Origin of the sequence: Corynebacterium sp. ACRPE (assembly GCF_022347435.1) — a bacterium.
Classification (GTDB): Bacteria; Actinomycetota; Actinomycetes; order Mycobacteriales; family Mycobacteriaceae; genus Corynebacterium; species Corynebacterium tuberculostearicum_D.
Genome location: NZ_JAKRNA010000006.1, coordinates 1 through 57331, shown reverse-complemented (window position 1 = coordinate 57331; position 57331 = coordinate 1). Strand labels below are relative to the sequence as shown.

At 60.9% G+C, this 57331-nt stretch carries 54 protein-coding genes (1 of these 54 cut by a window edge); 39 read left to right on the top strand and 15 right to left on the bottom strand.

What is annotated here, in order from left to right:
• The 4 genes from MHY13_RS04725 to MHY13_RS04710 form a co-directional block, all read left to right on the top strand.
• Nucleotides 1–120, top strand: the end of a protein-coding gene (locus MHY13_RS04725; protein WP_239281511.1) for a glycosyltransferase family 4 protein. 984 nt of this gene lie to the left of the window's left edge; 120 of the gene's 1104 nt are visible here — the last part of the coding sequence; its start codon lies off the left edge, out of view; the stop codon is at nt 118–120.
• 38 nt (nt 121–158) lie between these two features.
• Nucleotides 159–1091 carry an ROK family protein gene (locus MHY13_RS04720; RefSeq protein ID WP_239193594.1) on the top strand — a complete coding sequence of 311 codons (933 nt, stop codon included), beginning with the start codon at nt 159–161 and terminating at the stop codon, nt 1089–1091.
• 23 nt (nt 1092–1114) lie between these two features.
• Nucleotides 1115–1855, top strand: coding sequence for a 1-acyl-sn-glycerol-3-phosphate acyltransferase (locus tag MHY13_RS04715; protein WP_239281509.1), 741 nt, complete (start codon nt 1115–1117; stop codon nt 1853–1855).
• Between the two features lie 62 nt (nt 1856–1917).
• The gene (locus tag MHY13_RS04710; RefSeq protein WP_239281507.1) at nt 1918–3012 is read left to right on the top strand and encodes a hypothetical protein; all 1095 of its coding nucleotides are present in this window, start codon (nt 1918–1920) and stop codon (nt 3010–3012) included.
• Here MHY13_RS04710 and MHY13_RS04705 read toward each other — a convergent pair.
• Entirely contained in the window at nt 2918–4099 is a 1182-nt protein-coding gene (locus tag MHY13_RS04705) for a glycosyltransferase 87 family protein (protein ID WP_239281497.1), read from the bottom strand. The genes MHY13_RS04710 and MHY13_RS04705 overlap by 95 nt on opposite strands.
• 74 nt (nt 4100–4173) lie before the next feature.
• Between MHY13_RS04705 and MHY13_RS04700 the strand changes: the two genes are divergently transcribed.
• Nucleotides 4174–4683: a polyadenylate-specific 3'-exoribonuclease AS gene (locus MHY13_RS04700; RefSeq protein WP_204611416.1), complete on the top strand. Its 510-nt coding sequence runs from the start codon at nt 4174–4176 to the stop codon at nt 4681–4683.
• Between the two features lie 44 nt (nt 4684–4727).
• Nucleotides 4728–6116 carry a class II 3-deoxy-7-phosphoheptulonate synthase gene (locus MHY13_RS04695; RefSeq protein WP_005328936.1) on the top strand — a complete coding sequence of 463 codons (1389 nt, stop codon included), beginning with the start codon at nt 4728–4730 and terminating at the stop codon, nt 6114–6116.
• Here MHY13_RS04695 and MHY13_RS04690 read toward each other — a convergent pair.
• Nucleotides 6113–7465: a serine/threonine-protein kinase gene (locus tag MHY13_RS04690; RefSeq protein ID WP_239281495.1), complete on the bottom strand. Its 1353-nt coding sequence runs from the start codon at nt 7463–7465 to the stop codon at nt 6113–6115. The genes MHY13_RS04695 and MHY13_RS04690 overlap by 4 nt on opposite strands.
• Before the next feature lie 10 nt (nt 7466–7475).
• On the opposite strand from MHY13_RS04690, the gene MHY13_RS04685 reads away from it, so the two are divergent.
• The gene (locus MHY13_RS04685; RefSeq protein WP_080970387.1) at nt 7476–7880 is read left to right on the top strand and encodes an Rv2175c family DNA-binding protein; all 405 of its coding nucleotides are present in this window, start codon (nt 7476–7478) and stop codon (nt 7878–7880) included.
• Here MHY13_RS04685 and MHY13_RS04680 read toward each other — a convergent pair.
• Genes MHY13_RS04680 through MHY13_RS04670 form a run of 3 tightly spaced genes read right to left on the bottom strand, consistent with a single transcriptional unit; the run spans nt 7849 to nt 11032 of the window.
• Entirely contained in the window at nt 7849–9339 is a 1491-nt protein-coding gene (locus MHY13_RS04680) for an alpha-(1->6)-mannopyranosyltransferase A (protein ID WP_239281493.1), read from the bottom strand. The two genes, MHY13_RS04685 and MHY13_RS04680, sit on opposite strands and share 32 nt — an antisense overlap.
• A gap of 8 nt (nt 9340–9347) precedes the next feature.
• The gene (locus tag MHY13_RS04675) at nt 9348–10427 is read right to left on the bottom strand and encodes a polyprenyl synthetase family protein (RefSeq protein ID WP_239281675.1); all 1080 of its coding nucleotides are present in this window, start codon (nt 10425–10427) and stop codon (nt 9348–9350) included.
• Between the two features lie 50 nt (nt 10428–10477).
• Nucleotides 10478–11032 carry a GNAT family N-acetyltransferase gene (locus MHY13_RS04670; protein ID WP_239281491.1) on the bottom strand — a complete coding sequence of 185 codons (555 nt, stop codon included), beginning with the start codon at nt 11030–11032 and terminating at the stop codon, nt 10478–10480.
• Between the two features lie 227 nt (nt 11033–11259).
• On the opposite strand from MHY13_RS04670, the gene MHY13_RS04665 reads away from it, so the two are divergent.
• From MHY13_RS04665 to MHY13_RS04565, 22 genes are all read left to right on the top strand, one after another.
• Nucleotides 11260–11691 (top strand): SAV_6107 family HEPN domain-containing protein, encoded by a 432-nt coding sequence (locus MHY13_RS04665; RefSeq protein WP_239281489.1) that lies wholly within the window; start codon nt 11260–11262, stop codon nt 11689–11691.
• Between the two features lie 109 nt (nt 11692–11800).
• On the top strand, nt 11801–12199 hold the full coding sequence (locus MHY13_RS04660) for a DUF3040 domain-containing protein (RefSeq protein WP_239193612.1): 399 nt from the start codon (nt 11801–11803) through the stop codon (nt 12197–12199).
• A gap of 449 nt (nt 12200–12648) precedes the next feature.
• Entirely contained in the window at nt 12649–13083 is a 435-nt protein-coding gene (gene mraZ, locus MHY13_RS04655; protein WP_005324499.1) for a division/cell wall cluster transcriptional repressor MraZ, read from the top strand.
• 158 nt (nt 13084–13241) lie between these two features.
• Nucleotides 13242–14282, top strand: a complete 1041-nt coding sequence (gene rsmH, locus MHY13_RS04650) for a 16S rRNA (cytosine(1402)-N(4))-methyltransferase RsmH (RefSeq protein ID WP_239281479.1) — start codon at nt 13242–13244, stop codon at nt 14280–14282.
• Nucleotides 14279–15073: a hypothetical protein gene (locus MHY13_RS04645; RefSeq protein ID WP_239281456.1), complete on the top strand. Its 795-nt coding sequence runs from the start codon at nt 14279–14281 to the stop codon at nt 15071–15073. The genes rsmH and MHY13_RS04645 overlap by 4 nt, the downstream gene beginning before the upstream one ends.
• 17 nt (nt 15074–15090) lie before the next feature.
• Nucleotides 15091–15216: a hypothetical protein gene (locus tag MHY13_RS12185; RefSeq protein ID WP_255726974.1), complete on the top strand. Its 126-nt coding sequence runs from the start codon at nt 15091–15093 to the stop codon at nt 15214–15216.
• A 55-nt stretch (nt 15217–15271) separates the two neighbouring features.
• On the top strand, nt 15272–17140 hold the full coding sequence (locus MHY13_RS04640; RefSeq protein WP_239281672.1) for a penicillin-binding protein 2: 1869 nt from the start codon (nt 15272–15274) through the stop codon (nt 17138–17140).
• A 9-nt stretch (nt 17141–17149) separates the two neighbouring features.
• The gene (locus MHY13_RS04635) at nt 17150–18685 is read left to right on the top strand and encodes a UDP-N-acetylmuramoyl-L-alanyl-D-glutamate--2,6-diaminopimelate ligase (RefSeq protein ID WP_239281454.1); all 1536 of its coding nucleotides are present in this window, start codon (nt 17150–17152) and stop codon (nt 18683–18685) included.
• A 2-nt stretch (nt 18686–18687) separates the two neighbouring features.
• On the top strand, nt 18688–20217 hold the full coding sequence (murF, locus tag MHY13_RS04630) for a UDP-N-acetylmuramoyl-tripeptide--D-alanyl-D-alanine ligase (protein WP_005328922.1): 1530 nt from the start codon (nt 18688–18690) through the stop codon (nt 20215–20217).
• Nucleotides 20218–20247: 30 nt separating this feature from the next.
• A complete protein-coding gene (gene mraY / locus MHY13_RS04625) occupies nt 20248–21354 on the top strand; it encodes a phospho-N-acetylmuramoyl-pentapeptide-transferase (protein WP_204608350.1) in 1107 nt (368 codons plus the stop codon).
• A 42-nt stretch (nt 21355–21396) separates the two neighbouring features.
• On the top strand, nt 21397–22788 hold the full coding sequence (gene murD, locus MHY13_RS04620; protein ID WP_239281452.1) for a UDP-N-acetylmuramoyl-L-alanine--D-glutamate ligase: 1392 nt from the start codon (nt 21397–21399) through the stop codon (nt 22786–22788).
• Nucleotides 22789–22817: 29 nt separating this feature from the next.
• Nucleotides 22818–24218: an FtsW/RodA/SpoVE family cell cycle protein gene (locus MHY13_RS04615; RefSeq protein ID WP_239193619.1), complete on the top strand. Its 1401-nt coding sequence runs from the start codon at nt 22818–22820 to the stop codon at nt 24216–24218.
• A 23-nt stretch (nt 24219–24241) separates the two neighbouring features.
• Entirely contained in the window at nt 24242–25342 is a 1101-nt protein-coding gene (gene murG / locus MHY13_RS04610; protein ID WP_239281450.1) for an undecaprenyldiphospho-muramoylpentapeptide beta-N-acetylglucosaminyltransferase, read from the top strand.
• On the top strand, nt 25343–26806 hold the full coding sequence (gene murC, locus MHY13_RS04605; RefSeq protein ID WP_239281448.1) for a UDP-N-acetylmuramate--L-alanine ligase: 1464 nt from the start codon (nt 25343–25345) through the stop codon (nt 26804–26806).
• Nucleotides 26806–27477, top strand: a complete 672-nt coding sequence (locus tag MHY13_RS04600) for a cell division protein FtsQ/DivIB (protein ID WP_204608361.1) — start codon at nt 26806–26808, stop codon at nt 27475–27477. Before murC ends, MHY13_RS04600 begins: the two co-directional genes overlap by 1 nt.
• A 312-nt stretch (nt 27478–27789) precedes the next feature.
• Nucleotides 27790–29109, top strand: a complete 1320-nt coding sequence (gene ftsZ, locus MHY13_RS04595) for a cell division protein FtsZ (RefSeq protein WP_204608363.1) — start codon at nt 27790–27792, stop codon at nt 29107–29109.
• 24 nt (nt 29110–29133) lie between these two features.
• On the top strand, nt 29134–29865 hold the full coding sequence (gene pgeF, locus MHY13_RS04590; protein ID WP_204608365.1) for a peptidoglycan editing factor PgeF: 732 nt from the start codon (nt 29134–29136) through the stop codon (nt 29863–29865).
• Complete coding sequence (locus MHY13_RS04585; protein ID WP_239281446.1) at nt 29865–30563, top strand: YggS family pyridoxal phosphate-dependent enzyme; 699 nt, start codon at nt 29865–29867, stop codon at nt 30561–30563. The genes pgeF and MHY13_RS04585 overlap by 1 nt, the downstream gene beginning before the upstream one ends.
• 104 nt (nt 30564–30667) lie before the next feature.
• A complete protein-coding gene (locus MHY13_RS04580; RefSeq protein ID WP_005328906.1) occupies nt 30668–31120 on the top strand; it encodes a cell division protein SepF in 453 nt (150 codons plus the stop codon).
• Between the two features lie 75 nt (nt 31121–31195).
• On the top strand, nt 31196–31519 hold the full coding sequence (locus MHY13_RS04575) for a YggT family protein (protein ID WP_239281427.1): 324 nt from the start codon (nt 31196–31198) through the stop codon (nt 31517–31519).
• A gap of 174 nt (nt 31520–31693) precedes the next feature.
• Nucleotides 31694–32869, top strand: a complete 1176-nt coding sequence (locus MHY13_RS04570; RefSeq protein ID WP_239228170.1) for a DivIVA domain-containing protein — start codon at nt 31694–31696, stop codon at nt 32867–32869.
• A 99-nt stretch (nt 32870–32968) separates the two neighbouring features.
• The gene (locus tag MHY13_RS04565) at nt 32969–33190 is read left to right on the top strand and encodes a zinc-binding dehydrogenase (protein WP_200435444.1); all 222 of its coding nucleotides are present in this window, start codon (nt 32969–32971) and stop codon (nt 33188–33190) included.
• Nucleotides 33191–33265: 75 nt separating this feature from the next.
• On the opposite strand, the gene MHY13_RS04560 is transcribed toward MHY13_RS04565, so the two are convergent.
• Nucleotides 33266–34267 (bottom strand): HNH endonuclease signature motif containing protein, encoded by a 1002-nt coding sequence (locus MHY13_RS04560; protein WP_239228168.1) that lies wholly within the window; start codon nt 34265–34267, stop codon nt 33266–33268.
• A gap of 288 nt (nt 34268–34555) precedes the next feature.
• On the opposite strand from MHY13_RS04560, the gene ileS reads away from it, so the two are divergent.
• A complete protein-coding gene (gene ileS / locus MHY13_RS04555; RefSeq protein ID WP_239281418.1) occupies nt 34556–37726 on the top strand; it encodes an isoleucine--tRNA ligase in 3171 nt (1056 codons plus the stop codon).
• A 71-nt stretch (nt 37727–37797) separates the two neighbouring features.
• On the opposite strand, the gene MHY13_RS04550 is transcribed toward ileS, so the two are convergent.
• From MHY13_RS04550 to MHY13_RS04525, 6 genes are all read right to left on the bottom strand, one after another.
• Nucleotides 37798–39030 carry an MFS transporter gene (locus tag MHY13_RS04550; RefSeq protein ID WP_204608375.1) on the bottom strand — a complete coding sequence of 411 codons (1233 nt, stop codon included), beginning with the start codon at nt 39028–39030 and terminating at the stop codon, nt 37798–37800.
• Entirely contained in the window at nt 39027–39671 is a 645-nt protein-coding gene (locus MHY13_RS04545) for a GntR family transcriptional regulator (RefSeq protein ID WP_239281392.1), read from the bottom strand. The genes MHY13_RS04550 and MHY13_RS04545 overlap by 4 nt, the downstream gene beginning before the upstream one ends.
• 65 nt (nt 39672–39736) lie before the next feature.
• Nucleotides 39737–40360, bottom strand: a complete 624-nt coding sequence (locus tag MHY13_RS04540) for a metallophosphoesterase (RefSeq protein ID WP_239281390.1) — start codon at nt 40358–40360, stop codon at nt 39737–39739.
• Nucleotides 40350–42014, bottom strand: coding sequence for an iron ABC transporter permease (locus MHY13_RS04535; RefSeq protein WP_239281381.1), 1665 nt, complete (start codon nt 42012–42014; stop codon nt 40350–40352). Before MHY13_RS04535 ends, MHY13_RS04540 begins: the two co-directional genes overlap by 11 nt.
• A 3-nt stretch (nt 42015–42017) precedes the next feature.
• Nucleotides 42018–43079 carry an ABC transporter substrate-binding protein gene (locus MHY13_RS04530; RefSeq protein WP_239281372.1) on the bottom strand — a complete coding sequence of 354 codons (1062 nt, stop codon included), beginning with the start codon at nt 43077–43079 and terminating at the stop codon, nt 42018–42020.
• A gap of 9 nt (nt 43080–43088) precedes the next feature.
• A complete protein-coding gene (locus MHY13_RS04525) occupies nt 43089–44069 on the bottom strand; it encodes an ABC transporter ATP-binding protein (protein WP_204608385.1) in 981 nt (326 codons plus the stop codon).
• 158 nt (nt 44070–44227) lie between these two features.
• On the opposite strand from MHY13_RS04525, the gene MHY13_RS04520 reads away from it, so the two are divergent.
• On the top strand, nt 44228–45616 hold the full coding sequence (locus MHY13_RS04520) for a DNA polymerase IV (protein ID WP_204608387.1): 1389 nt from the start codon (nt 44228–44230) through the stop codon (nt 45614–45616).
• Here MHY13_RS04520 and MHY13_RS04515 read toward each other — a convergent pair.
• Nucleotides 45613–46506 carry an asparaginase gene (locus tag MHY13_RS04515; protein ID WP_239281370.1) on the bottom strand — a complete coding sequence of 298 codons (894 nt, stop codon included), beginning with the start codon at nt 46504–46506 and terminating at the stop codon, nt 45613–45615. The genes MHY13_RS04520 and MHY13_RS04515 overlap by 4 nt on opposite strands.
• 108 nt (nt 46507–46614) lie before the next feature.
• Here MHY13_RS04515 and MHY13_RS04510 point away from each other — a divergent pair, with 108 nt between their 5' ends.
• Nucleotides 46615–47265 carry a hypothetical protein gene (locus MHY13_RS04510; RefSeq protein WP_239281368.1) on the top strand — a complete coding sequence of 217 codons (651 nt, stop codon included), beginning with the start codon at nt 46615–46617 and terminating at the stop codon, nt 47263–47265.
• On the opposite strand, the gene MHY13_RS04505 is transcribed toward MHY13_RS04510, so the two are convergent.
• A complete protein-coding gene (locus MHY13_RS04505) occupies nt 47266–48207 on the bottom strand; it encodes a hypothetical protein (RefSeq protein ID WP_239281366.1) in 942 nt (313 codons plus the stop codon).
• 32 nt (nt 48208–48239) lie between these two features.
• Between MHY13_RS04505 and lspA the strand changes: the two genes are divergently transcribed.
• The 5 genes from lspA to MHY13_RS04480 are packed head-to-tail and all read left to right on the top strand — an operon-like array spanning nt 48240 to nt 51572.
• The gene (gene lspA, locus MHY13_RS04500; RefSeq protein ID WP_239193236.1) at nt 48240–48740 is read left to right on the top strand and encodes a signal peptidase II; all 501 of its coding nucleotides are present in this window, start codon (nt 48240–48242) and stop codon (nt 48738–48740) included.
• Complete coding sequence (locus MHY13_RS04495; RefSeq protein WP_239228160.1) at nt 48733–49659, top strand: RluA family pseudouridine synthase; 927 nt, start codon at nt 48733–48735, stop codon at nt 49657–49659. The genes lspA and MHY13_RS04495 overlap by 8 nt, the downstream gene beginning before the upstream one ends.
• Nucleotides 49656–50192 (top strand): hypothetical protein, encoded by a 537-nt coding sequence (locus tag MHY13_RS04490; protein ID WP_239281348.1) that lies wholly within the window; start codon nt 49656–49658, stop codon nt 50190–50192. The genes MHY13_RS04495 and MHY13_RS04490 overlap by 4 nt, the downstream gene beginning before the upstream one ends.
• 60 nt (nt 50193–50252) lie before the next feature.
• On the top strand, nt 50253–51293 hold the full coding sequence (locus MHY13_RS04485) for an HNH endonuclease signature motif containing protein (RefSeq protein WP_239281346.1): 1041 nt from the start codon (nt 50253–50255) through the stop codon (nt 51291–51293).
• A 9-nt stretch (nt 51294–51302) separates the two neighbouring features.
• Nucleotides 51303–51572, top strand: coding sequence for a permease (locus MHY13_RS04480; protein ID WP_239281344.1), 270 nt, complete (start codon nt 51303–51305; stop codon nt 51570–51572).
• Here MHY13_RS04480 and rarD read toward each other — a convergent pair.
• Complete coding sequence (gene rarD / locus MHY13_RS04475; protein WP_239281658.1) at nt 51559–52410, bottom strand: EamA family transporter RarD; 852 nt, start codon at nt 52408–52410, stop codon at nt 51559–51561. The two genes, MHY13_RS04480 and rarD, sit on opposite strands and share 14 nt — an antisense overlap.
• 45 nt (nt 52411–52455) lie before the next feature.
• Here rarD and dnaE point away from each other — a divergent pair, with 45 nt between their 5' ends.
• Nucleotides 52456–56028, top strand: a complete 3573-nt coding sequence (dnaE, locus tag MHY13_RS04470; RefSeq protein ID WP_239281336.1) for a DNA polymerase III subunit alpha — start codon at nt 52456–52458, stop codon at nt 56026–56028.
• Nucleotides 56029–56100: 72 nt separating this feature from the next.
• Complete coding sequence (locus MHY13_RS04465) at nt 56101–57186, top strand: cobalamin-independent methionine synthase II family protein (RefSeq protein WP_239281334.1); 1086 nt, start codon at nt 56101–56103, stop codon at nt 57184–57186.
• Nucleotides 57187–57331: the final 145 nt, after the last annotated feature.

Below are 57331 nucleotides of genomic sequence, written 5' to 3'. Positions count from 1 at the left end.
AAAGCTCTCTTGGCTGACCCGCAGCGTAGGCTTCGCATGGGGCAGGCGGGGCGTCGCCATGTGGAAGAGAATTGGACGTGGCGGATAATGGGGCAGCGATTGCGGCAGCTGATGTCTTGATGTGACCCTAACCCGGTTGTCGGTATATTCTGTTATGCATGCTTAAGAACAACTCCGCCGATCTGACTATCGGCTTCGACGTCGGTGGCACCAACGTGCGCGGCGGAGTGATCACTCGGGAGGGTGAGATTCTCGCGAGCCGCACGGTTCCTACTTCCATGGACGCAGAGCAGCTGGAAGCGGACATTGTGGGCATCGTCGATGAGCTGCGCGCTGACTATGAGGTGGACGCCGTTGGCCTCGCCTTGGCGGGATTTTTGGATCCTACGTGCGAGGTAGTGCGCTTCGCCCCGCACCTTCCCTGGCGGCACGCCAAAGTGCGGGAATCACTCTCGCAGAAGCTCGGTATGCACGTGCGGTTGGAGCATGATGCAAATTCCGCCGCGTGGGGTGAGTGGTGCTTTGGTGCTGGCCGCGGAGCGGAGGATTGGGTTTTCTTTGCGGTAGGAACAGGTATCGGCGCCACGCTGATGACGCATGACACCATCTACCGCGGCGCGTTTGGCACCGCCCCAGAATTTGGGCATATCGTGGTAGTCCCTAATGGTCGGCAGTGCTCCTGCGGCAAGCGCGGCTGCTTGGAACGCTATGCCTCCGGCACCGCGTTGCCGGATACCTGCGCCGATTTGCGTGGGAGCTATGAAACCTCGCTGCCGGCTGAGCCCACCGGTAAGGAAATTACCCAAGCGGCGCGCCGTGGAGATCCGCTTGCCGTAGCGGTAATGGAAGACTTCAGCCGGTGGCTGGGCCAGGGCCTATCCATTGTTGCTGATGTTTTGGATCCGGAGCTCATCGTGCTCGGCGGCGGCGTATCCCAAGATGCGGACCTCTACCTCGAGGGCGCTGCCCAAGCCATGGGACAGGATATTGTCGGGGCAGGGCATCGCCCCCTCGCACGTGTTGCCACCGCAGAATTAGGGTCGGCAGCGGGTATGATTGGCGTAGCCGATTTGGCCCGCAGTGGCCGTTAAAACTAACAAAGGACGACCTGGCGATGAAAAACAAGTGGTACTGGACTTTTAAGCACATCTTCTTCGGACCCGCCCTGCGAGTATGGAATCGCCCGTGGACCGAGGGCATCGAGAAAATCCCCGCTGAGGGTCCTGCGATTTTGGTGTCGAATCACCAGGCGGTTATGGATTCCTTCTTCTTTCCTTTGGTGTGTCCGCGCCAGATAACGTTTCCGGCTAAGTCGGAATACTTCACCACTCCGGGTCTTGTTGGTAGCCTGCAAAAGTGGTTCTTTACCTCGGTAGGCCAGGTCCCCATCGAGCGCGATAGCGAGGACGCTGGCGACGCCATCGTGGAAACCGCAGAAGGCATTTTGTCCCGTGGCGATCTCTTCGGTATCTATCCGGAAGGAACTCGTTCCCCAGATGGCCGCGTGTACAGGGGACGCACCGGCATGGCGCGCATCGCCATGGAGACTAATCAGCCAGTATTTCCCATCGCGATGATCAATTCGCGCAAGGCCAATCCCATTGGCTCGTGGATTCCCCGCCCCTTCAAGGTTGGCGTGCGGGTAGGAGACCCCATCTGGCCGCATGAGTGGGCCAAGGAGCGCGGGATGAATCCGGCCGAGCATGACACTATTCGCGCCTTCACCGACTTTGTGATGCGCAATTTGGCCGAGCTGAGTGATCAGCCTTATGTTGATGTGTACGCCTCCGATGTGAAGGCTTCGCTCAAAGCCGGCCATGGTTACCCCGCCGGCGCTGAATACAAGGGGAGGTAATCACTATTCCCAAGGCCCGCTTAGCTTGGCCAGATACCGCTAAAGGCGTATCCATTATCGGCGTGGTGCTCTTGCACGTCACGCTGGTGGTTCCGGAAGGTGAGCTAACGTGGTTGGCTGACCTAAACATGTGGCTGGATCCCCTTCGCCTGCCCTTGTTTTTCCTCGTATCCGGCTATTTCTCTACCAAGATCTTTCGCTATTCTTTCAGCGAGCTTTTTACCCGCCGCCTGTGGTTTTTTCTCGTGCCCTATACGGTGTGGATGACCGTTGAGCTGTGGACTAAGCGCATCGAGTACCACTGGGTATTTGGTGATCCCTATCTGCAGCTTACGGATCTGCTCTATAACCTGCTGCTAGGCCATACCATGGCGTGGTTCATTCACGCGCTTATCTTTTTCAATATATTTTTGTGGGCCGTACGCAAGTTGCCCGCGTGGGCAGGCATTGGCCTGAGCTTTGCGCCGCTGCTGTTTATAGCGTGGCAGCATCATTACTACTTTATTGGCAAGGCAATCATGTTCTTGCCCATCTTCGTCGGTGCGGCCTATTTGCGCGGGCCTATTACGCGGTTTGCCGACGCCGCCGAAGCACCCTTCAAAGGCACCTTCCGCAAGGCCTCTATGTGGGCATATGGTGCGGCAATCATCAGCTACATCGCGGGACTTACCATCCGGCACACCTGGAATGCCGTCGAAGGCGAGGTAGCGGTGCAGTGGCCACTGCCAGGCGGGGATATTCTTGGCCGAGGCGATCTAGACCTGCTGATCCGCTTTGCGGAGCAGACGCTTGAAACCCCAGCGGGCATCGTCGGTGCTGTCCTTATTAGTCATGTTCCGGCGCTGTCTACTTTTGTAAAGTTCGTGGGCCGGCATACCCTGCCCATTTACTTGGCCCACCCGATCGGCATGACGCTGGGGTACGGCTTCTTCATGGCCCACCGCGACTATGTGGTGAGCCTTGCTGGCCAGTGGCCGATGGAAAATACCTGGTCCTGGATCGGAATGTGTTTCTTCTACTCCGCTGCGGCATCGGTAGCGCTTTGGGCGCTCGGGAAGGTGCCTATCCTTGGCTGGACGCTGGTTCCGCCGCGGATTGATAAGCGCCGGCCCGTCGTAGAGCCAATGGTAGCGAGCAAAGAACCAGCAGCGCAGTAACAATGGCGTAGTCATTGCCCACAATATGCTGCCACCATTCCCAGTTCAGCTCTTGGTCATTGGCATGGGGGACAAGCCAATGTCCGCGGGCCAAAAGCGCGAGCCACGTCAGCGCAGCGAGCGCCCAGTAGCGCTGCGCCACTAGCAGCACACCCGCCAATACCAGCCAGGTGAAGTGGTGTGACCATGACACGGGCGAGCACAGGAGCGATACTGAAGCGGCCAGCAGCATGAGTACCGCCTGGTTCTCGTGGGAGAGGCGCTCCATGGCAAACCACACGATGGCAACGACGAGGACGACGGCCACAAGCCACAGCTTTTCAGCGTGGTCGGGGGCTAGGCGGCTAAAGAAACCGCGCAGAGATTGGTTGGAGCTATAGGCAAGTCCACCGATGCGGTTGGAATCGCGCAGTGTTTCGCTCCAGTACTGGATGGAGCTATGTGGATTGCAGGCGAAGGCGATGAGCCCTGCTGCCAGAAAGGAACCGAGGGCGCTGAAAAATGCGCGCCATTCGCGGCGGACGAAAAATACGGCAAGGAATACCGCAGGGGTGAGCTTGATCGCTATAGCGATACCGGTAAGCACGCCCCTGCCGTGTCCAGGGCGCAGCCAGAGAATATCGACCACTACGAGTGCGGTGAGCAGGATGTTGACCTGCCCGAAGCTGAAGGTCTCCGTAATCGGTTCAGTAAGCATCGCCGCTAGAAGCGCCCAGCCTGCCCATCCCGGGCAGCCAAGAGAGCGCAGGACCAGGGCAACGCAGACCCACAGGGCAAGAAAGGAGGCGACAGATACGAGGATGCTCGCGGTGGTGAGGGGAATCCAGCTCAGCGGGGCAAAAAGCAGCGCCGCAAAGGGCGGATAGGTGAAGGGAAGAGAGACATCGCGATTGCTACCGACGAGGTAGTCCTTGGCGTAGAGGTCGCTGCCAAATCCGGCTCCACCTTCGCGGTAAACATCGAGGTCAATGTGGTAGTAGGTGGAGAACTTGCCGGAGAAAAGCTCCGGGATATCGATGAGCCACCAAAGGGCCACGAGGGCAGAGAGGCACAAGGGCAAAGCAGTAAACCACAAAGATTTCTTCACGCCAGAAGTGTACAACCGTCTCTTGAAGGGGCCAATTTATCGCCGCAGACTAGGCGGCGCTAGGCTTGGGAGACGTGCGCTACTTCTATGACACCGAATTTATCGAAGATGGACAAACCATTGAATTGGTCTCCATCGGCATCGTCGGTGAGAATGGCAGCGAGTACTACGCCGTGTCTACGGATTTCGATCCGTCCAAGGCCAATTCTTGGGTCAAAGACAATGTACTGGCCAAGCTGCCCAGCCCGCGGGACCCAGTATGGAAGCCTCTGGAGACCATTCGCGCGGAGGTCTTCGAGTTTCTTACCCAGAGCTCAACTCCGGTAGAGCTGTGGGCGTGGGTGGGCGCCTATGATCATGTGGTTTTGGCGCAGCTGTGGGGCGATATGGCCGGACTGCCCAAGCGCATGCCACGCTATACCCGCGAGCTGAAGCAGTATTGGGAATTTGCAGGGCGACCGAGCCTGCCGGCCGTGCCTAAGGGCAATCACGATGCGCTTGTCGACGCCCGCCATAACCTCGCCAAGTTCCGAGCCTGCGCCCAGGTGCTTCCGCTGTCTAAGGGTAATAGAATTAATATCTAGAATTTAACTAACTCGCGATAGGCGCTTGATGGTTAAATAGCAGTGTGAGTTGGACAGTAGATATTCCGCAAGGCGTTCTGCCAGACCTTCCGCCATTGCCCGCCGGCATCGACGAGGTCTTCCAGGACGTCATCAAGCGTGACGCAAAGCAGCAGCCCAGCTGGGATACTTCCCAGGCCGATAACGTGCGCAAGATTCTCGAGTCCGTGCCGCCCATCGTGGTTGCGCCCGAGATCGAGGCGCTCAAGAAGAAGCTGGCAGACGTTGCCTTGGGTAACGCCTTTTTGCTCCAGGGCGGCGATTGCGCGGAAACCTTTGAGTCCAATACTGAGCCGCATATCCGTGGCAATGTGAAAACGCTGCTGCAGATGGCCGTGGTGTTGACCTACGGCGCATCCGTTCCCGTGGTTAAACTCGGCCGCATCGCTGGCCAGTACGCCAAGCCACGTTCTTCCGATACGGACTCCAATGGTTTGTTGAATTACCGCGGTGACATTGTCAATGGCGTGGAGCCCACCGATGAGGCTCGTCGCCACGACCCGGCCCGAATGATCCGCGCTTACGCGAACTCTTCGGCGGCAATGAACCTCGTGCGTTCTTTGACCTCTTCCGGCACTGCGGATCTTTATCGCCTGCATGAGTGGAACCGCGAGTTCGTGCGCAATTCCCGCGCTGGTGCCCGCTACCAGGACTTGGCCCGGGAGATTGAAAACGGCTTGAACTTCATGAATGCCTGTGGCGTGCACGATGACACCCTGCGCTCGGCCGATATCTACTGCTCGCACGAGGCATTGCTGAAGGACTACGAGCGCTCCATGCTGCGCTTGGGTCAGGACAATAACGGCGATACCAAGCTCTACGATCTCTCCGCACACCAGGTATGGATTGGTGAGCGCACGCGTGGCATCGAAGATTTCCACGTGAACTTTGCGGCGATGATTGGTAACCCAGTGGGCATCAAGCTGGGACCGGGCGTCACCCCGGAGCAGGCCGTGGAGTACGCGGAAAGGCTGGACCCGAATCGCGAGCCAGGCCGCCTGACCATGATTTCGCGCATGGGACACGATAAGGTGCGCACGGTTCTGCCTGCCATTGTCAAGGCAGTGGAAGACTCCGGCCACAAGGTGGTATGGCAGTCCGACCCGATGCACGGCAATACCTTCACCGCTTCTAATGGCTACAAGACTCGCCACTTTGACAAGATCGTGGATGAGGTCCAAGGCTTCTTCGAGGTTCACCGCGAACTGGGTACCCACCCGGGTGGCGTACACCTTGAGTTCACCGGTGAAGACGTCACCGAGTGCTTGGGCGGCGCCGAGGACATTACCGACGTGGATCTGCCGGGCCGCTACGAGTCGGCCGTGGATCCGCGCCTTAATACTCAGCAGTCGCTCGAGCTGTCCTTCCTCATCGCGGAGATGCTACGTAACTAAATCCACAGGTTCGGCGTCATGCCGTAGAGCGAGGAGCCGAACCACCACCCGCCGATAGCCACCGCGCCCACCGCAATCGCGACCACTACTAAGTACAGCACTAGTGACAGCGGATTGCGGTTGGTCAGCGGACGCTCGGCGGGTTCTTCATGCGCGCTCTGGACCGGCTGCTCGGGGACAGGAGCAGGTACCGGTGCAGGCGCAGAGGCAGCCGCCGGCCCAAATGGTTCGAGTGGGGGCTCGGTCGCGGAATACGGCTGTGCCTGGGGGCGTGACAATGATTGCGGCTCCGGTTCTGGAGCGGCCCCGGCCTGTGGCAAATCCAGTTTCGTCTCAAAGCTAAGGCGCTGCGGCGGGATGACTTCAGTCGGGCCGCCGTCGAGATGCTCCGTTTCACCCTGAGGAATGCTGCGGGTGGGTTCGAAAATTTCCGTGGCTCCAGTGCCCGAAAAATCCGTGGGTGCTTGTGCCGTGCGCGCCGCGGCAGCGTTCCTTGGCACGGGGATGGTCACGTCCGGAAGATCGAGCTCTCGGCAAACATCATCGAGCGCCTCGAGGAATTCTCCGGCGTCGGCGAAGCGCTCGCGGGGATCGCGGGCGGTGGCGGTGGCCACGAGGGCGTCGACAAGCTTGGGCACCCCAGAAATCCGCGAGGACGGCGCGGGGACGTCGGAATCCAAGCGGGCCGTGGCATGCGCTAGGGGAGTATCCCCCGAGAATGGAGCGGTGCCGGTAAGCAGCTCGAAGAGGACAATGCCGGCTGAATAGACATCTGAGGCCGGTGTAATTTCTTCGCCCGTGACCTGCTCCGGTGCGAGGTAGGATACGGTGCCCACAATCATGTCCGAGGTAGCCTCGGCATTGGTGGCACGCACCAGCCCAAAATCGCCCACCTTTACTCGGTGATGGGATGTAATAAGCACATTATCGGGCTTGATGTCGCGGTGGATAAGCCCGGTCGAGTGCACCTCTTCCAAGCCGCGCAGCACATTGCGCAGGGTAGAGGTGGCCGCCTGCACCGGAAAGGGCCCGCCCTCGGCCAAGAGCTCGCGCAGCGTACCGCCATCGATGAGCTCCATGATGAGATAAATGGGCTCGCCGTCGGCGGAAAAATCGTGAATAGCCACGAGATTGGGATGCTGCAGGCGGGCCATGGCGCGAGCCTCGCGAGAAAAACGCTTAATAAAGACCGGGTCATCGGAATAGCGCTCGTCCATGACCTTGGCCGCGACCGCTCGCCCCAGCCGCATGTCCACGCAGCGATAGACGGTAGACATGCCACCGCGGGCAATGGGGCGATCGATCCGGTAACGATTCTCCAGAACGTCACCAATTTCCAACCTAGTCATGCTTCCCAGTATGGCTGATCATCTAGCCCGCGTTAAAGTAGAGAACGTGACTAACCAAGAAAAATCCCTCGATTCCTTGCTCGCTAACGAAGAACTGCTCAGCATGCAGCAGGTGGCAGAAAAGCTAGACCTGCCCATCACCCGCGCTTATGACCTGCTGCAGGACCGGAAGTTCATTGCCTGGGATTCCCCAGAAGGAAAGCGCGTGCCGCTAGCCTTCTTCAACGACAAGGGCGTCATTGCCAAGCATGTAACTGCGGCAATTACCGTGTTGACAGACGGCGGCTATAAGGACGACGAAATCTTCAAGCATCTCTTTACCGAGGATGACTCGCTGCCGGGCCGCCCGATCGATGCTTTGCACGGTCACCTTGCCCGCGAGGTTATTCGGCGCGCGCAGGCTGCCGCTTTTTAGGCACGTCTTCAAAGATCCACTGGGTGGCAAACCATGCCACCACAATCATGCCGATGACCCAGAACCAGTTGTAGAGCTGGTGATTGCCATCGCCAGAGAACGAGACGCCGATAAACAGGGCCACGCCGGTGGTGAATTTGATGAGCCAGAGCGGCGGCCGGAAGGTGCCCATCAGGGTAAAGATAGAGGCGTAGTACCACGGTAGGGTCACGGCATTGAAAACGAAGGCAACTTGGTATGCGGCCGCGGTGCCCATAACAGCGTCGCGGTTGTCCTTGCGGCAAAGCCACCACACTGTCACCAGCCCAATGAGCATGCAGGCCATGGCGATGCTGCGCAGGACGGCCAGGATGGCGTTATAGGACGCATCCGGCATAAATATTTGTACCGCTGGGAAGATAATATCGGTGGCCAAGGTGGGACCTGCCAGCGGGTTAATCACCTTGGAATTGCCGCTTACCTGCGATAGCCAGCCCCATGACGTGCCGGAAACCCACGTGATGAGGGCTACTGCGGCGATGATTTCTGCCAGTGCGGCGATGCCAGATAGCACAAAGACAGCAAGTTGTCGCCACTTACTGGAGCCCTTGGGAGCGTAGTGGTGGGGCATCATCCATACGATAAACGGTGCCGCAATAACCGCAGTTGCCTTCATAGCCACGGCCGTGCCCACGAGGATGAGGGCGGCGTGGAAGCGCTTATGCAATGCCGCTAGCAGGCCGATAGACACGAGCCCCACCATGAGTGACTCATTATGCATGCCGCCGATAAGGTGCACGATAATAACTGGATTAGCTACACCAAGCCACAGTGCTACCGCAGGATCCGCGCCGAGTTTGCGGGCGATGCGGGGGATTGACCAGGCGATGGCAATAAACCCGAGCAGAGAAAGAACCTTATAGATCACCACGCCTGCAGTGACGTTATCTCCTACCAGGCTGGTGACCAGTTCTCCTATCCACAGGTGGAGGGGACCATAAGGTGTGGTGGTATTGCGCCAATCTTGTGATACCTCAAGGAGGAAGGGTCCGGGGTTAACGGCGGCACCTTCGGTATATGGATCGAAGCCATCGCGAACCATAGCACCTTGCATGAGATAGGAATACACATCGCGGGAGGCCAATGGCCCGGCTAATAAAAGGGGAGCTACCCAGGCGATGAGGAGGCGCTGGATGTGCCGCAAGCCGCCCTCAGGCAGAGGATTTTTGAGCTGCGGGCGAATGATGGTGCGCCCAGCTAGCACCCACGCTGCGGCTAAGAGGAAAATACCCACCCAGTACAGCGCGAGGCCGAGATTGCGCCCGTGCCCATAGGACAAGAAGCCAATATTTAATGCTTCGAGGAGTCCTCCACGGTTGCGGGTGGCGCCGCCAGAAAAGGACGCGAGCAGCAAAATGCAGGAGGCAGATATCCCCAGCGGCAGCGCGCGTGGAATGGGAAAAGAGTACGTCTTTGCCACGGCACAACCTACTTGCGGCGAGCAGTGGCCTTGATAGCCAACTGCTCTAGGGTTTCGGTGACCGTGGGATCCACCTGTGCAGCGCGCAGGTGCTGCAGGCCCGACTGCGTTAGGGCATCGATGCGGCGCTCAATCTCTTCTGGTGCGCCCGAATCAGCGATGATCTGGGCCAAACGCGATAGCTCTTGGGGATCTGAGGTGTGGCCAATGAGCTTGCGCAAGGTAGCAGCAGCTTGTGGATCAGACTCATCCGCGCGCTGGAGCGCTAGCGCTAACAGTTCGGTTCGCTTGCCTTCGCGCAGGTCATCACCGGCAGGTTTGCCGGTTACCGCGGGATCGCCAAAAACACCCAGCTGATCGTCGCGCAACTGGTAGGCAATGCCAATATCGTGCCCATAGCCGCGGAAGGCTGCGATAAGTTCCTCGCTTGCACCGGCGATGGCGGCGCCCAAGTGCAGCGGGCGTTCAATGGTATAAGCGGCGGTCTTATAGCGGTTGACGGAATTGGCAAGCTCTACTGATTCGGAACCTGCCGCCTCCAAAGAGATGTCCAAGAGCTGTCCACCGATAACCTCAGTGCGCATGCCGCGCCACGGGCTGCGAGCACGGTGCAAAGCGGCCGCACTCAGGCCGGAATCTTGGAACATGTCCTCTGCGTACACCAGCGCTAAATCGCCTACCAAGATCGCTACGGAGGTGCCGAAGAACTCTGGGTCTCCCAAGTATTCCGATTCGCGGTGCAGCTTTTCGACGCCCCGGTGCACCGTAGGATTGCCGCGACGGGTATTGGAAGCATCGATAATGTCATCGTGGATAAGGGCGCAGGCCTGGATAAATTCCAAAGAGGCGGCCGCGCGGAGCATAGCCGCGGGATCTTCTTCTCCTTGACCTGCGGCAAGGTAGCCCGCCCAGGCATAGGTAGGTCGCACTCGCTTGCCGCCGTCAAGCACGAAGGATTCCAAAAAGCTCACGGCCTTTGTTACAGGGGCGCCAATTGCGGCCACCTGCTCTCGGCGTTGATCGAGAAAGGTGGCGAGTTCCTCGCGCACCGCACCGGGGATGTCCGCAAGCTCAGGAATATTCTGCATAGTCACACCCCACACGATACCGGCTAGGTTGCGCAAGAAATAACAGAGGTTTACAGCGGCAGGCTCGCGCCCAATATGGCAAAGGGGCGGGAATCGGCGGGGTAGAGATGATCACGGAGGACATCGAAGAAGCCGGCGGCTCTATAAAGGCGGAAGGCACCGTTATCCTCGTTCGGTACCTCGGGCGTGGACAACAGCGCATAGCGCGCCGGGGCATTCCATAGCAATCCCTCTAATAGTTTTCTGCCTAGGCCGTGCCCCTGGTACTGCGGCAAGACGTGAATCTCTGCCAACTCAAAGTAGTTGCGCACAATGTCCCATTGCTCTTCGGTGGGGCCACCTTGTAGCCGGAGTCCGCGGCGAAGCTCAGCGTCCCACCAGCTATCTGGGGAGCCTAAGAACCCATAGGCCACGCCGACGATGCCATTGTCATGGGTGACAATCTGCGCGCTGAATCCGGGGCGGGTCACGTCATTTCGCCAGCTTGAGATGCGGCTATGCAAGATCGCGGGATTGTAGTGCATTGCCTCGATGTAGATTTCCACCAACTGCGGGGCTAGCAGGGAGAATTCCGGCGGGGTTAGGCGGCGAATTTCAAAGCTCACACTTCCTATGACACCAGATGTCTGTAGCGGAGGGAAAGCGAGGCTTACTCCGTTCTTCGAAAGTCGCAATAGGGAATCGAACAAGCGGGCTGCAGTTAAGTTGTGGCCTGCAATCAACGTTGATCAAATCGAACACGTGAACTATTGTCAAGGGTGGAATGTCTGGCGGCTTGCTTAGGGTCGGGGGCAGTTCAACGACGTTATTTATTTAGTTAAGGGCAAAGACAATGGCACAGATTATTTCGGCAACGCGTACCCGTTCTCTTGGGCGAGAAGGCGGCAAGCGGGCACGGTTCCTCTTCCAGGCACGAGAATTATTAGACGTGGCGCGCGGTTATGCGGCTGAGGGGCGATTCGATCAAGCCTTAGAGGTGGCGTACCAATCGGCTCTACGTACTGCTGGCGCACGAGTGGCTGCATCTGTAGTGGCTCGGCGCCGCCGCCTTCCCTCCAGTGCATGGGATCGTTTAGCGCTCGTCGGTGTGGAAGACAAGCGGTGGGCTGAATCCTTTAAGGGATATTCGCGGACTCGTGCGCGCGTGTCTTCGGGGCTGGATGAAGCGCCGAGCGAGGAATATGTTTATGGCCTCATGCAGCATGCCGCACAATTTTTGGATGAAAGTGAGGCGGGGACTACTTTCGGCTCTTTTGCTGCGTAGTCACTCCGTGGGGGCGCTCACTACCTTTTGGGGAACATACTGATTATTCTGGGCGTTAATATAGATAGAACTATTACCGCCCGAAGCTCAATCCCTAGTTGGAGGAACAGTGTCCCTTTCCGAGCAGGAGCAACGCACGCTCCGTGAAATTGAGGAATCGTTACTTGCTGACGATCCTAAGTTTGGCGCTTCCGTTTCTGAGCCTGCGTCGTTCGGCGGATCTGGCGGTGCGGTAACCCTCCGAGGTGTAGCGCTCGTTGTCGTTGGCCTTTGCATGCTTGTCGGCGGTGTTGCTCTCGCGCAGCAAAGCCTGTGGTTTATCGTGCTTTCTATCGCGGGCTTTTTGGTGATGTTTGCCGCCGGCGTGTGGATGTTGCGCGGAGACGGATCTGGGCATTCTGCCCAGGGTCATTATTCCGGCGCTCGTGCAAAGAAGTCCGCGTCCCGCAGTGGTGGAGTCAGCGGCAAGTTGGAGGAAAACTTCCGTCGCCGCTTTGAGGAGCGTTAGCGCTTTTTAATTTAGTTTGCCCCGGTTGGCCCAGTAAGGGTCAACCGGGGATTTTTGTGCCGCGCCAAAATTCCCCACTTTGCCCCACGGATGAGGCGCTGGGTGGGCAATGGTGGGGTGGTTGCCCCATGGACTTAGCTAAAAGTCCTCGATAACACAGCATATGGGGTCGGTGTGTGGAGTGGGGCTCATTATGTTGGTGTTGCAGGTGGGGTCAAAGGGGTGGTTGCGGCAGACTGTCAAGGCCTTTTGTGGGATTTCTTCCCACTGGAAAAACTATTGTCTAGCTGCAAGTAATAGAGAGTAATCCGGGGGACACGCCGCTTTAAGTGGGTTAGGTGGGGGAAAGTGGGGTAGAGTGGGGCGCAGCGGAGGAAAGAGGGGCTCAAGGGCCTCGATTCTGAAGTAAGAGAATCCGGAGTTTTCGAGTAAGGAAGGTGGACGCCGGGATGTTTCTCGGAACCTATACTCCGAAGCTCGATGACAAGGGACGTCTTACGCTTCCGGCAAAGTTTCGCGATGAACTCGCGGGTGGCCTCATGGTCACCAAGGGGCAGGACCACTCGCTGGCCGTGTACCCGCGGGAGGAATTTGCGGCACGCGCACGGAAGGCTGCGGCGGTTTCTCGAACCAACCCAGAAGCACGAGCTTTCATTCGTAACTTGGCAGCAAGTGCGGACGAACAGCGGCCGGATGGGCATGGGCGCATTACGTTGTCTGCGGGGCATCGGGAATATGCCAATTTGTCCAAGGAGTGCGTTGTGGTTGGCTCTGTGGACTTTCTCGAAATTTGGGACGCAGCCGCGTGGGCTGAGTACCAGTCGCAAACTGAAGATGCTTATTCGGCAGCAGATGCCGATGACGTGCTGGCGGGCTTGCTCTAAGCCTGCACAAGAGTGCGTGTAAGGACTCTGTCCGAGGCGGATGATTCTGGTGTACTTCCCCGATATCAGAAACCTGCCTCGGACAGGGCCCTATACGCACTCGCATGCTTTCCACCACTGGAAGTCAGGGAATTTGAGAAAGGGGGTTGCGGGGAGACATGGCTACCAAAGACCTAAATTATGATGTGGCCGAAAACCACGGCCACGTGCCGGTCATGCGCGAGCGCATGGCTGATCTCCTGCGCCCCCAGGTAGAAGCGGCGGGGGATAAGGCCGTGCTTGTCGACGCCACCCTGGGCGCCGGTGGCCACACACGCTACTTCCTGGAATCTTTCCCCGAGGTGCGGGTTATTGGTGTTGACCGCGATAAGCAGGCGCTGCGCAATGCCACCGAACGTCTTGCGCCCTACGGTGATCGCTTTGTCGGCATTAATGCGCGATTCGATGAGCTGGGCAGCGCCATCGCGGAAGGTGAGGGCGATATCTTTGATTCGGCCCGCACTGTAGGAATTGCCGGCGCCCTTTTTGACCTTGGTGTTTCCTCAATGCAGCTAGACCAAGCTGACCGCGGATTCGCTTATAAGTCGGATGCGCCACTAGATATGCGCATGGATCCTTCGCAGGGGATTACTGCGGCGGATGTACTCAATACCTATTCGCACGGCGACTTGGCTCGCGTCCTCAAAACCTATGGTGATGAGCGTTTCGCGGGAAAAATTGCCTCCGCCGTGTTGAAAGAGCGCGACAAGGATCCTTTCGTCAACTCCGCGCGGCTCGTTGAGCTACTTTATGATGTCATTCCCGCTGCGACCCGCCGTACCGGAGGTCACCCCGCCAAGCGCACCTTCCAGGCGCTGCGGGTTGAGGTCAACCGTGAGTTGGAAGCTATTGAAAATGTCCTGCCGGTCATAACCCAGGCACTTTCGGAAGGTGGCCGTGCCGTATTCATGAGCTACCAATCTTTGGAAGACCGCATCGTTAAAGCAGCCTTCAAAGAACTGACTACGTCCAAGACGCCGGCTGGGTTGCCGATGGATCTGCCAGGCACCGCGCCGAAGTTCAAGATCGTTACGCGCGGGGCGGAAAAGGCCTCTGAAGAGGAAATCGCGGAAAATTCACGAGCCGCGTCGGTGCGTGTTCGTGCCATCGAAAGACTCGAGGGAATGCCAGAATTTCTACCGCCGGGAGGCAGGCAATGAGCACCATCCCACGCCGCAACCACCTAAAGACTGACAGCCGCGACAGAGAGGCCACTCGCACCATGGGCGCCAGCCGAGACTTCACCACCGGAATCGATACCGGAGCCCCGACGGCGCTGCGCGAGCGTCCCAGCACTAAGCGTGCTCCGAGCCGCACGCGCGTGCCACACCGCAGCACGAAGCGCCTTGGCTCGAAGCAGGTAGTGAGCTTCCGCGGACGCCAGCTGCAGCCGCAGACGAAGAAGAACGGGCTCCTTACCCGGTTGGGCGTCATTTCCCTCACGCTGCTAATCGTCGGCGTGGCCTTGGCCATGTGGCTGTCGGGTCTGTCCACCAAGCAAACCTTTGCCATCCAGCAGCTGACCGTGCAGGATTCCCAACTGGATAACCAGATTGAGACCCTCAACCGCGATGCAGAAAATCTCAGCTCTTCTGCTGATATTGCGCGCCGCGCGGACGAAATGGGAATGGCTATTCCTAAGCAGCCGGGCATTGCGGAAGTTGGCGGCGATGGAAAGATCGTCGACAAGCGCGAAGGCACCCCGGATACCGAAAAGCTTATTGATGTCAACGGTGAACCAATCCGCCCGGGCCAGGCTTCCAGCGACCCAAAGGATACGGAGGGGATGTCGGATTCCCTCAATGCCGTGCCACAGGGACAGCAGCGCACCAGCAATGGTGGCGATGCCGACCGTAATTCGGATCGTGAGGCCGGCGCAGCCGGCACCGCCCAGGACAATGCGCGACCCAACCTTCCAGCCCGTGCGCCGTATGCCAGCCGCGCCGAGTAGCTAGGGAAGAATAATCGGTGAAAAAGATGATGCTCGCGCGTGGTGGCGCGGGCATTCTCACTTTTGTAGGGCACAATCAATACACGCAAGAAATTGTGGCGGAAAAAGGGAAGGTGACACTGGACTGTGACTACGCCAAGTAAGGCTAGGCGCCGCCCGCGCCGCTCGACCAGCTCCGCGGTGCCGCAAAAGAAGATGATGCGCAAACGCCTGCGCATCATCGTATCCGTGGTGCTCGTGGCGATGGTCGTCCTCGCTGGCCGCTTGGCCTGGGTACAGCTTGTGTGGGGCCCAGACCTTTCCGCCAAGGCCGTAACGCAGCGCGAGCGTGTCTATATCGAGCCGGCCCGTAGGGGAGAAATCCTGGACCGCGATGGCCAGCGCTTGGCCTACACGATGAAGTCTCGTTCCTTGACCGTCTCGCCGACCCGCCTGCGCGATGAGCTAAAAGACAAGGCCGAGATCGAGGCCCAAAAAGATGGCTCGACCGAGGGCATGGATGATGAGAAGCTGGATATCTTCCTCACCAAGAAGATGGAGGAGACCCTCAAGGACATGTCTGAGGGAATCCCGAAGCTGATTGAAGATTCCGGCGCCTCGACCTCCAAGGTGGATAAGGACGACATCCTCAATAAGCTCAAGGCCGATACCCAGTATGAGGTACTGGTGCGCAACGTCGATCCGGATGTTGCCGTAGAGATCGCCAATAAGTACCACGGAGTGGCAGCGGACCGCCAAGACATCCGCCAGTACCCCAACGGCGCCATTGGCGAAAACGTTGTGGGCAAGGTGTCGATGGACGGCCATGGACAGTTCGGTTTCGAGGCCGCGCGCGATACGGAACTTACTGGCATTGACGGCCAGTCCACCGAGGACGTATCCGCAGATGGCCAGGTGATCCCAGGCACTCTGCGTGACGTCGTGGATACCGTTGATGGTCGCGACGTCACCCTCACTCTGGATTTGGACCTGCAAACCTACGTTCAGCAAAAGCTGGAAAAGGCCAAGGCCAACTCTAAGGCTTCCGGTGCGGAAGCAGTGGTCCTCGATGCTGCCACCGGCCAGGTCCTTGCCATGGCCAATACCGATACCGTGGATCCCAATAAGAATGTTGAGGATCAGCTTGATGAGGGTAAGGACTTTGAAAACCGCAGCGTCTCCCACCCTTATGAGCCGGGTTCTGTAGCCAAGGTGGTTACCGCGGCTGCTGCACTGCAGGAGGGCGTGACCACCCCGGATGAGGTGCACCAGGTCCCCGGTTCCATCGATATGGCGGGCGTGACGGTCAACGATGCCTGGGAACACGGCACCGAGCCGTATACCACCACCGGCATCTTTGGTAAGTCCTCCAACGTCGGCACCTTGATGATCGCCGATAAGTTGGGCCAAGAAAAGTACGCCGAGTACCTCAAGAAGTTTGGGTTGGGCAATACCACCGGTATTGAGCTGCCGAACGAATCGGCCGGCAGCGTCCCAGACTTGGAGCAATGGTCCGGCGGCACCTTCGCTAACCTGCCTATTGGTCAGGGCCAGTCGTGGACCACCTTGCAGATGGCCAGCGTGTACCAAGCGTTGGCCAATGGCGGCGAGCGTATCGAGCCGCGCATCATTGACTCGGTCAAGGGGCCGGACGGCAAGGACGAAAAGCTAGAGGAACCGGAAAAGAACCAGGTGGTGAGCCCAGAGACCGCCAAGACTACGGTGGATATGTTCCGTGCCGTCTTCCAAGACGATGATGCAGGCCTACAAAACGGTACGGCCGGCAATGCGCAGCTTAAGGGCTATCAGCTTTCCGGCAAGACCGGTACAGCCCAGAAGGTGGACCCAAATACTGGGGCATATTCGAATTCCGCCTATTGGATCACCTTTGCTGGCATTGCGCCGGCCGATGATCCGCGCTTCGTTGTTGCCGTCATGTTGGATGAACCCAAGTCCGGCGTGGAGGACAATGGAGGCGGCGGCCAGTCGGCGGCACCTATCTTCCGCGATATCGCCTCGTGGCTACTTAATCGTGACAATATTCCGACTTCGAAACCAGCACCGCGGCTGACCCTGCGGGCACAATAGGAGCTTAGTATGACCGTTTCTTTGGATACTCTCGCCCAGCTTTCTGGTGGGCGCGTCATTGGTGATGCCTCCGTGGAGGTCTCCGCGTGCGGGCTGGATTCTTCCCGTTTGCCGGAAGGCGCGCTCTTTGCCGCCCTGCCGGGAACGCGCGTACACGGCGCGCAGTTCGCTCGCGATACCAAGGCTGGAGCTGTGCTTACCGACGCCGCCGGGCTCGACCTGCTTACCGAGGCCCAAGAGACCCGCCCCATTGTGGTGGTGGAGGATATTCGAGCCGTGCTCGGTCCAATCTCCGCTGAGATATATGGCCACCCGACCCGTGACCTGACGGTCATCGGTGTTACCGGCACCTCCGGCAAGACCACCACCAGCTACCTGCTGGAGGCCGGCCTGCTTCACGCCGGGCACTCCGTGGGCCTTATCGGAACCACCGGTACCCGTATTAACCGCACGCCGGTTCCCACCTCGCTCACCACGCCTGAGGCGCCGACCCTACAAGAGCTTTTCGCGCGCATGAAGAACGAGGGCGTTACCCACGTGGTGATGGAAGTGTCCTCGCACGCGCTGGAGCTAGGACGCGTGCGCGGAACTCGGTTTGCGGTAGGCGGGTTTACGAACCTGAGCCAGGACCACCTTGATTTTCACCCCACGATGGAGGACTACTTCCAGGCAAAAGCGAAGCTCTTCGCCGGGGAGCAGGCGGCCGAACGAGCCGTCCTCTGCATCGATGATGAGTGGGGCGAGCGCATGCGCGACGTCGCCAAGAGCGCAGGCCACCCAGTTGCTACGGTTGCCACCCAGGGCGCTGCGGCCACGATTAGCGCGCGCCAAACCGCCACTGAGGCCACCGGTGCCCAAGAGGTAGCCCTGAATTATGACGGTGCCGATTTCACCTTCCGGCTGCCGCTGCCTGGCGAGTTCAATATCGCCAATGCTTGCTTGGCGCTCGGCATGGCCACCGCGGTAGGAGAGGACCCTGCGGAGTTCCTATCGGGCGTGGAGAAGGTCGCAGTCCCCGGCCGTATGGAGCGCATCGACCGCGGCCAAGACTTTGTGGCCGTGGTGGATTACGCGCATAAGCCAGCGGCCATCGCTGCGGTGCTCGACACCCTGCGTGGTCAGCTGGAGGGAACCACAGGTCGCGTCGGCATCGTCGTCGGCGCCGGCGGAGACCGCGATAGCTCTAAGCGCCCCATCATGGGCGCAGCCGCAGCCAGCCGCGCTGACCTTACCGTGGTTACCGATGACAACCCGCGCTCCGAGGACCCCGCCACCATTCGCGCGGCGGTGATGGCGGGCGCGCGTGACGCCGCCCCCCAGGGCGATATCCGCGAGGTAGGCTCACGCGCCCGTGCCATCGATGAGGTAGTCGATTGGGCCGAGCCGGGCGATGCTGTCATCGTCGTGGGCAAGGGCCATGAGGTGGGACAGCTAGTGAACGGAAAGACGTTGCACTTTGATGACCGCGAGGAAATGGCCCGCGCTATCGAGGAAAAGCTGGCCGGAACCCCGCACCGCGATACCCTTGGGGATGCGAAGGAGTAGACATGATTCCACTTTCTATTGCCGATATTGCCGAAATTACCGGGGGCAGCCTCGATTGCGTGTCTGACCCAGACCAGCGCGTTACCGGGTTCATCGAATTCGATTCCCGCAAGGTAACTAAGGGAGGGCTCTTCCTTGCCCTGCCCGGTGCCCGTGTGGATGGCCATGACTATGCAGAAAAGGCCATCGAGCAGGGCGCAGTGGCGGTGTTGGCGGCGCGGCCGGTGGGGGTTCCGGCGGTCGTCGTCAAGCCCCAAGGCCGCGTTACCGGCGATGCCGCCAACGCCGATATCTATGCCCATGACGAGGACGGCTCGGCCGCCGCGGTGGTGCAGGCGCTTTCCGATATCGCGCGGGAGGTCACCCGCCGCCTGACCGCCGAGCAAGGCCTAGACATCGTGGGCGTAACCGGCTCGGCCGGAAAGACCTCCACCAAGGACCTACTGGCCACGATTTTCCGCGCTGAGGGCGACACCGTGGCTCCTCCCGGCTCCTTTAATAACGAGGTCGGCCTGCCGTATACCGCTTTGCGCTGCGATGAGCATACCCGCTTCCTAGTCGCCGAAATGTCTGCCCGTGGCATCGGCCATATCCGCCACCTGACCACCATTACCGCGCCTACTGTCGGCGTGGTACTCAACGTCGGTACCGCACACTTGGGTGAGTTTGGCTCACGCGAGAATATTGCCCAGGCCAAGGGCGAGCTCGTGGAAGCCTTGCCCTCGGCAGCTGAGGGCGGCGTCGCCGTGCTCAATGCCGATGATCCTTTCGTCGCCGGCATGGCGCCGCGCACCTCAGCCAAGGTCGTCTACTACTCGGCCAATAAGCCGCCGGCTTCCGACGCCCAGTACTACGCCAGCGATATCCAGCTCGATGACGTCGCCCGCCCCTCGTTTGTGCTGCATGCTCCGGGAACGGACCCACTTCCGGTGAAGCTGCAGGTCTTTGGCAAGCACCAGGTTTCTAACGCTTTGGCAGCGGCCGCGGCTGCTATCGAATCGGGCATGGACCCGCAGGTGGTAGCTAATGCGCTATCCGGGCACCAGAATGCCTCGGAACACCGCATGGACGTGCGTACCCGCCGCGATGGAGTAACCACCATCGATGATTCCTATAACGCCAACCCCGATTCCATGCACGCGGCCATTGCCGCGCTGGCCTATACCTCGGCCGCCCGACCGGATGCCCGCGCCATCGCCGTGCTCGGTGAGATGGGCGAGCTCGGCGGAGAAGCAGTGGCCGCCCACCGCGCATTGGGAGAGGTGCTTTCCAAGTACCACGTTGACCACCTCGTGGCCGTGGGAGACAACGATAATATGAGGGCCATGGTTGAAGCCGCACAGGCGCGGGGTATAAATACTACTATCAGCCCGGATGTTGACGCCGCTGCGGCGGCGGTCGAAGACATCATTAGGGTAGCGCCTGCCGGCATCGAAGATTGGACCGGGCGCGAGGCCAAAGATGTAGTCCTCATCAAGTCGTCGAATGCCCAGCGCCTGTGGCGCGTGGCAGAACAGCTCAATCGCCGTTAGTCCTCAGTACAAGGAGAAAGACCTCTAGCAATGACTCAGATCATTATCGCGGGCATCCTCAGCTTCCTCGTCGCGATCTTTACCACTCCCATGTTGGTCCGCTACTTTTCCGGGGTAGGCAAGGGGCAAGAAATTCGCGAGGACGGGCCGCAACTGCACTTGCGCAAGCGCGGCACGCCCACCATGGGCGGTCTCGCGATTTTGCTGGCTATCACCGTGGCCTACCTCGTAGTGGGAATTTATGCCCGCGCGACTGGCAACGGTGGTTTTAGCCCCTCTGGTCTCTTGGTTTATTTCCTCACGATGGGCCTTGGCGGGTTGGGCTTTGCCGATGACTTCATCAAGCTATTTAAAAAGCGCAACCTTGGCCTGAACAAGACCGCCAAGCTGGTAGGGCAGCTGGCTGTGGCGCTCATCTTCGGCATTTTGGCGCTGCAGTTCCCAGACGAGCACGGATTGACGCCAGCGTCTACCAACCTTTCTTTCGTTCGCGATTTTGAAACCTTCGACATCGCCGTGGGCGGTGCCGTCATTGGCACCATCGTTTTCCTAGTCTTTCTTTACCTACTCATTGCTGCGTGGTCGAACGCCGTGAACCTCACCGACGGACTCGACGGCTTGGCCGCAGGCACCACCGCGATGGTGATGGGTGCCTATGCACTGATTTCCTTCTGGCAGTTCCGCAACTCTTGCGCCGTGTCGCCAGCGGCAGGGTGCTATGAAGTTCGCGATCCGCTCGACTTGGCCGTGCTGGCTGCAGCTGGCCTGGGTGGTTGCTTGGGCTTTTTGTGGTGGAATGCCGCACCGGCAAAGATCTTCATGGGCGATACCGGTTCGCTTGCGCTCGGTGGCCTCGTCGCCGGCCTTTCGGTGACCACTCGCACCGAGCTGCTCATGATCATCATCGGCGCCATCTTCGTGATTGAGACGGTCTCCGTAGTTATCCAGATCATCGTCTTCCGCAGCACCGGTAAGCGCTTTTTCCGCATGGCGCCTATCCACCACCACTTTGAAAATGGTGGCTGGGCCGAGACCGCCGTGGTCACCCGCTTCTGGCTGCTCAGCGCCATGGCCGCTATCGCCGGCGTATGCATCTTCTACGGCGACTGGCTGTCTGCCGTCGGCTTTGCTTCCTAAAACTCATGCCTTTTTAGCTTTATCGAGGAAAGAGGAATAGAGATGACCGAGTTGCCATCCTCGTTGCGCGGGCGAGTGCTCGTGGCCGGGGCGGGAGTATCGGGGCGCGGTTGCGTCGCTATGCTGGCAAGCCTCGGGGTGGATACCACCGTGGCAGATTCCAACGAGACCGCGCTGGCGGAATTGGCGGAGGAATTCGGTGTAGCAACCGTCTCCGTCGATTCTGCCGCCCAGGGCGAGTTTGACCTTGTGGTTACTTCGCCGGGCTGGCGTCCCGATTCGCCTTTGTTGGTTGCTTTCCAGGACGCTGGGGTAGAGGTTATCGGCGACGTGGAGCTGGCGTATCGCTTGGATCGTGCGGGCGTCTTCGGCGCGCCGCGTACCTGGCTGGTAGTTACCGGGACTAACGGCAAAACCACCACTACCGGTATGTTGGCCCAGATTATGCAGGCTGATGCCAAGCGCACCGGCAACCGCGCACTGGCGGTGGGCAATATCGGCGTGTCGCTTTTCGACGCCCTCACTGCCACCCCTCGCGTCGACGTTCTCTGCGCAGAGCTGTCTTCTTTCCAGTTGCATTGGTCCAGCCACTTGCGCCCGGATGTGGGCGTGCTACTGAATTTGGCTGATGACCACCTGGATTGGCACGGATCATTCGATGCCTATGCCCGCGCAAAGGCCAAGGTGCTCTCCGGTGACGTCGCTGTGGTAGGCAAGGATGACGCCGAGGCGGTCCGCTACGCCGCGGATACCACAGACCTCTACGGCTTTACCGCCGCTGAACCCACACAGGGAGAGGTGGGCGTAAGTGCCGGCCGTCTTGTCTCGCGGCTTAACGAGAAGCGCGAGGATCTCGCGTCCGCAGAGGGCATCGAGCCCGCCGGCCTGGCAGGAGTCCTAGACGCTGCGGCCGCAGCCAGCGTCGCGCGTCTGGCAGGCGCCACCCCAGAGTCCATTGCGCAGGGGCTGGCCGCATATACCGTCGCCGGGCACCGCGGCGCTGTGGTCCATGAGCATTCCGGCATTACGTTCATCGATAATTCCAAGGCCACCAACCCACATGCGGCGGATGCGGCGCTCAAGGGGCTCAATTCCGTGGTCTGGATTGCCGGCGGGCAGTTGAAGGGCGCGGAGGTAGACGGGCTCGTCGCCAAGCACGCCGCCCACATCAAAGCCGCGGTAGTCCTAGGTGTGGATAGGGAAGAGGTGGCCCGGGCCCTCGCCGCGCACGCGCCGCATGCCCCGGTGGACGTCATTGAAACGCAGGAGCCTTTTGCAGCCATGAACGCTGCGGTGGAGGCTGCACTGCAACACGCCGACGCCGGGGATACCGTTCTTTTGGCGCCGGCTGCGGCATCGTTGGATATGTATACCGGCATGGCTCAACGCGGTGATGTATTCGCCGCGGCCGCGCGGGAGCTTACCCGTAAGTAGAGCTTTAGATTTAAGGATCAGGAGAACACATGACGGCCACCTCCCAGCAACGCCCGCGCTCCAAGAGTTTTGGCGACCGCGTTCGCGAGCTGCGCGAGCGAGCCCGCCAGGAAGCCGGCCTTGATTACCAGCTGCTGCGCTTTATCATCTTCTTCCTCGTCGGCATCGGCGTGCTCATGGTCTTTTCTTCCTCCATGGCTACTTCCCTCACCGAGGACGGCGGCGTATGGAACCAGGCATTGCGCCAGTGCGTGATGGTGTTCTTGGGCCTCGTTGCCTTTTGGTTTGGCCTCAAGGTGTCGCCGCATACCCTGCGCAAATGCGTGCCGTGGATTGTGGGCTTGTCTATCATTTTGCTCATCGCCGTGCTGATCCCCGGCGTGGGCACCGGCCGCGAGGAGGTAGGTTCCCAGTCCTGGATTTACTTGGGACCGTTCTCCCTGCAGCCCTCGGAGCTTGCCCGCGTCGCCGTAGGCATGTTTGGTGCGACCGTATTGGCGGATAAGGAGCACAAATCCATGAAGGTGACGGATCCCTTCATGATGTACTCCCTCATTGCCGGCGTTATGTTCTTGCTCATCGTCCTTCAGGGCGACTTCGGTATGGCTTTGTCCTTGGCCCTCGTGGTTGTCTTCACCCTGATTTTCGCGGGTGTCGACTGGCGCGTTCCGGCGACCATCGGCGTCGCAGCCGTGTGCGGTTTGCTGTTTATCTTCCTTTCTGGCGGCTTCCGGTCCAACCGCTTCCACACCTATTTCGATGCCCTCGTAGGCAATATCTCCGATACTCAAGGTACGGGTTTCCAGTCCTATCAGGGCTTTCTCTCGCTTGCCGACGGCGGCTTCTGGGGCGTTGGCATTGGCCAATCCCGTGCCAAGTGGTTCTACCTGCCCGAGGCGAAAAATGACTTTATTTTCGCCATCGTGGGTGAGGAACTCGGCTGGTGGGGCGGTGCGCTCGTCATCGTGCTATTCGCCGCACTGGGCTATGTGGGCTTGCGCACCGCGATGCGCGCACAGAACCAGTTCCAGTCCCTGCTGGCCGCAACGTTGACCATCGGTGTGGTCACCCAGGCCTTTGTGAATATTGGCTACGTCATTGGCCTGCTGCCGGTGACCGGTATTCAGCTGCCCATGATTTCTGCCGGCGGTACCGCGGCGATCATCACGATTGGCTCGATGGGCATCCTGTGCAACGTGGCGCGTCACGAACCGATGCAAATTTCCGCCATGCAGAATTTCGGCCGCCCGCTGTTCGACCGCCTTTTGTTCATCGGCGAGCCGCAGCCAGTGCCGAAGCCGAAGAAGAAGCAGCAGGGCCGTCACGCCCGCCCGCAGGAGCCGCGCTCCCGCGTGCGCGAGGAGCGCTTTGGTCGCCCCGTAACCGGAAGCGGCCGCCGCTATCCGCGCGCCGAGCGCCGCTATCGCTAGGCGGCGCTGGTAGCCTTTAGGCTATGAATTCCACGCCTATTTCCGTCGTCATCGCAGGTGGCGGCACCGCCGGACATATTGAACCCGCCCTCGCCGTGGGCGAAGCTTTGCGCGAGCGCCACGGCGCACGCATCACCGCTCTCGGTACCGAAAAGGGCCTCGAGCGCGATATCATTCCCGCCCGCGGCGTGGACCTTAGCCTGATTACCCCCGTGCCAATCCCGCGCAAGGTCAACGCGCAGCTCTTCAAGCTACCGTTCAACCTCTCCCGCGCGGTGGGGGAGGCCAAGCAGGTACTCAAGGATGTCGAAGCGGATGTCGTCTTTGGCACCGGCGGCTACGTGGCCGGGCCGGCCTATATCGCTGCGCGATCCCTCGGCATCCCGTTCTATGTTCTCGAGACCAATGCTTTGGCTGGAATGGCCAATAAGCTCGGCGTGAAGATGGGCGGCATTGGACTCAACGCCCACCCGGATTCTGGCATGCCGGGCGAGGTCGTTGGCATTCCCGTTCGGCCGAGCCTGGCAGACGACCCGAATGGCAACCTGGCCGCAGACGCGCGCACCAAGTGGAACCTGGCCGAGCTTCCCACCATTCTCATCACCGGCGGGTCCCAAGGCGCAGCCAGCATCAACCGCGCCGTTGCCGGAGCGGTAGAGGACTTGGCACAGGACTTCCAGCTTCTGCACGCCTATGGCAAGAAGAATGACCCGCCCGCAGAACACCCGAACTACGCCGCACTGCCGTATATCGAGGACATGGGCTCCGCCCTTGCGGTAGCTGACCTCGTCGTGTGCCGCTCCGGCGCGATGACCGTTGCCGAAGTATCCGCCGCAGGCCTGCCGGCCATCTACGTTCCGCTGCCGCACGGCAATGGCGAACAGGCGCTCAATTCCCGCGAAGTGGTCGAGGCAGGCGCCGCCATCCAGATTCCGGACGCGGAGCTGACCCCAGCGCGACTCATCTCCGAGGTGCGCGGCATTCTCGATGACCCGCAACGCCTCGAGTCGATGACGCTCGCCGCCGCCCATGCCAGCGCTGGGGACGTGGCCAATTCCATCGCAGACCGCATCGCCGCCCGCGTATCCGAGGCCGAAGACGCCGCTGGAAGGAAGGATAAGTAAATGACCGATCCCGCACACTACGATCTGCGCCGCGTCCACCTCATCGGCATTGGTGGTTCCGGAATGTCGGGGCTCGCGCGAATCCTCGCCGCTCGCGGCGGAGTGGTCACTGGTTCCGATGTCAAAGACTCCACCCCGGTGGAGGTGCTGCGGACCATGGGCGCCAAGGTCGCCATCGGCCATGCCGCGGAAAATCTGCGACTGTCAGGTGAGCTGCCTACCGTCGTAGTAACCTCGTTTGCCGCCATCCCCCAAGACAACCCGGAGCTAGTAGCCGCAAAGGATAACGATATCCCGGTAATTCGCCGCTCCGATCTGCTCGCCGCCTTGATGGAAGGCCACCAGCAGGTGTTGCTGGCTGGCACCCATGGCAAAACCTCCACCACGTCGATGACCGTAAGCGCGATGCAACACGCGGGTCTTGATCCTTCCTTCGCCATCGGCGGCCAGCTCAACCGCGCGGGTACCAATGCTCACGGTGGCACCGGGGAAGCGTTCGTCGCCGAGGCTGATGAATCCGATGCCTCCCTGCTGCGCTATAGCCCTGACGTCGCGGTGCTCACGACTATCGAGCCCGACCACCTCGACTTCTTCCACAGCGAGGAAGCCTATTTCCAAGTCTTCGATGACTTTGCTGACTTGGTTACCCCGGAGACCGGCTACCTTGTTGTGTGTGCTGAAGACGAGCATGCTGCCCGGGCTGGCGAGCGGGCGCTGGAGCGCGGCATCAACGTCGTGGCCTACGGCTCGCCGGAGAAGTCTTTTACCTCTACCGTGCCACTGGCCGCCGAGCTGGTCCGCGAAGAGACCACCGCGGAAGGCATGGACACCACCGTCAAAGTCAACCTTCCTGGCGTTTCTGAAACCGTGCGCTACGAGCTGCAGATCCCAGGCCACCACATGGTGCTCAATTCCATGGGCGCCTTGATCGCTGGCGTGCTCTCCGGCGGCACCCCGGCTGACATCGCCGAGGGATTGGCTGATTTTGGCGGTGTGCGCCGGCGCTTTGAGTACCGGGGGAGCGTCGACAAGCAGGGCAAACCCGTGCGGGTCTTTGATGATTATGCGCACCATCCCACCGAGGTTGCGGCAGTGCTGCGGGCCGCCCGCGCCAAGGTCGAGGCGGAAGGCCACGGCGGGCGCGTTATCGCGTGTTTCCAGCCGCACCTGTACTCGCGCACCATGGAATTCGACGCCGAGTTTGCCCAGGCACTCTCGCTTGCCGACGCCGCCGTGGTACTCGACATCTACGGCGCTCGCGAACAGCCCGTGGAGGGAATTACCTCCCGCATCATTACCGATAAGATGCCCGCTGATATGCAGGTCATCTTCGAGCCGGATTTTTCCGCCGCCGCCCGCGACGTTGTGTCGGTGGTGGAGCCAGGAGATGTGGTGCTGACCATCGGAGCTGGCTCGGTAACCATGGTGGCGGCGGAAATCCTCGATGAATTGCGGGCAAGCTAGTGCGCGTATCCGCAAAGCTCATCGCTGGGGTCATCGCCGCAATTGTCGCCGTGGCGCTCATAGCGGCCGCCGTGATGTGGACAGTTCCGGTCCTGAAGGTACGCAATTTTCAGGTGGAGGGCGTCCATCAGCTCGATTCCACACAGGTGGAGGAAGCCTCTGGGGTTCCCAAGGGCGAAAATTTGCTACGCGTTAATGCGCGCGAGGCAGCTTCCGGTGTTGCTGGATTGGACTGGGTCGATTCGGTGACAGTCTCTCGCGATTTCCCTTCGACCTTGACCATCAACGTGTCCGAGCACAAGGCTGTGGCGTTTGTAAAGCGCGATAATAAGCCCTTCCTGATCGACGACAAAGGCGAGGAGTTTACCTCCGCTGAGCCTCCCGCGGGCGCGGTTGAGGTGACGGGCTCCGTCGATAGTGGCTCGCCGCAAATCCAGGATGCCGTGCGAGCGATTGCAGCGCTTTCCGACGACGTCCGCAAACAAGTAGCAAAGCTGGAAGTGGCGGGCGAATATTCGCTGACTTTCACCACCAAAGATGACCGGCGCATCTTCTGGGGTGCCAGCGATTCTAACGATGAGGACAAGGCGCATGCTTTTGCCACAGTGTTGAAGATGGAAGGCCGCGAGTGGAATATTTCCAACCCTGAGTTAGTCACCACCCGCGGATAGGGCGACGGGTGCCCCCGCAGGTGCCTTTATCGCTCTTGTGGGCCCGTGCAGCACCGCTTAGGCGTGTGCGCTGCACGGGCTCTTTTTAGTGCCTGAACCGTGGGGCGGATGATGCGGGTGTGACTTATAAAACCGCAGGTGAGCAACCCTAAAGTGGAACTTGAGGGTCTCGACACGCGGAAAATGTGCGTGAAAATTACACCGCTGTCGTTAAAGATGGAAAGGAACGCGATTCGCCTTCGGCGGAGCGCATTACATTCCTCGTTTAATGCACGTGCAGACTTAAAGTAGCGAAAGGTGAGACCTACTCACATGATCTCTTCCAATAACAATCTCGCGGATATCAAGGTCGTCGGCGTCGGCGGCGGCGGCGTCAACGCCGTCAACCGCATGATCGAAGAAGGCCTCAAGGGTGTTCAGTTCGTCGCCATCAACACCGACTCCCAGGCCCTCATTTTCTCTGACGCAGATACCAAGCTCGACATTGGCCGTGAGGCCACCCGCGGCCTCGGTGCCGGCGCCAACCCTGAGGTAGGCAAGACCTCCGCGGAAGACCACAAGTCCGAAATCGAAGACGCGCTTGAGGGCTCCGACATGGTCTTCGTGACTGCCGGCGAGGGCGGCGGCACCGGCACCGGTGCTGCTCCGGTCGTGGCGTCTATCGCGAAGAAAATGGGTGCGCTGACCGTCGGTGTTGTCACCCGCCCGTTCAAGTTCGAAGGCGCTCGCCGTACCCGCCAGGCCATGGCCGGTATTGAGGAGCTGCGCGAGGTCTGCGATACCCTCATCGTCATCCCGAACGATCGCCTGATGCAGCTCGGTGGGGAAGAGCTCTCCATCGTTGAGGCTTTCCGTGCTGCCGATGAGGTGCTGCACAATGGTGTGCAGGGTATTACCAACCTGATCACCATCCCGGGCATGATCAACGTCGACTTTGCGGACGTCCGCTCCGTTATGTCTGACGCTGGCTCCGCGCTGATGGGCATCGGTTCCGCCCGCGGTGATAACCGCGCCATGACTGCTGCTGAGCAAGCCATTAACTCCCCGCTGTTGGAATCCACGATGGAAGGCGCCAAGGGCGTGCTGCTGTCCATCGCCGGCGGCTCCGATCTCGGCCTGCACGAAGTAAACGCCGCCGCCTCCATGGTGGAAGAGCGCGCTGACGAAGACGTCAACCTCATCTTCGGTACCATCATCGATGACACCCTGGGCGATGAAATCCGCATCACTATCATTGCCACCGGTTTCGATGCCGAGGCCAATATGACCCAGGCCGCTGCGCAGCAGCAGCCGCAGCAGGAACAGCGCAAGCCGGGCTCCCTTTTTGACAATCGCCAGCGCGAAGCCGCAGAACCCGTCACCCCGGCACCGGCGCAGCCCGCTGCCGCTCAGCCGGTACAGGATGACTACTCTCCGCGCCACTCCTACGAGCCGCGCGCCGGCCAGGAGCGAGAGCGCTACGCCCCGCAGCGCCCCGCCGAGGAGCGTCGCCCAGAATCTAGCGGTCTGTTCACCAACTCTGACCGTTTCTCCCGCGAGGAGCGCCGCGATGACTACCGTTTGTCCCGCCCGTCGCAGCGTCGTGACGATGACGGCGACGACGATCTGGACGTGCCTTCCTTCATGCGCTAAGCGCAAAGCGCTACGCTGGTGTGCATGCCAGTAAACGAGGAACATCGCACCACACGCCCCGTCCGCATGGTTTTTACTAGCCGTGCTGGCGGGGCGTCTGCTATTCCATACGACTCCTTCAACTTGGGGCACCACGTCGGCGATGACCCCGACGCGGTTGCCGCTAACCGCGAGCGCCTGAAGCGCGTGACCGGTCTGGACGACATCGTGTGGATGGAACAGCTTCACACCAATACCGTCACCGTCGTCGATGGTCCACAGGACGAGCCCGTGCCAGCCACAGACGCAATTGTCACCACCCAGCGCCGCTTGGGCTTGGGCGTCCTTGTTGCGGATTGCACGCCGGTGCTGCTTGTCGACGTCACCGCTGGCGTCATCGCCGCCGCCCACGCTGGCCGCCTTGGCGCCCGCAACGGCCTTGTGGTCAATACCGTGCGCGAAATGCAGAAGCTTGGCGCACAGCCCGAGCGCATTCAGGTGGTCATGGGGCCGGCCGCTTCCGGAAAGAACTACGAAGTGCCTGAGGAAATGGCCAATGACGTCGAGAGTCGCTTGCCCGGTTCCAAGACTCGGACGTCGAAGGGCACGTGGGGCATCGATGTGCGCGCAGGGCTGATTCGCCAGCTCATGGGGCTAGGCATCACCGCGATTGAATCCGACCCGCGCTGCACCATCGAAGACGAAGACTTCTTTTCCTATCGCCGCGAAGGCACCACCGGCCGCCAGGCTGGATTAATTTGGTTGGAGGCTAAGTAATGTCAGACCGAAAGGCACAGCTAGAACAAAACCTATCGGCCACCCTTGCCAAGATTGAACGGCTAGCAGCGCAGTCAGGGCGAAAACCACCGCAGCTGTTGCCGGTAACGAAGTTTCACCCAGCTGCCGATATTGCCCTGCTGGCAGAGCTAGGAATTACCGACGTCGCCGAAAACCGGGAGCAAGAAGCCCGCGCCAAGGCCGCTGAGCTGCCGCAGCTGCGTTTCCACATGATTGGCCAAATTCAGACCAAAAAAGCCAACCATGTGGCTCGTTGGGCCGCCAGCGTCCATTCGCTTGATTCCCTCAAGCTCGCCCACGCGCTGGAGCGGGGAGTTTCCTTAGCCAAGGAACGAGGCGAGCGCGAAAGCAATTTGCCGGTATTTATCCAAGTCTCCGCCGACGGCGATGGCGCTCGAGGTGGGGTAACTCCGGACGCGCTCGATGAGGTCGTGCGTGCCGTGGAAAAAGCGCAGCACCTAGAACTTGCCGGACTCATGGTGGTTCCGCCACTTGATGCCGATGCTGGCGAGGTATTCCGAAACGTCCGCGGAGAGGTAGATCGCTTATCCTCTGAGCTGAATCGACCGTTGAAATTCTCTGCTGGCATGAGCGCGGACGTGGCCGAGGCAATTGCTGCGGGCAGTGATATCGTGCGTGTCGGAACCAGTATCATGGGGCCGCGGCCAGTAGGTTAAAAATATCGCAAAAGCGCATTTCACGGCGTAAATCACATGAGTCACACTAGACACATTTTACGCGTTTAGGCTTGTACAAATTTAGGTCAGAGGGAGACCCAAAAATGTCATTCATTGATAAGACGAAGGATTTCTTCGGGCTGGGCCCGGTGGACATCGAAGAGGACGATGCCTACTACAACGAGGAGCCGCGTTACTCCGAAAATAGCTCCTCGGCCTACGCGCCTCGCCGCGCCCCGCAGTCCTATGAGCCGGCTCCAGCGCAGGAGGAATTCGTTCCGACCATCGTGGCCATCTCGCTGACGTCTTTCAATGATGCCGCCAAGGTAGGCGAGCCCTTCCGCGACGGCGATGCCGTTGTCTTCGAGTTGACTGACGCCGAAAAGGCCACCGCCAAGCGCTTCATCGACTTCGCTGCCGGCCTCTGCTTCGGCCTGGAGGGGCGTATGCTCAACCTCACCAAGGGCATGGACACTGAGCGCAAGGTCTTTTCCATCGTGCCGAAGTCTGCGGACATTGCAAAGCACGAGCTCGAGCGTGCCGCAGGCCTGCGCTAAGCGGCGCGGTTCATTTAGCCCCCGTGGAGTGCCGATTGGGCACCCGCGGGGGTTTATTCGATAGGCTCGGTCATTGTGACACAACTCGGAATTATTCTTATCCTGCTCGTGCGGATCTATACGTGGGTGCTCATCGCCCGCATCATTATTGAGATGATCCAGTCCTTCTCGCGGCAGTTCAACCCTCCACGCTGGTTCATGGTTGTAGCGGAGCCTCTGTTTGTAATTACGGATCCGCCGGTCAAGGCGTTGCGCCGCCTGATCCCGCCTCTGCAAATGGGCGGCGTAGCGCTTGATGTATCGGTGCTTGTGCTGTTCGTCTTGCTCTCGATACTCACAATGATCTTGCGGATAATTTTTCCTGACTTAGCACCCCCGTCGCCTCGAAACCTGTGGTAAACGTTGAGACTCGGCGGGGCGTCGATTATTGTGGGCGTTTGGTTACGATAAATCGCGATAACCCGTATTATGAACCACATGTACCTTTGTGGGGAAGGTTTAGCTAGACCTGAACCGCACTCCTAAGGCCCTGGAAGCTCCGGGGTTGTACCAACCTGAAGGGGAAGAGAAGACATGCCACTGTCACCAGCTGATGTTCACAACGTCGCGTTCAGCAAGCCGCCAATTGGCAAGCGCGGCTACAACGAAGACGAGGTGGATCAGTTCCTCGACCTCGTAGAGGACGCCCTTGCCCAGCTGCAGGATGAGAACGAAGACCTGCAGGCGCAGGTTAGCGATCTGAACTCCCAGGCCAAGGCGGGTGCTGGCGCCGGTGCTGCTGGTACCGCAACTGCGGCTTCCACCCGCACCGATGAGGCTGCGCTGCGCAAGGAGATTGAGGCTAAGCTGCGCGCCGAGTACGAAACCAAGCTGGCGGACTCCAAGTCCGAGGTTTCCCGTGCCAAGGAAGAGACCAAGAAGGCACAGGAGCAGGTTAAGGCTGCCCAGGCTGAGGCTTCTAAGGCACAGGCATCTGGCTCTGCCGCTGCTTCCTCTTCCGCAGACCTGAAGGCAGCCCGCGATGAGGCGGCTCAGGCCAAGAAGGACGCCGAGGCAGCTCGCGCCGAGGCAGCCCAGGCAAAGAAGGACCTCGAGGCTTCTAAGAAGGAAAACGACGAGCTGAAGAAGTCGGCTTCCGCAGCTGGTTCCTCCAAGGCTGGTGCAGCGGCTGCGGGTATCGCAGGCGCTGGTGCGGCTCAGACCGCCGATGGCCTGGCCACCCCAGAAACCCACATGCAGGCTGCCCGCGTTCTGGGACTGGCACAGGAGATGGCAGACCGCCTGACCTCCGAGGCTCGTGCGGAGTCCGAGTCCATGCTGTCCGAGGCACGCACCGCCGCCGAGAAGCAGCTGACCGACGCCGATTCCCGCTCCAAGGCACAGCTTGCTGACGCCCAGAAGAAGTACGACGCCCAGCTGCAGGACGCAGATTCCCGCTCCAAGAAGCTGGTATCTGACGCTGAGGCTAAGGCAAAGCAGACCGAGTCTGATGCTTCCTCTCGCGCAGAGGCACAAATCCGCCAGGCAGAGGAGAAGGCTGCTTCCCTGCAGGCCGATGCCGAGCGCAAGCACACCGAGGTTATGAACACCGTCAAGCAGCAGCAGACCGCACTGGAGGCTCGTATCTCCGAGCTGCGCACCTTCGAGCGCGAGTACCGCACCCGCCTGAAGACCCTGCTGGAGTCTCAGCTGGAAGAGCTGGCTACCCGCGGCACCGCCGCACCGAACGGCGAGGCTGGCAACAACTAAGCCACCCCGTTCTTCCTAGCGCCCCCGCCACCGCGGCGGGGGCGCTATTGTTGTTTTAGACCGTCGTGCTATAGCCCGCCCCTACCGAAAGGAACCACTGTGCTCGTAGCCGCTTTAGTTCTCGCCCTCGTGGCATTCGTGGCCTTGGTCAACTTCGTTATCTCGGGAGCCGACTGGTCGTTGTATATCGTTTTTGCCGCCGCCGGCATCGGACTCGTGTGCTTCATCCTGGACTGGGCGCATAAGCATCGCGCTGATAAAGCCCAAGCAACTGAATCCCCCGAGCAGGAGGCGCTGCGCGCAGCCTTCCGCGAGGACTAACGCCGCGAGACCCCAAGCTTTCGGTTGCAGGCATGCCAATAAGGCGCACGAGGCGCCTTATTCCGCGGTCGGGCTCTAGCAATCGGGCGGTTGCCACCGAATCTGCCCGTTCGTCCGGGCAAGTCGCCCGCGCAGCGGCGGGGCGTTGGGATCGTCATCGTTGGCGCCATTGTGGTACGCGCAGGCTGTGGATAAGTTCGCGATATTGGTCAATCCACCGTGCAACCACGGCTCCAGATGGTGAATTTGGCATTCGTCGGCAGGCTTAGCGCAGCGCGGCCATGGGCATACCGGATTTTCCGCACCCGCCATCAACCGCTGCTTAGCATTGGCGAAGCGCTCCGTGCGGTACAGGTTCACCGCGCCTTCATAGGGGCTCACCAGAGTAATGAGTCCATGCTCCTTTAACGTGCGGCGCACATACTGCGCACCCGTAAGCGTTGCTCCGTTGGTCATCTGCAAGGTGATTTCCTCACCATCGCCGTTGACGATGCGCACGTAGTCTTCCAGGCGCACGATGACATTGGTTACCACCGTGCTTCGTTGCCCCGTATCACTGCCGAAGAAGGTATCTTCCACCACATCCAGCGGCTTTTTATCCTGGTTTTCCACGGCCGCGTGGAGGTCAGCAATGAACGAGGATGAGCCGTCGATCGCTAGCGTCCACGGCGCATCCTTGCGGCGGATGATGCGTATACCAGGCTTTATCTTGCGCTTTTTCTTCGGAACCTTGGATTGCGCCAGCTTTTCTAGTGCCGCTGCTGTGGCCTTGGTGGTACATAGCTGTTCGCGGAGGACCCAGGCGTCGAAAAGCGTGGGCATCTTGCGCGCATACTTTTCAATGATGGATAAAGCAACGATGGAATGCCCATTGTGCTGAGCTCCTTCGATGGCACGACGACGCTTCCTTGTGAACTTGGTCGTGCCGCAGTACGCCTCTTTTAGCAATGCCAGCTCGCGGGCCGTCTTTTCAGCGGCGCCTCGCGCGCAGAGGTCGTCCTCAGACATGCCTGCGCACCCGAGGACGATGTCCATCCCGGGTGCCATGGCTGCGAGGTAAGTATCTAGCGCGTTCACGATTCACAATCTATTTCCCCGCGCAAGCCCCCACAAGGGAAAATTTTTAGCCTGTGGATAACTTCTTGTGCACTAAGATTCTGGGGCGCTATACTGTGGCCTACACGCAGTGATCCGGCCATCACCGGGGAGCAATTCAGAAGAACAGCCAGTGTGGCCCAGTAGAACTGAACGGGTGGGACCGTCAACTCCTTCACCGAAACGAAGCGGAGCCTTCGGGCTCAAGCAGGGTGGTACCGCGAGCCTTAAAGGCGCGTCCCTGCACCGTGTTAAGAGTGAAGGATAATTATGGCGAAGAAGATTTACCCCAAGGTCGACATGACCGGCGGCTCCAGCCGCTTCCCAGATATGGAAGAGGAAGTCCAGAAGTACTGGAAGCAGGATGATACCTTCCAGGCTTCGCTGGAAAAGACTAAGGACTGCCCAGAGTACATCTTTTATGATGGCCCTCCATTCGCAAATGGCTTGCCGCACTATGGCCACCTTTTGACTGGTTATGTGAAGGATATTGTCCCGCGCTACCGCACGATGGCTGGCAATTACGTACCTCGCGTATTCGGCTGGGATACCCACGGTCTGCCCGCTGAGCTGGAGGCGGAAAAGCAGCTGGGTATCACTGAAAAGGCGCAGATCGAAGACATGGGCTTGGAAAAGTTCAATGAATACTGCGCTAAGTCCGTGCTGGAGTACACCGACGAGTGGGAAGAGTACGTCAACCGCCAGGCCCGCTGGGTGGACTTTGGCAACGGCTACAAGACCATGGATATCAACTACATGGAATCGGTCATGTGGGCGTTCAAGGAGCTTTATGACAAGGGCTTGATCTACAAGGGCTTCCGAGTTCTTCCGTACTCTTGGGCGGAGCACACTTCTTTGTCCAATCAGGAGACCCGCCTGGACGATTCTTATAAGATGCGCCAGGATCCGACCCTGACGGTTACCTTCCCAGTGGAGGGCGCGCGCGAGGGAAGCGCGGCAGAAAAGACGTTGGCGGAGTACCCTGCGCTTGCCGACGCCTCTTTCCTCGCCTGGACCACCACCCCCTGGACCTTGCCTTCGAACGAGGCCTTGGCGGTTCATCCAGAGGTTACCTACGTGCTCTTTAAGGCTACGGAGGGCGATTTTGCTGGCCGTACCTTCATCATGGCGGAAAACCTGCTGGCCACCTTGGAGAAGGAACTAGGGGAGGCCGAGGTACTGGAGACGTTTACCGGCGCGCAACTCGAGGGCTTTACCTATGAGCCTATCTTCGGCTTCTTCCCGGATCTGCGCAATGCCTACCAGGTCTTGATCGCTGATTACGTCACCACAGAGGACGGCACCGGTGTGGTACACCAGGCTCCTGCGTTTGGTGAAGACGATATGAATACCACCAACCAGTACGACATCGAGCTGGTCATCCCGGTGGACGAGGACGGCAAGTTCACCTCGCAGGTTCCGCCTTATGAGGGCCAGCTGGTCTTTGACGCGAATAAGGACATCATCAAGGACCTGAAGGCTGCTGGGCGAGTGGTGCGCCACGTAACCATCGAGCACTCCTATCCGCACTCGTGGCGCTCGGGCGAGCCGCTTATCTACATGGCGCTGCCGGCCTGGTTCGTGAAGGTGACCGAGTTCCGCGATCGCATGGTGGAGCTTAACCACAAGGAGATTGAGTGGCTGCCGGAGCATATCCGGGATGGCCAGTTTGGCAAGTGGCTCGAGGGCGCGCGCGACTGGAATATCTCTCGTACCCGCTACTGGGGTGCGCCTATCCCGGTGTGGATGTCCGATGATGACAACTATCCGCGCATGGATGTCTACGGCTCCTTGGATGAGCTGGAGCGCGATTTCGGAGTTCGTCCGGAGTCGCTGCACCGTCCGCACATCGACGAGTTGGTGCGCCCGAACCCGGATGATCCGACCGGTAAGTCGATGATGCGCCGCGTGCCAGACGTGCTGGATTGCTGGTTTGAGTCCGGCTCGATGCCCTTTGCGCAGAAGCACTACCCATTCGAGAATAAGGAATGGTTTGAGACCCACTCGCCGTCCGATTTCATCGTGGAGTACTCCGGTCAGACGCGTGGTTGGTTCTATGTGATGCACGCGCTGTCCACCGCGCTTTTTGATCGCCCGGCGTATAAGAAGGTCGTGGCCCATGGCATCGTGCTCGGCAACGATGGCCTCAAGATGTCTAAATCCAAGGGCAACTATCCGAACGTCAATGAGGTCTTTGATCGTGATGGTTCGGATGCCATGCGCTGGTTCCTGATGTCTTCGCCTATCCTGCGCGGAGGCAACCTGATCGTGACCGAGCAGGGCATTCGCGAGGGCGTGCGCCAGGCAATCTTGCCTATCTGGAATGCCTATACCTTCCTGCAGCTCTACGCAGAAAAGGAAGCAAAGTTCGACACCAGCTCCACGCATGTTTTGGACCGCTATATCTTGGCCAAGACCCACGACGTCGTGGACAATGTCAACGCGGCGCTTGCCGATACCGATATCGCCACGGCAACCGAAGAAGTACGCCTGTTTGCCGACGTCCTGACCAACTGGTACGTCCGTCGCTCGCGCGATCGTTTCTGGGAGGGCGAGGACGCCCATCCTGAGGCGTTTAATACCTTGTACACCGTGCTGGAGACCGTGACTCGCGTGGTGGCACCGCTGCTGCCGCACGTGGCAGAGGTTATCTACCGTGGACTGACCGGTGAGCGTTCGGTGCACCTGGCGGATTACCCGCAGGCTGCGGACTACCCGTCCGATGCAGAGCTTGTCTCTGCGATGGATGCGACCCGCGCGGTCGCTTCGGCCGCGTCCTCGGTGCGCAAGTCCAATAAGCTGCGCAACCGCTTGCCGTTGCCGAAGTTGACGGTGGCCCTCAATGGGGCGCAGCGCCTGGCGGACTTTGCCGATATCATCCGCGACGAGGTCAACGTTAAGGAAGTTGAGCTTACGGACGACGTCGATTCGGTAGGCACCTTCCAGGTTGTCTGCAACGCGAAGGTTGCCGGCCCGCGCTTGGGCAAGGACGTGCAGCGCGCCATCAAGAACCTCAAGGCGGGCAACTACGAACGCCGCGGCGAAGAGGTTGTAGTGGACGGCGATATTGTGCTTGGCCCGGATGAGTATACCGAGCGCCTGCAGGCAGCGAATCCGAAGTCGACCGCGCGTATCGAAGGCCTCGACGGCCTGGTAGTACTCGATACCGAGGTGACCGAAGAGCTCGAGGCCGAAGGCTGGGCGGCGGACGTTATCCGCGGCCTGCAGGATGCCCGCAAGGCTTCTGGGTTCGAGGTCTCCGACCGCATCGCGGCCGTGCTCTCTGTCCCAGAGGAGAAGAAGGCCTGGGCGGAGCGTCACGCCGACCACATCGCCGGTGAAGTGCTCGCCACCGATTTCCAGGTGACCACCGAGGCGCTCGATGGTGCGGACGTGCACGAGGTGGTGAAGGGGGTTAACGCTACCGTCGTTAAGCAGTAGCGCGTAACTTGCCACCTAAAAGTAATTGCCCAGCCTTAGCGGCTGGGCAATTTTTTTATGAGTGATAGGACTTAACGGACCGGGCCGGGCAGATGAGCGCGCCAGCCGAGGACGACGTTAACGAGGCAGCACAGTGCGAGCACGGCGCCAATGAGGAATAGGGTGGTAAAGCCGAGCAGCGGCGCGAGTGCGCTGAAGGCCATGGGGATGAAGAAGCCGGTATAGGAGACCGAGTAGTACACGGCGGTGAGGCCGGCGAGTTCTTCGGCACGGGCGATGCGCTGGACCTCGGAAAGACCGGCGACAAGGGCGAGGCCGTAGCCTGCGCCCATGACGGCGGCACCGGCGATGCCGAGCGGCAGGGAGCGAGTATGGGAGGCAACCGCACCGAGGATGGTGCCGACGGTGATAACGCCCATGGCAACTGCGGAAGCGCGGGCCGAGCGGCTGGTATCGATAACCTTGCCGAGCATCTGGATGCCGACGCCGCAGCCCAAGGTGATAACGGTCATCAGGCCCGAGAAAGCGATGGGGGCATCGCCGGCAGACTTGGACAAAAGCTGGGGCAGGAGGGCATAGGCGGCGCCAGCGCAGCCGAAGACCCACGGTGCGACCGGCAGGACAATGCGCACGAAGCGGCGGTGTGCTGCGGAGGGAATGTGCAGCATGCGCAGCATGTCGCGGATGCTCAGGTCAAGGAAGGAGTCTTTTACCGTAGCGCCCCGCGGCGGGCGGGTTTCCGGGGTCTTCATCAGCCAGATAGCGGTGGCGACGGTGAGGAGGATGTGCAGGATATACGCCAAGTGGGTCGGCCACGGGCCCCACTGGGCCAGCACCGATGCGAGGCCGGCGCCGATGAGGAAGCCTAATGTCAGGCACATGGAGGCGTGGCGCGGGCCGGCAGCGGGATCGCCGCCTGCGCGGGTGATGAGCTCTGCCACCCACGTGGAGCCGACGGCCATGACGATGCCCAAAGCCAAGCCGCACATGATGCGGCCCACGGCAATGACGAGTGGCTCGTTCGGTGCGATGGACAGAAGGAAGGAACCGAGTAGCGATAGTGGCGCGGCAGGCAGCATCGTGGGGCGGCGGCCAATGTAGTCCGAAAGCGGGCCAGAAATCAGCAGCGCAGGCACGATGCCGAGCACATAGGCGGCCAAGAGGCCATTGACGGTGACCTGCGAGAAGTGTGACTCCTCGCGGTACATGACTAGGAGAGGGGTGAACTCATTGCCGCCCCACGCGACAGCGACCATGCTGCCAGCGACGGGAAACCATGAGTGTTTGGCAAACTTTTCGGTCATAGTTGATTCCTCGAGTTGGTTAGGTGGGTGTCCAATGCGGAAAGGTAGGCGTCGAGGTCGCCGGTGCGGAGGGCATCGGCAAGCGCGCGGTGCTGATCCACGAAGGTGCGGGCGCGGGCTACGTTGCGGCCAATGGCCGTGGCGGTAAAACGCTGCTGGCGTTCGCGCAGCTGGTGTCCCAGCCCGGCCAGCAGGGTATTGGCCCCGCCATCCATGATGATCTGGTGGAAACGCGCATCTAGGTGCGTATAGGCATGCAGGTCTGCGCCATTCAACGCAGTGTCCTGCTCCGCGATGGTCGCGTCTAGCTGGTCAGCGATGTCCGCGCGCTCGGCATCAGACATTGCGCAGATCTTTTCGGCGCAGTGGCTATCCACGAGCAAGCGTGCCTCATAGACCTCGCGGATTTCTTGCGGGCTGATCGGCACGATGAGTGCACCCCGCCTGGGGTAGAGCTGTAGAAAGCCTTCGACCTCTAGGCGCAGGAAAGCCTCGTGCATCGGGGTGCGGCTAATTCCCATTTCGGTAGCCAGGGAGGCCTCGGAAAGCATCTGCGAGGGCTCGAAGGAGCCGTCAATGATCTTCTCTTTGACGAAGTCATAGGCGCGCTCCGCGGCGGGCTGCATTCGTTCATTGGACATGCATCCATCTTGCATGCAAGCTTGCATGCAAGCAAGCGTGCAGTGGCACTTTGTGGGGAACGGATCTAGCCAGGCAAACGTGTGACGTGGCACGTATCGGGGTCGAAGAGTAAGCCGTGGCCCATGCCGACCCAGCCGATGAAGGGGGCGTCGGCAAGCGTGTGCGGGGTGTGGACGTGCCCGAGGATCCAGGCATCGGCCTCGCAGGCCTGTAGCTCAGCCACGGAAAGCGGCAGGCAGGTGCCTTTAGAAAACTCACCGGTGACGGAAGAATGTAGGAGGCCGAGGAGGGGCCCGTCGCAGCGGCGGGGAGGAAGCTGGAGGTGGCGCGGGTCCGGATCGGTGGCCACCGCTGCGGTTAGAACCGTGGTGTTTCCTATGCGAAAGGTATGCACCTGCGTGCCGTGGACTGTGACCTCGGGCGGTAAGTCCAGGTTGTGGTGGGTATCGTGGTTGCCAGAAATGAAGTGGACCTCGCCGAACAGTGTGGCAGCGTGGGCCATTACGGCGCGGGCCTGGGGCACGAATTCGGACGCCTCAGCGTTGCGGTCGATGATATCGCCCAAGCACACGCACGCCGTGGCTCCACTATTGGCGGCAACTTCGAGTTCTTGCAGGGCCCACTCCAGCCCGGGGGCGCCAGGGAGACCTAAGTGGAGATCTGAAAAGACGAAGATGCTAGCGGGCATGTGTGGCCTTCCGGTTTTGCCACCAGGTGATAGCTACCAAGACAACGGTGGAGGTTCCGACGCCGATGAGCGTCATAGCCATGGCCTCGGCACGGTGGCCTTGATCGAATTGGTTCATGATCCACGGAGCCAAGAGGTTGACTTGGCTCGGGCGAATGAGTGAGGACATGACCAGCTCGCGGATGCCTACGAAGAAGGCGAGGAGCCAGCCAGCGAAGATGCCAGGGGCAAGCAGGGGCAGGGTGATGCGCCCAAAGGTATGCAGAGTGGAGGAGCCGGAAATTGCAGCGGCCTCGTAGACGGTAGGGGAGACGGACTCTGCTGAAGCCTTGATGTTTTGGATGGCCATGGGCAAAAAGAGCACGGTGAAGGCCATAACTAGCATGCCCATAGTGCCGTAGGGCGACCATGGCAGCCAGGGAGAGTTCCACAGCAAAATAAATCCAATGGCCAGGACAATGCCGGGTACGGTGTCGGGGGCGATGGCCAAGAAATCGCTGAATTTTGCGGTAATGGTGCTTTGGCGGCGGGTGAGCACCGTGACGAGGACGCCGAGAGCAACGGCGGTGGTCGCGCCAAGGGCGCCTAGTCCGATGGAGCGAACAAGTGCCTCTTGAGCGGTGGGCATCTGCACAACGATGGAAAAGTAATCGAAGGTCAGGTTATTAGGCGTAGGCGGGGCCGAGCGCAGAATGGTCATCGCGGCCAAGGTGATGGAAAGGTAGGGGATGACCACCGCGGCCATGAAGATTATTGCGGTTACCACAGCGCCGAAGACGGTGCCGACCGAGCCGAGGCGGATACGTACGGGGCGGCTTACTCGGCCACCGCCGGAGAGGTCGCGGCGTGAAATCCACTGTTGGAAAGCCCAGGCGGTCACGCCGATGGCAAAGAGAACCGACGAGGAGGCAGCGGCGCTGGAAAAATCGAGGGGGTCGATGGTGACGTCTTCATAGATGGAGGAGACGAGCACCTTGTAGCCAATGGCGTTGCCAAGCGTGACTGGGGTGCCAAACTCGCCGGCGGCCTTAATGAAGATAATCAGCGCGCCGAGGGAATAGGGCCCAACAACATTCGGGGCGATGATGCGCACGGCCTGTTGCCAGCGGCTCGCGCCGGCTATCTGTGCCATCTCCAGCGTGGACGCCGGAATGGAATTGAGGCAGGTGCGCAGGATGAGGTACAAGAATGGGAAGAGTTCCGCGGCCATGATGAAGGCCATGCCCCACACCGAGTAGATGGCATCGTGGGCGAGTTTGCCGGCGCCGTGGCCGAGCAGCATCTCGGCCACACCACCGCGGCGGGTGAAATCCATCCACGCCATCGCTGCCGCAAAGGGTGGGGTCATAAACGGGATCATGATGACGATCTCGATCCAATTGGCCCTGCTAAACCGCGTCCACGAACGGAGGAAGGCGAGCGGCGCGGCCATGAGCGTGGCAAAAGCCACGACCAGCACGGAGAGCAGGACGGTATTGCCAAGGATGTGCAGCATGCCCGGTTGGATAATGCTGCCTAGGGCTGAGGGCTCATCGTGGTAGCCCACGGCCGCGTTGACCAGCACGGAAGCCAGTGGCGCGGCGACGAGGGCGAGCAAGATGAGAAGGACCCCGTAGATCCCAAGGCCACGTTGGGGAGTGGTGGTGGAGCTCATCGGTTACTTCAGGTAGCGCTTGGCAAAGGTTTCCTTGATGTCCTTGGACTGAGAAACCAGGCCATCGAGGTCATCGTTGAGGGTCTTAATCTCATCCAGCTTCGGGCCATTCTGTGGAGCGATGTCCTTATTGGCCGGGATCATGTTCTTGGAGGCCGAGATCTCCTGTGCCTCATCGGAGAACATGAAGTCCACGAATGCCTCGGCTGCTTCCTTGTTATCGGAGGACTTGAGGATCATGACTGGGCGCGGGGTAACCGTGGTGCCGGAGGTCGGGATAGCAACCTCGAGCGGCTCGCCCTTCTTCTGTGCGGAGTATGCGGAGTAGTCAACGCCGCCGAGGACAATGCCGCGCGAGCCGGAGGTGACCTGGTCCAGCGCTGGGCCATTGGCACCTTGGACGATCATGCCGTTGTCAAAGAGCTTGTCAAAGAGATCCCAGGTCTTCTCCTCGCCCCACTGATCTACCATGGCCGCGATGAGGTCGGCTGCGGTACCGGATTCGCGCGGGTCCGGCATGATGATTTGGTCCTTGTACTTTTCATCGGTGAGGTCCTCCCAGTCCTTCGGGGCCTCGTCCACGACGTTGGTGTTGGTTACCAGCGCTAGGGCCGAACCATCGCGGCCGGTAAACGCCCCGCTTTCCGACGCCCACTTGGACTCAATCTTGTCCGCTCCCTCCGGCGTGTACTTTTCAAGGGCGCCGGACTTTTCCTGCTTGCTAGCTGCCGCCCAGGAGGCGAGGTAGACCACGTCAGCCTGCGGGTTGGCTTCCTCGGCCTTGAGCTTGGCGGTGATCTTGCCGGTGGTATCGGCAAAGACGTTGACGTGGACGTCGGTCTTTTCTTCGAAGGCCTCCACGAGGGCGTCGGTAAGCCCCTGCGGGTTAGCCGAGTAGTAATCCACCTCGCCGGACAGGCCTTCAGGTGCCTGCCACTTTTCGGCAGAAGAGGTGGACTGGTCGGTGGCGGTATCGGCGCTGTCCTCGACGGATCCGCAACCGGTCAAGGCGAGCGCACCAGCAGCGGTGGTGGCGATGGTGGCGGTGAACTTCTTGGTAAACATGTGTGGCTCCTATGCAGAAAGAGAAGATGGATAGTTGAGGTAGACGGTCTCGCCGCGAGTGAAGCGATGCGGTGAATACGTCACCCAGGGTTCCTCCGCCCCGGGGACGTCGCAGCGCAACTCGTAGCGCCCACCGATGTAGTGAGCGCCAAGAACCTGCGCCTCGACCCGGCGCGGGGAGGCGCCGGTGTCCTCCTCCGCAGTGGTGACGGTGAGATTTTCTGGACGTACGCTGGGCAGCCGTGGGTGGCGGTTCATGGTGCCTACAAAGCCAGCGATGAAATCGGTGGCCGGCTGTTCATAAAGGGTGACCGGGTCCGCGAATTGTTCGATATGGCCCTGATTCATAACCACGACGCGATCCGACATGGCAAGTGCCTCGGCTTGGTCGTGCGTGACGTAGATGACCGTCAGCCCCAGCTCCTGTGCCAGCTGGGTGAGCTCGGCGCGGATTTGCACGCGCAGCGCGGCGTCGAGGGCGGACAGTGGCTCATCCATGAGCAGGAGGTCCGGATTCGAAACCAACGCACGGGCGATGGCGACGCGTTGCTGTTGGCCGCCGGAGAGCTGGTTTGGCCGCGCCTTCGCTTTGCTGGTGATGCCCACCATGTCCATGCAGGCGCGCACCTTCTCGGACCGCTGGCCTGCCGCCACCTTATTGCCTGGGGTTGTCAGCGGAAACTCGATGTTCTTTTCCACCGTCATGTGCGGCCACAGTGCGAGGTCTTGGAAGACCATAGACAGCCGGCGCTTGTTGACGGCCACATTGGTCCGCGGACCATAAACCTCTCTCTCACCAATGGCAATGGTGCCCGCATCAGGAGTTTCCAACCCGGCGATGCAGCGCAACAGGGTGGACTTACCACAGCCGGAGGGACCCAGAATAGAGATGAATTCACCGCGGTTGATGCTTAGATCGGTCTCGTGGAGGCCCGTATTATCGGCGAATTCGCGCTTAACGCCGCGCAAGATGACGTGGGGTGAGTTCATAATCAGCGAAATACTTTCTTCAAGAAATAACCTCGAAAAAGATAAGGCCGTAATATTGCATGTGGGTGACGTGAAGATGGAAAGAAATAAAAGCTTTAATTAACGGCACGCAAACGCCCAGGAGTGCACCCGAGAGCGCGCCTATTAGACTGGGCCGCATGCAACGCTGGGTTCTACACATCGACATGGACGCGTTTTTCGCCTCCGTCGAGCAGCTAACCCGGCCTACCCTGCAGGGGCGTCCCGTCTTGGTGGGCGGCACCAGCGGGCGCGGCGTGGTGGCTGGCGCCTCCTATGAGGCGCGCGTGTACGGTGCGCATTCGGCCATGCCGATGTACCGCGCGCAGCAGCTTGTTGGACTTCGCGCGGTGGTGGTGCAGCCGCGCCGGGCGGTGTATTCAGCGGCCTCGCGCCGCGTATTTGGCATTATCGCGCAACACGTGGAGGTCATTGAGCAGCTTTCTATCGATGAAGCCTTTATGGAACCCGCCGCCTTGGAAGGAGCGAGCGCGGAGGAGGTCAAGCGCTGGGCGGATGAGCTGCGCGCGCTCATTCGGGAAGAGACGGGCCTGCCGTGCTCCATTGGTGCGGGATCGGGCAAGCAATTTGCCAAGATTGGATCGGGTGAAGCGAAGCCTGATGGCACCTTTGTTATCCCAGCGGAGCGCCAGCTAGAAATGCTGCACCCCCTTGCGGTGAACAAGCTGTGGGGAGTCGGCCCGGTGACCGGCGCGAAGCTCAAGTCCATCGGCGTCGAGACCATTGGGCAGCTGGCGGCGATGACGCGCAAGGAAGTAGAGATTTCCATCGGCAGCGTGGTGGGGCTGCAGCTGTGGCGGCTGGCCCGCGGCATTGATGACCGTGAGGTGGCGCCGCGCGCTATTTCTAAACAGATTTCTACTGAGCACACCTACCCGAAAGACTTGCAGACCGCCCCTGAGGTCGATGCAGCCATCACTCGCGCGGCTGAGGGCGCTCACCGCCGGCTGCTTAAGGACGGGCGCGGCGCGCGCACCGTAACGGTAAAGCTGCGCATGGCGGATTTTCATATCGAATCGCGCTCGACCACCTTGCCCTACGCGACTGACGACGCCGCCGTGCTCACCGCCGCCGCCTTCAAGCTTGCTCGCTACCCCGATGAGCTGGGGCCCATCCGCCTGGTAGGGGTGAGCTATTCCGGCCTAGAGACCGCTCGCCAAGACGTGCTTTTTCCGGAGCTAGACCGCGAAATAGTGCGCCCTGCACCGGCAGACACGGACTATGAAACTGGGGTGAGCGACGACGCAGCACCGGCCGTTCCAGCGCCTACGGTGACGGTGGAGGAAGAAACCGATAACCAGTGGCACGCCACGCAGGACGTCTTCCATCCCGACTACGGCCACGGTTGGATTCAAGGCGCCGGCCACGGGGTGGTCAGCGTGCGCTTTGAAACCCGCGCCACGGGTCCCGGCCGCACCAAATCCTTCGCGGCCGACGATCCCGCGCTCGTGCCAGCAGACCCGCTCGACTCACTGGATTGGCAAGACTGGCTGACCAGCGAGGACTAGCCCTCCTGAGCAAAAAGCTCTGCCGGATCGGTACCGGTGGCCAGCGCCGCCGCGAGCAGGATTCGCGCTTGGCTCGGGCGGAACCATCCGGCGTTGATGGCGCCACGTTTGCCCAGGCTCGCGCCACCGCCGTCGCCACCGTAAGCCAGCGCCGTCGGGCCATAGGGTGTGCGGGTAGAAATGATGACGGGGAGGCCGGCGTGGAGGGCGTCGGCAAGCGCGCGGCCCATGTCCTCGCCCATATTTCCCGAGCCCATGGCCTCCACAATGAGACCGGTGGTGGGGGAGTTTACGGCGGCGTCGACCAGCAGGCGCCCCGCTCCCGGATAGGCGGGGATGATCTCGATACGCTGCGACGCCAGCGGGGCAGGATGCAAACGCGGGGTGGTGCCAGGAACCGGCAGCGACTCAAACCCGCGCAGGTCACTGGTGTGTCGCTTGCGCGCACCGCGCGCCGGGATGGTCTCGCCGCCGAAGCAGAGGAAAACCCCAGGGCGCCCGCTGGCCGCAAGCTCGCGGGCAGCCCGCAGATTGGTGGGGCCGTCGGCCGCGGGGTGATCGTAGGCGCGCTGCGCGCCCGTAAGCACGATGGGTTTTTCTCTTCCACAGAAAAGTTCCAACGCCAGCGCGGTTTCCTCCATGGAGTCGGTGCCATGGGTAATGATCACGCCACCGATGTCCTCGCGCGCGGTGTGCTCGTTGACCACCGCAATGAGCTCATCGAGGTCTGCCAGAGTAATAGAGGAGGAGTCCAGCTGGCGAAACTCCACTACCTCGGCGTCGATTTCAGCGGCAAGGTCCGCGCCGGAGATTGTGGGAACCAGGGAACCATCGGCCACGGTGGTGCACGCGATCGTGCCGCCGGTGGCTATCAAAGCAAGTCGGGTCATGCACTCAAGGTTAAAGAAATCTCCGCCCACGCGGCGGGCGCAGCCCGGAAAAGGCTGGTGCAGCTGTAAACTGATGGGAGTTTAGAACCCAGACGTGAGGAGTTAGAAGTGAAATTCCGCAAGTTTAGCGCCGCGTGCCTCGCACTGACCGCGGCCACCGCCCTGGCCGCCTGCTCTTCCGATGACGAGCAGGACGATACCGCCGCCACCAACACCGAGGCGCAGGAATCCGCGGCTTCCGACGGCGATTCCGCCGCCCCAGCGCTGCCATCCCCGGCGGATCTCAACGCCATCTTGGCCAAGGCCACCGATCCGAACGCCTCTGAGCAGGAAAAGACCGCCACCGTGCAGGGCGGCGAGACCGCACCGGAAATCTTTGACACCATGGCACAGTCCAAGCAGGAATCCGGCGCCGAGTTCGAGGTCGTCGATCCCGTACTTCCGGGCTATGACCCGCAGTCCGTGCTGACCACCGTGAACTTCACCACCGCTGACGGCCAGCAGCAGACCGCTGACCAGGTGGAATTTGTCTACGAAGACGGCACCTGGAAGCTTTCTAAGGCCTGGGCTTGCACGCTCATCCAAAACACCGTGCCGCCGGAGCAGGTTCCGGAGATGTGCGCGGATACCGGCGCCGGTGCCTCTGCACCCGTCCCGGCACCGGCCGAGGGCGACGCTGCCCCGGCTGAAGGCGACGCCCCGGCTGCCGGCGCCGAGCAGGCGCCAGCCGAGGCCCCCGTTGAGGCCCCGGCCGAGTAATTAGGAAAAGTTCAGCTCCGTCAGGCTCGACTGCACCACGCGCAGCTCGGAGCCGGCGGCGCCATAAATGACCTTCGTGTCGAAAGATACGTCACCGCCCACGGGCAGCGGCTTGCTCAGGTCCACCGTGATGTTGCCCTTGGATTGGGTGCTGGAGTCCACAACCTTGAGCTCCTTGTCCTCCAACTCCGTGCCCTGGGCCTGGCCCTCAAAGGACAGCGCGCCTAGCGACGGCCGCTGTTCTACCTCTACGTTGAGCTTGACCTGGTCGCCCTCGATGGAAGCGACCGTATAGCGCGTGGTCTGCAGCAGGGTGGACTCGCCGGTAACGCGCGAATCCACCGTCCAGCTCGCTCCCTTGCCTACCTCCTCGGTGGGGAAAACCACGGGCAGGGCCGTCAGCTTCATAATTGCCTGTTCCACGGAGCCACGGGCTTCATCCGTGGCCTCCTGGGGTGCGGCAAGGCGCAAGGAATTCATCTGGCCGGTATTTTGGCCGCGCCAGCCAAATTGAAATCCCTCGGCCGAGGAGACGTCGGTGTCGCCAGAAGTTTCCGGCGCACCGGCCGTGACAAAGGCATTGCGGGTGGCCGGCAGCTGGTCTTCGACGTCCTCGCTAGCCTTATCTACCTTGGCCGATAGCGGCAGGGTAGTGGTGGTGGATTCGACGTCGGAAGCCTGAAACTTCTCGGCCGCTGACTTTCTGAGCAGGTCCTGCGAAAAACCCTCGGTAACGCGGTAGTTCACGTCCTGCGTGGAGTCGATATCGCGGTATTCCAGGAGCTTTTTCTCCCCAGTGCCGGGATTGTCCACGGTTACGCGTGGGGCGTCGATAGTCAGGCCCACGGGCTGTTCTACCGCGGGTCCCGGCTTTTCATAGGAACACGCCGTAAGCGCTACGGCGGCTGTGGTCAGGGCTGCAAAAACTTTGACTCGAAACACGCTTACCAAAATACCGGACGCTCCCGTTTAGAATAGAGCGGGTGAGTCAAAAACGAAGGAGCAAGACAGGACTTATCGCCGCGGTTGTCATCGCCGTGGCGCTGGTGGACCAAACCGTGAAACAAGTAATGCTCTCCATCCTTACGGAGGGCGAGCCCCTGCCGGTCATTGGGGACTGGTTCCGGTTTACCCTGCTTTTTAACCCTGGCGCCGCCTTTTCCATGGGCGGGGAGGGATCGACGTGGCTTTTTACCACCATCCAGCTGGTCTTTGTGCTCGGCGTGGCCATTGCCGCCCCGCGCATTACCCACTCCGGCCAGGCAGTGGGCCTAGCGCTTATCGCCGGAGGCGCGCTGGGTAATTTCGCCGACCGCATCTTCCGCGCCCCCGGCTTCTGGTTCGGGCACGTGGTGGACTATATTTCGGTCGGCTCTTTCGCCGTGTTCAATATTGCGGACGCGGCCATTACCTGCGGCGTGGTGCTGTTCATCATCGCCATGGTGCTGGAGGAAAGGAAGGCCGAGCATGAATAGGCAGATGCGCAGCTTCCCCATTCCTGAAGGCCTAGAAGGCATGCGTGCCGACGCCGCCCTGGCCAAGCTCCTTGGCCTGTCCCGCAGCGCCACCGCGCAGCTGTGCGCCGAAGGCAGCGTGACCATCGATTCCCAAGAGCTGGGCAAGTCCGAGCGGTTGACCTCCGGCAACGTGGTCTCCGTGCTTTTGCCGGAGCCAGAAAAGCCGTTGCTGCCGCGCGAAGAGCTGGTCGAGGGCATGGACGTGCTCTACAGCGATGCCGATATCATCTGCGTGCATAAGCCGGTGGGCGTGGCCGCACACCCCAGCGTGGGTTGGGACGGGCCGACGGTGATTGGTGGGCTGCGCGCGGCCGGTTATACCGTGGCTTCGTCCGGGCCGACCGAGCGCCAGGGTATCGTGCACCGCCTCGATGTGGGCACGTCTGGCGTGATGGTCGTGGCCTCTTCGGAGCGCGCCTATTCCGCGCTTAAGCATGCCTTTAAGTACCGCAGCGTGAAAAAGACCTACCACGCCGTGGTGCAGGGCCTGCCGGATCCCATCGAGGGCACCGTCGATGCGCCTATCGGCCGCCACCCCAAGTCGGGCTGGAAATTCGCCGTGCTTGACGACGGCAAAGCGGCCGTCACCCACTACAGCCTCATCGAGGCCTTCCGCGAGGCCAGCCTCATCGAGGTGCACCTAGAGACCGGCCGCACTCACCAGATCCGCGTGCATATGTCCGCCACCGGCCACCCGTGCGTGGGCGACCCAATGTACGGCTCGGATCCCAACTTGGCTAAGCGCCTTGGGCTTCAGCGTCAATGGCTGCACGCGGTAAAGCTCGGCTTTACCCACCCCGGCACCGGCAAGTGGTTCGAGATTGAAGCGCCGTACCCGGCCGATCTCGAGCACGCTTTGGAGGTTCTGCGGGGATGAGGAAGGTCTACCGGCGGCGTCGGCTAGCGGCCCTAGCGGTGCTTGCGGTGCTTTTCCTGGCCGCGCTCGCGCTTTTTGGCACCTTAGGGCCCCAGGCTTCTTCGCAGGTGCAAGGAGACCAGCTCGGCCCAGATGGCGAGACGCGCGCGGAGTATATTGCGCGCGTGTCCGGTAGCGACATTCCGGACGCGCCTGCCTACGCCCTTGTCACCTTCGACGAGGATTTGCCACCCGTAGCCGCTGCGGCCGCCGTCGCCGCGGCCCCGCGCATGGATGCCATCCTGATCGGCTCCACCGCCCCCATTGACGTCCCCGAACCCACCGCCGGCGAGGACCGGGCCGCGGTCATCCAACGCGCCTTCGACCGCATCGATGCCTCCTATGGGCAGCGCCCCACCGCGGTGAGCGCCGCCGTGGTGTGGGGGTCGGGCGCCCAGCTTGCCGACGTCGCCTCCACCCCCTCCGTCGCCGCCGTCGAACCCGCACCTGCGGACGCCGCCTGGGGCAGCTTCGCCATCCGCCCTCCCAGCTAATATCGCCCTCCTGGCCCCTGTGGCGCGCGGTGGCCGCCCAGTGCTTTTAGCATCTAGGGCATGGAACACATTCGGGCTTATATCGCGGCGCTCAACTCGGCGATGGACATCCTCGCCGAGGCCGCCGATGCCTCCGCCGCGGACCTTACCGCCGCTGGCATGCCCGATGCGGAAGCAGAATCCGTTGCGCAGCTCGCGCAGGTCTACTTCGGGACCACCAGCTTTCGCCGCCGCCAACGCCGCGCGGTGGACGGGGCCCGCCGCAACCGGCATTCGCTGCCGACGCTGGAGGTCATCGAAAAGCATGCGCGGCGCGCGCCCACCCAAGCCCGCGCCTGGGCCCTGCGCGCCGAGCTCACCCATATCGCGTGCGATACGCGGGAGATGGAAAGGCGTGCCCGCAAGAAGCTGCGTGAGATGCGCGCTCCGCGCGAACCCAAGCCGGGGGTGCGGTTGCGGCGCCGCGCCGCCGGCAAACCCTGGACGCTGTCCATCACTGGGCCGTCCGCACTCATCGCCGAGTTGCACCAGCATGCCGGTTCGCTTGCCGACGTCGCCTCCCTCTTCCGCACCGGTACTGGCGCCGCCGCAACCGTGCGCACCAACGTTGTGGTGCCACTGGATAAGTTGGTTGGCGTGGCCCATGGCAGCGACGATGTGGTGTTGACCATGACCAATGGCGCGCAGATTACGGGTGCTGAATTGGCCCAGCGTGCGCTTGCCGAGGAGGGGTTTGTCACCCTGCTCCACCCCGTAGAGGGCCCAGTGAACCTGTATCGCATGCGCCGCGGGGCCACCTGGAAACAGTTCATGATGTCCGCGGCGGAAAATCCCACCTGCCCGGTCAAGGGATGCAATAAGCCTGCCGATGAGTGCCAGGTTCACCACATCTTCAGTTGGGCCGGGGGCGGGTGGACCAATGCGAAGAACCTCACCACCGCCTGTGCCTATCACAACGGCCGCAATGATGACCATCGCACCGGCCCGCCGCGCAATGGCCGCTTCGAGCGCACGGCCCGCGGCGTGCGCTGGGTCAACCCCTGGGATCCGCCCCCACCGGACCTCGTCGATACCGGGCCTGCGAATACAACCACCGCGTAGGCTAGACCTATGTCCTCACATCAGCCCTTTTCGCAGTGGATGCCCAACTACAAGTTTGCCTATATCGCCGCGTGGGTCGCGGTGGTGGTTTCCGGCATCGCGCTTTTAATCGGCCTTGTCACCGGCGGCACCCCGATGACGCTGGTGTTTTCCGGGATCGTATGTGCCTATGGCATCTTTCTCGTCGTGGTGATGCCGCGCTGGGCGCTGCGCGCAGAAGAAGAACAGGCGGCGCGTCGCCGCGCCCGCGCCGCCCGCGAGGAACTTAGGCGCTCCTAGCCATGCGCACTAAGTCGGCGACGTAGATAGCCACCGCCACGCCGATGATGCCGAAGCCGATCCAGCGGTGCGTCGAGAAGTGCTCGTGGGTGACAAAGAGCGCCCACAGCATCTGCATGATGGGGGTGAGGTATTGGAGCATGCCGATCGTCGATAAGCGCAGCGTCCGTGCGCCCTCCGCAAAGCAGAGAAGCGGCAGCGCGGTAATCAAGCCGGCGCTGACCAACAGCAGCGCGTGGCCGACGCCCTCGCTGGCGAAGGTGCCCTGGCCGCTTGTTTCTAGCCATAGGATGTAGCCCACCGCCAGCGGTGACATCACGAGCGCCTCCGCCGCGACCGAGACGGCCGAGGACACCCGGACCTGCTTTTTGAGCAGCCCATAAAAGCCGAAGCTGAAGGCTAACAACAGCGAAATGTACGGCGCTTGGCCGGTAAAGAACGTCAAGTACAGCACCGCGATGGCCGCAACGCCCACCGCTCCGGCCTGCCACGGGCGGAGCCGCTCTTTCAAAAACACCATGCCGAGGGCGACCGACACTAGGGGATTGATGAAATACCCCAGCGCCGCATCGGCCACGTGGTTGCTATTAATCGCCACCACGTAGGTGCCCCAATTGACCGTGATGAATACACCCGCGGCCGCAAGCCAACCCCACGTGCGCTTGTCCATGCGCGCCATTTCGCGCCACCGGCCGCTGAGGAGCAAAAATCCCGTGACCAGCACCGCGGTCCACAACACGCGGTGAGCCAAGATTTCCAGCGGCGATGCCGGCAGCAACAGGGGAAAGAACGCGGGGAAAAATCCCCACATGATGTAGGCGGCGAGCGTGTAGAGCATCACAAAATAATAGCCCATTTTGACCGCCCCGCTATGATGAGCCGCATGGCCAAAAACTCCTCCTTCGTCCACCTGCACAACCACACCGAGTTTTCCATGCTGGACGGCATGGCCAAGGTCGATATGCTGGCAGACGAGGTGGTCCGCCAAGAAATGCCGGCCGTCGGCATGACCGACCACGGCAATATGTATGGCTCTGATGCCTTCTACCGCCGCATGACCGGCGCCGGCGTCAAGCCCATCATCGGCATCGAGGCGTATATGGCGCCCGAATCCCGCTTCAATAAAAAGCGCGTGCTGTGGGGCACGCCGGATCAAAAGCGCGACGACGTCTCCGCGTCCGGTGCCTACCTCCACCAAACGATGATCGCGGAGAATGCCACCGGCCTGCGCAACCTCTTTACCTTGTCCTCGCTGGCTTCCTATGAAGGCCAGTTGGGCAAATGGCCGCGCATGGACGCCGAGCTCATCGCCGAGCATGCCGACGGCATCATCGCCACCACCGGTTGCCCCTCTGGCGACGTCCAGACCCGCCTGCGCCTCGGCCAGTTCAACGAGGCGCTGGAGGCCGCGGCCATGTGGCAGGACATCTACGGCAAGGACAACTTCTTTTTGGAGTTGATGGACCATGGACTGGACATCGAAAAGCGCACGCGCGATGGCCTACTAGAGATCGGCCGCAAGCTGGACTTGCCGCCTCTGGTGACCAATGACTGCCACTACGTGTTGGAGTCCCAGGCGCCGGCGCACGAGGCGATGCTGTGCGTGCAGACCGGCAAGACGTTCATGGACCCGGACCGCTTCAAGTTCGGCGGCACCGGCTACTACATTAAGTCGGCCGCGCAGATGCGCGAGACCTGGGACGATATGATTCCAGACGGCTGCGATAACACCCTGTGGATTGCCGAGCGCGTGCAAGACTACGGCGAGATCTGGGAAGAACACACCCACGATCGCATGCCTATTGCCGACGTCCCTGAGGGCCACACCCCAACCTCCTGGCTCACCCACGAGGTGATGGAGGGCCTGCAGGAGCGCTTCCCCGGCCAGGACGTTCCGGAAGAGTATATCGAGCGCGCCAAGTATGAGATCTCCGTTATTGAGATGAAGGGCTACCCGTCCTACTTCCTCATCGTGGCCGAGCTCATTAAGCACGCGCGCTCCGTGGGCATTCGTGTGGGGCCGGGCCGTGGCTCGGCGGCCGGTGCGCTGGTCGCCTACGCGCTGACCATTACCAATATCGATCCGCTGGAGCACGATCTCCTCTTCGAGCGATTCTTGAACCCAGAACGCCCGTCCGCCCCCGATATCGATATCGACTTCGACGACCGCCGTCGCGGCGAAATGATCACCTATGCGGCCGGGCGCTGGGGTGAAGACAAGGTAGCGCAGGTGATTACCTTCGGCACGGTGAAGACCAAGCAGGCCATTAAGGACTCGGCCAAGGTGCACTTTGGCCAGCCTGGCTTCCAGATGGCCGACCGCATCAACGGCGCGCTGCCGCCGGCGATCATGGCCAAGGACATTCCGCTTAAGGGCATCACGGACCCGGACCACGAGCGCTACTCCGAGGCCGCAGAGGTCCGCCAGATGGTGGAATCCGACCCAGACGTGAAGAAGATTTATGACACGGCGCGGGGCTTGGAGGGCGTCGTCAGGCAGGCGGGCGTGCACGCCTGTGCGGTGATTATGGCTTCGGTCCGGCTCATGGACCACATTCCTATGTGGAAGCGCCCGGCCGACGGCGCTTATATCACCGGCTGGGATTACCCGGCGTGCGAGGCCATCGGCCTGCTGAAGATGGACTTTTTGGGCCTGCGCAACCTCACCGTTATCGGCGATGCGATCGAAAACATCAAGCGCAACCGCGGCGAAGAAATCCACTTGGAGCAGCTGCATGCCGACGACCCCAAGGTTTCCAAGGTCTATGACCTGCTCTCGCGCGGCGATACGCTGGGCGTCTTCCAGCTCGACTCCGGCGGCATGCAGGAGCTGCTTAAGCGCATGAAGCCGACCGGATTTAAGGATATTGTGGCCTCCCTTGCGCTCTACCGCCCAGGCCCGATGGGTGTGAACGCCCACTGGGACTACGCGGACCGCAAGAACGGCCGCAAGGAAATCACCCCAATTCACCCGGAGCTGGAAGAGCCGCTCAAGGAAATCCTGGATGAGACCTACGGCCTCATCGTCTACCAGGAGCAGATCATGCGTATCTCGCAGAAGGTCGCCAACTACACGGCCGGCGAGGCAGATGGCTTCCGTAAAGCAATGGGTAAGAAGAAGCCCGAAGTGCTGGCCCAGCAGTACGACAAGTTCTGGGGCGGCATGCAAGAAAACGGCTACTCCAAGTCCGCCATGGACGCGCTCTGGGGCACCATCGAGCCCTTCGCATCCTACGCGTTTAACAAGTCTCACGCCGCAGGCTACGGCCTGGTGTCCTTCTGGACGGCCTACCTCAAGGCTTACTACGCGCCGGAATACATGGCCGCGCTGCTGACCTCGGTGGGTGATAAGAAGGATAAGTCCGCCATCTACCTGTCGGATTGCCGCCACCTGGGCATCAAGGTACTGCCGCCGTCCGTCAACGAGTCCGAAGAGGACTTCCAGGCGGTGGGAGAGGATATCCGCTTCGGCATGGGCGCTATCCGCAACGTCGGCTCGGAAGTGGTGGAATCCATCATCAAATCCCGCCACGACAAGGGCGCGTTTACCTCCTTTAGCGATTACCTGGACAAGATCGAGCTCGCCGCCTGCACCAAACGCGTGACAGAAGCGCTGATTAAGGCCGGCGCCTTCGATGACTTGAACCACCCGCGCAAGGGCCTCATGCTCATCCACGAGGACGCGGTGGATGCGGTGCAAACCACCAAGAAGGCCGCGGATAAGGGACAGTTCGATCTCTTCGCTGGAATCGGCGGGGGAGAAGACGACGCGGCCTCCAACGCCTTTGCCTTGGACATTCCAGAAGACAACTGGGATCGCAAACACGAGCTCGCCCTCGAGCGCGAAATGCTGGGTCTATATGTTTCCGGCCACCCTCTCGATGGCTTCGAGGAGGCGCTGGCCGCGCAGACTGACACCCCGCTGACCAAGATTCTCAACGACGAGGTCCATAACGGCCAAGAGCTCATCATCGGCGGCATCATTTCGGGCGTGGACCGTCGCTTCTCTAAGCGTGATGGCTCGCCGTGGGCCATTGTCACGGTGGAAGACCACAACGGCGCGCAGGTGGAAATCCTGGTATTCAACAAGGTGTACTCGCTCGTCGCCCCGCAGATTGTGGAGGACAATATCATCCTCGCGCGCGTGAACGTCAAGGTTCGCGATGAGCGCCGCTCGCTATTCTGCTCCGATATCCGCGTCCCAGACCTCGGCCCGGGCGGTGGCGCGGGCCTGCCGCTGCGCCTGACCATGCGCACGGACCAGTGCACCATGGAAAATATTGCCCGCCTCAAGCAGGTCCTGCTCAAAAACCAGGGCGAGTCGGATGTCTACCTCGAGCTTGTCGACGGCTCCGAGTCCACCACCATGATCCTCGGCGACCACCTGCGCGTGGAGCGATCCGGCAACCTCATGGGCGACCTTAAGGCCACTATGGGTGCGGGCATATTAGGCTGAATTTAAACTCGGCGGCGGCAGGTACCCTCCACTAATCTAGACAGCACAGTCTATATCGATGGAGGAAACCTGATGGTAAACAAGATTCGCACCACCCATGTCGGCTCGCTGCCGCGCACCCCGGAGCTGCTGGAAGCCAACCTGCAGCGCGCGGAGCTGCCGGCCGCGGAGTTTCAGGGGATTTTGGAGGCTGCGGTAGCGGACGTCGTCAAGCGGCAGCTCGATCTCGGCCTCGATATCATTAACGAGGGTGAGTACGGCCATATCACCTCTGGCGCGGTGGATTATGGCGCGTGGTGGAATTATTCGTTTAGCCGCCTGGGCGGGCTGACGATGACGGATACCGACCGCTGGGAATCGGCCGAGGTGGTGCGCTCCAAGCCGGGTGAGCCGCGGCTGACGTCGTTTATTGATCGCCGCGACCGCGCGCTGTTCTCGGAGGCCTATAATGACCCGGATTCTGGCATCTTCACCGGCCGCGCCAAGGTGGCGAATCCAGAGTTCACCGGCCCTGTGACCTACATCGGCCAGGACGAGGTCGCCGCCGATGTGCGCCTGCTTGCCGACGTCGGCCGCGCTATGCGCACCGAATATCAGGCCATCACCGATGCTGGGCTTACTGTGCAATTCGACGCGCCCGACCTGGCCGAGGCTTGGGACCAAATCAACCCGGAGCCGTCCGTGGAGGACTTCCGCGGTTTCATTCGCGAGCGCATTGACGTCCTCAATGATTCCATCGCCGGCCTGCCCAAGGAACAAACGCGCCTGCATATCTGCTGGGGTTCCTGGCACGGACCGCACGTTACCGACGTGCCCTTTGCGGATATCGTCGAGGAAATCCTGCGCGCCGAGGTCGGTGGATTCTCCTTCGAGGCCGCTTCGCCGCGCCACGCGCATGAGTGGCGCGTGTGGCAGGACCATGCGCTGCCGGAAGGCACCGTGATTTACCCGGGCGTGGTCTCTCACTCCACCAACGCGGTAGAGCATCCGCGCCTCGTGGCCGATCGCATCATCCAGTTTGCAGAGGTAGCCGGCCCAGAAAACGTCATCGCGTCGACCGACTGCGGCTTGGGCGGCCGCCTGCACCCCCAGATTGCTTGGGCGAAGCTGCAGTCCTTGGTCGAGGGTGCGGAGATTGCTACCCGAGAACTCTTCTAAAACGCATAAAGCCGCTCCAGAGTTTGAACTGCTCCCCATTAGTTGGACTGAGAAATCAGTTGCCAACAACTAGTGGGGAGCATTTTCTTTGAGAGCACGTAGTTCGCTGAGTGAAGTTCAGCGTGAGCAGTTAGTGGAGCTTTTC

Excerpts from the sequence above, each read along its gene's own strand:
- MHY13_RS04675 (WP_239281675.1), bottom strand. The coding sequence starts at position 10,427 with ATGCAGAATATTCCTGAGCTTGCGGACATCCCCGGTGCGGTGCGCGAG.
- MHY13_RS04550 (WP_204608375.1), bottom strand. The coding sequence starts at position 39,030 with ATGACCGAAAAGTTTGCCAAACACTCATGGTTTCCCGTCGCTGGCAGC.
- MHY13_RS04525 (WP_204608385.1), bottom strand. The coding sequence starts at position 44,069 with ATGAACTCACCCCACGTCATCTTGCGCGGCGTTAAGCGCGAATTCGCC.
- pgeF (WP_204608365.1), top strand. The coding sequence starts at position 29,134 with ATGCCAGTAAACGAGGAACATCGCACCACACGCCCCGTCCGCATGGTT.
- MHY13_RS04530 (WP_239281372.1), bottom strand. The coding sequence starts at position 43,079 with ATGTTTACCAAGAAGTTCACCGCCACCATCGCCACCACCGCTGCTGGT.
- rsmH (WP_239281479.1), top strand. The coding sequence starts at position 13,242 with ATGGCTACCAAAGACCTAAATTATGATGTGGCCGAAAACCACGGCCAC.
- MHY13_RS04615 (WP_239193619.1), top strand. The coding sequence starts at position 22,818 with ATGACGGCCACCTCCCAGCAACGCCCGCGCTCCAAGAGTTTTGGCGAC.
- MHY13_RS04585 (WP_239281446.1), top strand. The coding sequence starts at position 29,865 with ATGTCAGACCGAAAGGCACAGCTAGAACAAAACCTATCGGCCACCCTT.
- murD (WP_239281452.1), top strand. The coding sequence starts at position 21,397 with ATGACCGAGTTGCCATCCTCGTTGCGCGGGCGAGTGCTCGTGGCCGGG.
- MHY13_RS04685 (WP_080970387.1), top strand. The coding sequence starts at position 7,476 with ATGGCTGATCATCTAGCCCGCGTTAAAGTAGAGAACGTGACTAACCAA.
- ftsZ (WP_204608363.1), top strand. The coding sequence starts at position 27,790 with ATGATCTCTTCCAATAACAATCTCGCGGATATCAAGGTCGTCGGCGTC.
- dnaE (WP_239281336.1), top strand. The coding sequence starts at position 52,456 with ATGGCCAAAAACTCCTCCTTCGTCCACCTGCACAACCACACCGAGTTT.
- mraZ (WP_005324499.1), top strand. The coding sequence starts at position 12,649 with ATGTTTCTCGGAACCTATACTCCGAAGCTCGATGACAAGGGACGTCTT.
- MHY13_RS04640 (WP_239281672.1), top strand. The coding sequence starts at position 15,272 with ATGCGCAAACGCCTGCGCATCATCGTATCCGTGGTGCTCGTGGCGATG.
- mraY (WP_204608350.1), top strand. The coding sequence starts at position 20,248 with ATGACTCAGATCATTATCGCGGGCATCCTCAGCTTCCTCGTCGCGATC.
- rarD (WP_239281658.1), bottom strand. The coding sequence starts at position 52,410 with ATGCTCTACACGCTCGCCGCCTACATCATGTGGGGATTTTTCCCCGCG.
- ileS (WP_239281418.1), top strand. The coding sequence starts at position 34,556 with ATGGCGAAGAAGATTTACCCCAAGGTCGACATGACCGGCGGCTCCAGC.
- MHY13_RS04665 (WP_239281489.1), top strand. The coding sequence starts at position 11,260 with ATGGCACAGATTATTTCGGCAACGCGTACCCGTTCTCTTGGGCGAGAA.
- murF (WP_005328922.1), top strand. The coding sequence starts at position 18,688 with ATGATTCCACTTTCTATTGCCGATATTGCCGAAATTACCGGGGGCAGC.
- MHY13_RS04490 (WP_239281348.1), top strand. The coding sequence starts at position 49,656 with ATGAGGAAGGTCTACCGGCGGCGTCGGCTAGCGGCCCTAGCGGTGCTT.
- MHY13_RS04545 (WP_239281392.1), bottom strand. The coding sequence starts at position 39,671 with ATGTCCAATGAACGAATGCAGCCCGCCGCGGAGCGCGCCTATGACTTC.
- MHY13_RS04540 (WP_239281390.1), bottom strand. The coding sequence starts at position 40,360 with ATGCCCGCTAGCATCTTCGTCTTTTCAGATCTCCACTTAGGTCTCCCT.
- MHY13_RS04535 (WP_239281381.1), bottom strand. The coding sequence starts at position 42,014 with ATGAGCTCCACCACCACTCCCCAACGTGGCCTTGGGATCTACGGGGTC.
- MHY13_RS04465 (WP_239281334.1), top strand. The coding sequence starts at position 56,101 with ATGGTAAACAAGATTCGCACCACCCATGTCGGCTCGCTGCCGCGCACC.
- MHY13_RS04635 (WP_239281454.1), top strand. The coding sequence starts at position 17,150 with ATGACCGTTTCTTTGGATACTCTCGCCCAGCTTTCTGGTGGGCGCGTC.
- MHY13_RS04480 (WP_239281344.1), top strand. The coding sequence starts at position 51,303 with ATGTCCTCACATCAGCCCTTTTCGCAGTGGATGCCCAACTACAAGTTT.
- MHY13_RS04495 (WP_239228160.1), top strand. The coding sequence starts at position 48,733 with ATGAATAGGCAGATGCGCAGCTTCCCCATTCCTGAAGGCCTAGAAGGC.
- MHY13_RS04715 (WP_239281509.1), top strand. The coding sequence starts at position 1,115 with ATGAAAAACAAGTGGTACTGGACTTTTAAGCACATCTTCTTCGGACCC.
- MHY13_RS04645 (WP_239281456.1), top strand. The coding sequence starts at position 14,279 with ATGAGCACCATCCCACGCCGCAACCACCTAAAGACTGACAGCCGCGAC.
- murC (WP_239281448.1), top strand. The coding sequence starts at position 25,343 with ATGACCGATCCCGCACACTACGATCTGCGCCGCGTCCACCTCATCGGC.
- MHY13_RS04580 (WP_005328906.1), top strand. The coding sequence starts at position 30,668 with ATGTCATTCATTGATAAGACGAAGGATTTCTTCGGGCTGGGCCCGGTG.
- murG (WP_239281450.1), top strand. The coding sequence starts at position 24,242 with ATGAATTCCACGCCTATTTCCGTCGTCATCGCAGGTGGCGGCACCGCC.
- MHY13_RS04515 (WP_239281370.1), bottom strand. The coding sequence starts at position 46,506 with ATGACCCGACTTGCTTTGATAGCCACCGGCGGCACGATCGCGTGCACC.
- MHY13_RS04690 (WP_239281495.1), bottom strand. The coding sequence starts at position 7,465 with ATGACTAGGTTGGAAATTGGTGACGTTCTGGAGAATCGTTACCGGATC.
- MHY13_RS04485 (WP_239281346.1), top strand. The coding sequence starts at position 50,253 with ATGGAACACATTCGGGCTTATATCGCGGCGCTCAACTCGGCGATGGAC.
- MHY13_RS04570 (WP_239228170.1), top strand. The coding sequence starts at position 31,694 with ATGCCACTGTCACCAGCTGATGTTCACAACGTCGCGTTCAGCAAGCCG.
- MHY13_RS04520 (WP_204608387.1), top strand. The coding sequence starts at position 44,228 with ATGCAACGCTGGGTTCTACACATCGACATGGACGCGTTTTTCGCCTCC.
- MHY13_RS04720 (WP_239193594.1), top strand. The coding sequence starts at position 159 with ATGCTTAAGAACAACTCCGCCGATCTGACTATCGGCTTCGACGTCGGT.